This window comes from Falsiroseomonas sp. HW251, assembly GCF_050563545.1.
Classification (GTDB): Bacteria; Pseudomonadota; Alphaproteobacteria; order Acetobacterales; family Acetobacteraceae; genus Falsiroseomonas.
Genome location: NZ_JBNXUM010000006.1, coordinates 1 through 53,202, shown reverse-complemented (window position 1 = coordinate 53,202; position 53,202 = coordinate 1). Strand labels below are relative to the sequence as shown.

58 protein-coding genes are annotated in these 53,202 nt (G+C 73.0%); 26 read left to right on the top strand and 32 right to left on the bottom strand.

From position 1 onward, the window contains the following. Window positions 1-29 precede the first annotated feature (29 nt). A complete protein-coding gene (mntR, locus tag ACLF3M_RS08760; protein WP_430656521.1) occupies window positions 30-506 on the top strand; it encodes a manganese-binding transcriptional regulator MntR in 477 nt (158 codons plus the stop codon). 113 nt (window positions 507-619) lie between these two features. On the opposite strand, the gene ACLF3M_RS08755 is transcribed toward mntR, so the two are convergent. The 4 genes from ACLF3M_RS08755 to ACLF3M_RS08740 form a co-directional block, all read right to left on the bottom strand. Then, window positions 620-2,251, bottom strand: coding sequence for a long-chain fatty acid--CoA ligase (locus ACLF3M_RS08755; RefSeq protein WP_430656520.1), 1,632 nt, complete (start codon window positions 2,249-2,251; stop codon window positions 620-622). 79 nt (window positions 2,252-2,330) lie between these two features. Then, entirely contained in the window at window positions 2,331-3,674 is a 1,344-nt protein-coding gene (locus ACLF3M_RS08750; protein WP_430656519.1) for a tetratricopeptide repeat protein, read from the bottom strand. Window positions 3,675-3,758: 84 nt separating this feature from the next. Next, window positions 3,759-4,430 carry an SDR family NAD(P)-dependent oxidoreductase gene (locus ACLF3M_RS08745; RefSeq protein ID WP_430656518.1) on the bottom strand — a complete coding sequence of 224 codons (672 nt, stop codon included), beginning with the start codon at window positions 4,428-4,430 and terminating at the stop codon, window positions 3,759-3,761. A gap of 241 nt (window positions 4,431-4,671) precedes the next feature. Continuing rightward, a complete protein-coding gene (locus ACLF3M_RS08740) occupies window positions 4,672-5,799 on the bottom strand; it encodes a M20 family metallopeptidase (RefSeq protein WP_430656517.1) in 1,128 nt (375 codons plus the stop codon). 130 nt (window positions 5,800-5,929) lie between these two features. Between ACLF3M_RS08740 and ACLF3M_RS08735 the strand changes: the two genes are divergently transcribed. The 3 genes from ACLF3M_RS08735 (at window position 5,930) to ACLF3M_RS08725 (ending at window position 7,984) form a co-directional block, all read left to right on the top strand. Then, on the top strand, window positions 5,930-6,391 hold the full coding sequence (locus ACLF3M_RS08735) for a MaoC family dehydratase (protein WP_430656516.1): 462 nt from the start codon (window positions 5,930-5,932) through the stop codon (window positions 6,389-6,391). Continuing rightward, complete coding sequence (locus ACLF3M_RS08730; protein ID WP_430656515.1) at window positions 6,388-6,978, top strand: TIGR00730 family Rossman fold protein; 591 nt, start codon at window positions 6,388-6,390, stop codon at window positions 6,976-6,978. The genes ACLF3M_RS08735 and ACLF3M_RS08730 overlap by 4 nt, the downstream gene beginning before the upstream one ends. Before the next feature lie 70 nt (window positions 6,979-7,048). After that, window positions 7,049-7,984, top strand: a complete 936-nt coding sequence (locus ACLF3M_RS08725) for a bifunctional riboflavin kinase/FAD synthetase (protein WP_430656514.1) — start codon at window positions 7,049-7,051, stop codon at window positions 7,982-7,984. Window positions 7,985-7,988: 4 nt separating this feature from the next. Here the strand turns inward: ACLF3M_RS08725 and ACLF3M_RS08720 are convergent, their stop codons facing one another. Further along, window positions 7,989-8,630: a cytochrome b gene (locus ACLF3M_RS08720; protein WP_430656513.1), complete on the bottom strand. Its 642-nt coding sequence runs from the start codon at window positions 8,628-8,630 to the stop codon at window positions 7,989-7,991. A 316-nt stretch (window positions 8,631-8,946) separates the two neighbouring features. Further along, on the bottom strand, window positions 8,947-9,126 hold the full coding sequence (locus ACLF3M_RS08715) for a hypothetical protein (RefSeq protein WP_430656512.1): 180 nt from the start codon (window positions 9,124-9,126) through the stop codon (window positions 8,947-8,949). A gap of 21 nt (window positions 9,127-9,147) precedes the next feature. On the opposite strand from ACLF3M_RS08715, the gene ACLF3M_RS08710 reads away from it, so the two are divergent. After that, window positions 9,148-9,510, top strand: a complete 363-nt coding sequence (locus ACLF3M_RS08710) for a hypothetical protein (RefSeq protein ID WP_430656511.1) — start codon at window positions 9,148-9,150, stop codon at window positions 9,508-9,510. A gap of 3 nt (window positions 9,511-9,513) precedes the next feature. Here ACLF3M_RS08710 and ACLF3M_RS08705 read toward each other — a convergent pair whose 3' ends face one another. Further along, a complete protein-coding gene (locus ACLF3M_RS08705; protein WP_430656510.1) occupies window positions 9,514-10,656 on the bottom strand; it encodes an MFS transporter in 1,143 nt (380 codons plus the stop codon). A 35-nt stretch (window positions 10,657-10,691) separates the two neighbouring features. After that, window positions 10,692-11,153, bottom strand: a complete 462-nt coding sequence (locus ACLF3M_RS08700; protein ID WP_430656509.1) for a zinc-ribbon domain-containing protein — start codon at window positions 11,151-11,153, stop codon at window positions 10,692-10,694. A 99-nt stretch (window positions 11,154-11,252) separates the two neighbouring features. On the opposite strand from ACLF3M_RS08700, the gene ACLF3M_RS08695 reads away from it, so the two are divergent. The 4 genes from ACLF3M_RS08695 to ACLF3M_RS08680 all read left to right on the top strand — a co-directional run bounded on the left by ACLF3M_RS08695 (window position 11,253) and on the right by ACLF3M_RS08680 (window position 14,254). Then, the gene (locus tag ACLF3M_RS08695; protein ID WP_430656508.1) at window positions 11,253-11,975 is read left to right on the top strand and encodes a cell division ATP-binding protein FtsE; all 723 of its coding nucleotides are present in this window, start codon (window positions 11,253-11,255) and stop codon (window positions 11,973-11,975) included. 100 nt (window positions 11,976-12,075) lie between these two features. Beyond that, window positions 12,076-12,933, top strand: coding sequence for a cell division protein FtsX (locus ACLF3M_RS08690; protein ID WP_430656507.1), 858 nt, complete (start codon window positions 12,076-12,078; stop codon window positions 12,931-12,933). Next, window positions 12,930-13,532, top strand: coding sequence for a YdcF family protein (locus ACLF3M_RS08685; protein ID WP_430656506.1), 603 nt, complete (start codon window positions 12,930-12,932; stop codon window positions 13,530-13,532). Before ACLF3M_RS08690 ends, ACLF3M_RS08685 begins: the two co-directional genes overlap by 4 nt. A gap of 11 nt (window positions 13,533-13,543) precedes the next feature. Then, window positions 13,544-14,254: a lysophospholipid acyltransferase family protein gene (locus tag ACLF3M_RS08680; RefSeq protein WP_430656505.1), complete on the top strand. Its 711-nt coding sequence runs from the start codon at window positions 13,544-13,546 to the stop codon at window positions 14,252-14,254. 135 nt (window positions 14,255-14,389) lie between these two features. Here the strand turns inward: ACLF3M_RS08680 and ACLF3M_RS08675 are convergent, their stop codons facing one another. Beyond that, entirely contained in the window at window positions 14,390-15,124 is a 735-nt protein-coding gene (locus ACLF3M_RS08675) for a gamma-glutamylcyclotransferase (RefSeq protein ID WP_430656504.1), read from the bottom strand. 28 nt (window positions 15,125-15,152) lie between these two features. On the opposite strand from ACLF3M_RS08675, the gene ACLF3M_RS08670 reads away from it, so the two are divergent. After that, on the top strand, window positions 15,153-16,211 hold the full coding sequence (locus tag ACLF3M_RS08670; protein ID WP_430656503.1) for a DUF2125 domain-containing protein: 1,059 nt from the start codon (window positions 15,153-15,155) through the stop codon (window positions 16,209-16,211). Between the two features lie 33 nt (window positions 16,212-16,244). On the opposite strand, the gene ACLF3M_RS08665 is transcribed toward ACLF3M_RS08670, so the two are convergent. The 14 genes from ACLF3M_RS08665 to ACLF3M_RS08600 all read right to left on the bottom strand — a co-directional run bounded on the left by ACLF3M_RS08665 (window position 16,245) and on the right by ACLF3M_RS08600 (window position 27,964). Further along, entirely contained in the window at window positions 16,245-17,729 is a 1,485-nt protein-coding gene (locus ACLF3M_RS08665) for a carboxypeptidase M32 (RefSeq protein WP_430656502.1), read from the bottom strand. Window positions 17,730-17,776: 47 nt separating this feature from the next. Then, complete coding sequence (locus tag ACLF3M_RS08660; RefSeq protein ID WP_430656501.1) at window positions 17,777-18,505, bottom strand: SURF1 family protein; 729 nt, start codon at window positions 18,503-18,505, stop codon at window positions 17,777-17,779. Window positions 18,506-18,602: 97 nt separating this feature from the next. Next, complete coding sequence (locus tag ACLF3M_RS08655; protein ID WP_430656500.1) at window positions 18,603-18,869, bottom strand: hypothetical protein; 267 nt, start codon at window positions 18,867-18,869, stop codon at window positions 18,603-18,605. A 35-nt stretch (window positions 18,870-18,904) separates the two neighbouring features. Next, the gene (locus ACLF3M_RS08650; protein WP_430656499.1) at window positions 18,905-19,288 is read right to left on the bottom strand and encodes a DUF983 domain-containing protein; all 384 of its coding nucleotides are present in this window, start codon (window positions 19,286-19,288) and stop codon (window positions 18,905-18,907) included. A gap of 117 nt (window positions 19,289-19,405) precedes the next feature. Then, window positions 19,406-20,257: a cytochrome c oxidase subunit 3 gene (locus ACLF3M_RS08645; RefSeq protein WP_430656498.1), complete on the bottom strand. Its 852-nt coding sequence runs from the start codon at window positions 20,255-20,257 to the stop codon at window positions 19,406-19,408. Between the two features lie 160 nt (window positions 20,258-20,417). Further along, entirely contained in the window at window positions 20,418-21,113 is a 696-nt protein-coding gene (locus ACLF3M_RS08640; RefSeq protein ID WP_430656497.1) for a class I SAM-dependent methyltransferase, read from the bottom strand. 45 nt (window positions 21,114-21,158) lie between these two features. Continuing rightward, entirely contained in the window at window positions 21,159-21,767 is a 609-nt protein-coding gene (locus tag ACLF3M_RS08635) for a cytochrome c oxidase assembly protein (protein WP_430656496.1), read from the bottom strand. Then, a complete protein-coding gene (locus ACLF3M_RS08630) occupies window positions 21,764-21,892 on the bottom strand; it encodes a hypothetical protein (protein ID WP_430656495.1) in 129 nt (42 codons plus the stop codon). The genes ACLF3M_RS08635 and ACLF3M_RS08630 overlap by 4 nt, the downstream gene beginning before the upstream one ends. A gap of 108 nt (window positions 21,893-22,000) precedes the next feature. Then, window positions 22,001-22,963 carry a heme o synthase gene (locus tag ACLF3M_RS08625; protein ID WP_430656494.1) on the bottom strand — a complete coding sequence of 321 codons (963 nt, stop codon included), beginning with the start codon at window positions 22,961-22,963 and terminating at the stop codon, window positions 22,001-22,003. Between the two features lie 7 nt (window positions 22,964-22,970). Further along, window positions 22,971-24,569 carry a cytochrome c oxidase subunit I gene (gene ctaD, locus ACLF3M_RS08620; protein ID WP_430656493.1) on the bottom strand — a complete coding sequence of 533 codons (1,599 nt, stop codon included), beginning with the start codon at window positions 24,567-24,569 and terminating at the stop codon, window positions 22,971-22,973. Window positions 24,570-24,608: 39 nt separating this feature from the next. After that, window positions 24,609-25,568, bottom strand: coding sequence for a cytochrome c oxidase subunit II (gene coxB / locus ACLF3M_RS08615; protein WP_430656492.1), 960 nt, complete (start codon window positions 25,566-25,568; stop codon window positions 24,609-24,611). A gap of 210 nt (window positions 25,569-25,778) precedes the next feature. Beyond that, window positions 25,779-26,150: a hypothetical protein gene (locus ACLF3M_RS08610; protein WP_430656491.1), complete on the bottom strand. Its 372-nt coding sequence runs from the start codon at window positions 26,148-26,150 to the stop codon at window positions 25,779-25,781. Window positions 26,151-26,357: 207 nt separating this feature from the next. Further along, entirely contained in the window at window positions 26,358-27,050 is a 693-nt protein-coding gene (locus tag ACLF3M_RS08605) for a class I SAM-dependent methyltransferase (RefSeq protein ID WP_430656490.1), read from the bottom strand. 26 nt (window positions 27,051-27,076) lie between these two features. After that, complete coding sequence (locus ACLF3M_RS08600) at window positions 27,077-27,964, bottom strand: DMT family transporter (protein ID WP_430656489.1); 888 nt, start codon at window positions 27,962-27,964, stop codon at window positions 27,077-27,079. A 99-nt stretch (window positions 27,965-28,063) separates the two neighbouring features. Between ACLF3M_RS08600 and ACLF3M_RS08595 the strand changes: the two genes are divergently transcribed. Beyond that, entirely contained in the window at window positions 28,064-28,708 is a 645-nt protein-coding gene (locus ACLF3M_RS08595) for a dihydrofolate reductase family protein (protein ID WP_430656488.1), read from the top strand. A 16-nt stretch (window positions 28,709-28,724) separates the two neighbouring features. On the opposite strand, the gene ACLF3M_RS08590 is transcribed toward ACLF3M_RS08595, so the two are convergent. The 3 genes from ACLF3M_RS08590 to ACLF3M_RS08580 form a co-directional block, all read right to left on the bottom strand. Then, complete coding sequence (locus tag ACLF3M_RS08590) at window positions 28,725-28,979, bottom strand: hypothetical protein (protein WP_430656487.1); 255 nt, start codon at window positions 28,977-28,979, stop codon at window positions 28,725-28,727. A gap of 185 nt (window positions 28,980-29,164) precedes the next feature. Then, a complete protein-coding gene (locus ACLF3M_RS08585) occupies window positions 29,165-29,422 on the bottom strand; it encodes a hypothetical protein (RefSeq protein WP_430656485.1) in 258 nt (85 codons plus the stop codon). Between the two features lie 3 nt (window positions 29,423-29,425). After that, entirely contained in the window at window positions 29,426-30,031 is a 606-nt protein-coding gene (locus ACLF3M_RS08580) for a YqgE/AlgH family protein (RefSeq protein ID WP_430656484.1), read from the bottom strand. A 203-nt stretch (window positions 30,032-30,234) separates the two neighbouring features. On the opposite strand from ACLF3M_RS08580, the gene ACLF3M_RS08575 reads away from it, so the two are divergent. From ACLF3M_RS08575 to ACLF3M_RS08565, 3 genes are all read left to right on the top strand, one after another. Beyond that, window positions 30,235-30,717 (top strand): peroxiredoxin, encoded by a 483-nt coding sequence (locus ACLF3M_RS08575; RefSeq protein ID WP_430656483.1) that lies wholly within the window; start codon window positions 30,235-30,237, stop codon window positions 30,715-30,717. 70 nt (window positions 30,718-30,787) lie between these two features. Then, on the top strand, window positions 30,788-31,057 hold the full coding sequence (locus ACLF3M_RS08570; RefSeq protein ID WP_430656482.1) for a hypothetical protein: 270 nt from the start codon (window positions 30,788-30,790) through the stop codon (window positions 31,055-31,057). A gap of 142 nt (window positions 31,058-31,199) precedes the next feature. Further along, window positions 31,200-32,093 carry a dioxygenase gene (locus ACLF3M_RS08565; RefSeq protein ID WP_430656481.1) on the top strand — a complete coding sequence of 298 codons (894 nt, stop codon included), beginning with the start codon at window positions 31,200-31,202 and terminating at the stop codon, window positions 32,091-32,093. A gap of 52 nt (window positions 32,094-32,145) precedes the next feature. Here ACLF3M_RS08565 and ACLF3M_RS08560 read toward each other — a convergent pair whose 3' ends face one another. Beyond that, window positions 32,146-33,234 carry a PA0069 family radical SAM protein gene (locus ACLF3M_RS08560; protein ID WP_430656480.1) on the bottom strand — a complete coding sequence of 363 codons (1,089 nt, stop codon included), beginning with the start codon at window positions 33,232-33,234 and terminating at the stop codon, window positions 32,146-32,148. Window positions 33,235-33,325: 91 nt separating this feature from the next. Here ACLF3M_RS08560 and ACLF3M_RS08555 point away from each other — a divergent pair, with 91 nt between their 5' ends. Genes ACLF3M_RS08555 through ACLF3M_RS08540 form a run of 4 tightly spaced genes read left to right on the top strand, consistent with a single transcriptional unit; the run spans window position 33,326 to window position 35,742 of the window. After that, window positions 33,326-34,000: a TIGR04283 family arsenosugar biosynthesis glycosyltransferase gene (locus tag ACLF3M_RS08555; RefSeq protein WP_430656479.1), complete on the top strand. Its 675-nt coding sequence runs from the start codon at window positions 33,326-33,328 to the stop codon at window positions 33,998-34,000. Further along, complete coding sequence (locus ACLF3M_RS08550; protein ID WP_430656478.1) at window positions 33,997-34,566, top strand: TIGR04282 family arsenosugar biosynthesis glycosyltransferase; 570 nt, start codon at window positions 33,997-33,999, stop codon at window positions 34,564-34,566. Before ACLF3M_RS08555 ends, ACLF3M_RS08550 begins: the two co-directional genes overlap by 4 nt. Continuing rightward, complete coding sequence (locus ACLF3M_RS08545) at window positions 34,563-35,330, top strand: class I SAM-dependent methyltransferase (protein ID WP_430656477.1); 768 nt, start codon at window positions 34,563-34,565, stop codon at window positions 35,328-35,330. Before ACLF3M_RS08550 ends, ACLF3M_RS08545 begins: the two co-directional genes overlap by 4 nt. 46 nt (window positions 35,331-35,376) lie before the next feature. Next, window positions 35,377-35,742, top strand: a complete 366-nt coding sequence (locus ACLF3M_RS08540) for a hypothetical protein (protein ID WP_430656476.1) — start codon at window positions 35,377-35,379, stop codon at window positions 35,740-35,742. A gap of 71 nt (window positions 35,743-35,813) precedes the next feature. On the opposite strand, the gene ACLF3M_RS08535 is transcribed toward ACLF3M_RS08540, so the two are convergent. Then, window positions 35,814-36,827 (bottom strand): NAD(P)/FAD-dependent oxidoreductase, encoded by a 1,014-nt coding sequence (locus ACLF3M_RS08535; RefSeq protein WP_430656475.1) that lies wholly within the window; start codon window positions 36,825-36,827, stop codon window positions 35,814-35,816. 121 nt (window positions 36,828-36,948) lie between these two features. On the opposite strand from ACLF3M_RS08535, the gene tsaE reads away from it, so the two are divergent. The 7 genes from tsaE (at window position 36,949) to ACLF3M_RS08500 (ending at window position 47,656) form a co-directional block, all read left to right on the top strand. After that, window positions 36,949-37,404: a tRNA (adenosine(37)-N6)-threonylcarbamoyltransferase complex ATPase subunit type 1 TsaE gene (tsaE, locus tag ACLF3M_RS08530; RefSeq protein ID WP_430656474.1), complete on the top strand. Its 456-nt coding sequence runs from the start codon at window positions 36,949-36,951 to the stop codon at window positions 37,402-37,404. Beyond that, the gene (locus ACLF3M_RS08525; protein WP_430656473.1) at window positions 37,401-38,390 is read left to right on the top strand and encodes an aminoglycoside phosphotransferase family protein; all 990 of its coding nucleotides are present in this window, start codon (window positions 37,401-37,403) and stop codon (window positions 38,388-38,390) included. Before tsaE ends, ACLF3M_RS08525 begins: the two co-directional genes overlap by 4 nt. Then, complete coding sequence (locus ACLF3M_RS08520; protein ID WP_430656472.1) at window positions 38,387-39,118, top strand: nucleotidyltransferase family protein; 732 nt, start codon at window positions 38,387-38,389, stop codon at window positions 39,116-39,118. The genes ACLF3M_RS08525 and ACLF3M_RS08520 overlap by 4 nt, the downstream gene beginning before the upstream one ends. A 168-nt stretch (window positions 39,119-39,286) precedes the next feature. Further along, on the top strand, window positions 39,287-42,331 hold the full coding sequence (gene addB, locus ACLF3M_RS08515; protein ID WP_430656471.1) for a double-strand break repair protein AddB: 3,045 nt from the start codon (window positions 39,287-39,289) through the stop codon (window positions 42,329-42,331). A gap of 151 nt (window positions 42,332-42,482) precedes the next feature. Further along, complete coding sequence (gene addA, locus ACLF3M_RS08510; RefSeq protein WP_430656470.1) at window positions 42,483-45,986, top strand: double-strand break repair helicase AddA; 3,504 nt, start codon at window positions 42,483-42,485, stop codon at window positions 45,984-45,986. Window positions 45,987-46,079: 93 nt separating this feature from the next. After that, window positions 46,080-46,409: a thioredoxin TrxA gene (trxA, locus tag ACLF3M_RS08505; RefSeq protein WP_430656469.1), complete on the top strand. Its 330-nt coding sequence runs from the start codon at window positions 46,080-46,082 to the stop codon at window positions 46,407-46,409. A gap of 14 nt (window positions 46,410-46,423) precedes the next feature. After that, entirely contained in the window at window positions 46,424-47,656 is a 1,233-nt protein-coding gene (locus tag ACLF3M_RS08500) for a PQQ-dependent sugar dehydrogenase (RefSeq protein ID WP_430656468.1), read from the top strand. A gap of 124 nt (window positions 47,657-47,780) precedes the next feature. On the opposite strand, the gene ACLF3M_RS08495 is transcribed toward ACLF3M_RS08500, so the two are convergent. The 3 genes from ACLF3M_RS08495 to ACLF3M_RS08485 all read right to left on the bottom strand — a co-directional run bounded on the left by ACLF3M_RS08495 (window position 47,781) and on the right by ACLF3M_RS08485 (window position 50,512). Next, entirely contained in the window at window positions 47,781-49,067 is a 1,287-nt protein-coding gene (locus ACLF3M_RS08495) for a bifunctional folylpolyglutamate synthase/dihydrofolate synthase (RefSeq protein ID WP_430656467.1), read from the bottom strand. Between the two features lie 5 nt (window positions 49,068-49,072). Beyond that, window positions 49,073-50,002 (bottom strand): acetyl-CoA carboxylase, carboxyltransferase subunit beta, encoded by a 930-nt coding sequence (gene accD, locus ACLF3M_RS08490; RefSeq protein WP_430656466.1) that lies wholly within the window; start codon window positions 50,000-50,002, stop codon window positions 49,073-49,075. A 69-nt stretch (window positions 50,003-50,071) separates the two neighbouring features. Next, window positions 50,072-50,512, bottom strand: a complete 441-nt coding sequence (locus ACLF3M_RS08485; RefSeq protein ID WP_430656465.1) for a DUF1810 domain-containing protein — start codon at window positions 50,510-50,512, stop codon at window positions 50,072-50,074. Window positions 50,513-50,654: 142 nt separating this feature from the next. Between ACLF3M_RS08485 and ACLF3M_RS08480 the strand changes: the two genes are divergently transcribed. Beyond that, window positions 50,655-52,442: an ATP-binding protein gene (locus ACLF3M_RS08480; RefSeq protein ID WP_430656464.1), complete on the top strand. Its 1,788-nt coding sequence runs from the start codon at window positions 50,655-50,657 to the stop codon at window positions 52,440-52,442. Between the two features lie 84 nt (window positions 52,443-52,526). Here the strand turns inward: ACLF3M_RS08480 and ACLF3M_RS08475 are convergent. Continuing rightward, window positions 52,527-53,202, bottom strand: a 676-nt coding sequence (locus tag ACLF3M_RS08475) for a dioxygenase family protein (protein ID WP_430656463.1), incomplete at its 5' end; no start/stop codon positions are given.

Sequence of the window (53,202 nt, the reverse complement as noted above, 5' to 3'; positions counted from 1 at the left end):
GATTTCAAGCCCGGGAAGGACGATTCGGGATGCGACCCCCCAGCGGCAAGCCGGCGGGAGGCGGGGCGAAGCCGGGCGCGACGCGGCTGCTGCCGCCGGCCGACGAGCACGCCGCCCGCTTCGCCCGGCAGCGCGAGGCCGACCGCACCGCGACGGCGGAGGACTACGTCGAGCTGATCGCCGACCTCCTGCGGGAGGAGGGGGAGGCGCGGGCGGTGGACGTCGCGCGGCGCATGGGCGTGTCGCAGGCGACGGTGACGGCCACGATCGGCCGGCTGCAGCGCGACGGGCTGGTGGAGACCAAGCCCTATCGCGGCCTGTTCCTGACCGGGACGGGCAGTGCGATGGCGGCCGCGGCGAAGGCGCGGCACGAGCTGGTGGTGCGCTTCCTGATCGCCGTCGGGCTCGATCCCGAGACCGCGGAGAAGGACGCGGAGGGGCTGGAGCACCACGTCAGCGACAAGGCCCTGGCGGCGTTCGGGAGGTGGCTGGAGAGGGAGGGGTAGGGCGCGGCGCCCGCCCAAAAGCTTCCCTCACCCGCTCAAGAGCTTCCCTCCCCCGCTTGCGGCGAAGGGATCGCGAAGCGAAGAAGCGAATCGCCGAACCTTGGGACGCCGTCCTACTCCCCCTTTTCCAGATGCCCCTCCCACGCCGCACGCAGCGCCAGCTTGTTCAGCTTGCCCGTCGAGGTGTGCGGCAGTTCCTCCACCACGACCACGGCATCCGGCAGCCACCATTTCGGGACCTGGTCGCCATAGACCGCCAGCACGGCATCGGGCGTCACCGTCTTGCCCTGCTTCGGCGTCACCAGCAGCAGCGGGCGCTCCATCCATTTCGGATGCTTCGCCGCGATCACCGCGGCCTCGGCGACATCCGGGTGCGAGACCGCGATGTTCTCGAGCGCGATGGAGCTGATCCACTCGCCGCCGGACTTGATGACGTCCTTGCTGCGGTCCACCAACTCGGCATAGCCGTTGGCGTCGATCGTCGCGACGTCGCCGGTGCGGAACCAACCCTCGGCGTCCGCGGCACCTTCGTCGCCGCGGTTGAAGTAGCGGCTCGCGACCCAGTGGCCCTTGGCCAGGAAATCGCCGAAGGCGACGCCGTCCCAGGGCAGCTCCTTCCCCTCGCCGTCCACGATCTTCACGTCGGCGCCGAACACCGCGCGGCCCTGACGCAGGCGGAGCTTCACCTGCTCCTCGCCCTGCAGCCCCGCCGTCGCCGGCAAGGCGCCCTGGTAGGTCACGATCGGGCTCGTCTCGGTCATGCCCCAGGCATGCTGCATCTCGACGCCGAGCTCGGCGAAGCCCTCGATCAGCAGCCGCGGCACCGCCGAGCCGCCCGAGGCGATGCGGCGGAGTGTGCTCGGGCGGAGGCCCTGGGACTTCAGCTCCTGCAGCACGGCGAGCCAGATCGTGGGCACGCCGGTGGCGAAGGTGACGCGCTCCTCCTCCATCAGCTTCACCAGGCTCGGGCAATCGAGGTGCCGGCCCGGCATCACCAGCCCCGCGCCCACCATCGGCGCCGAATAGGGCAGGCCCCAGCCCGTGACGTGGAACATCGAGGAGCCCGGCAGCGCCCGGTCCACCGCGCGCAGGCAGAAGACGTCGGCGAAGTTCGACGCCATCGCATGCAGCACCGCGGATCGGTGGGCATAGAGCACGCCCTTCGGCCGCCCCGTCGTGCCGGAGGTGTAGCAGAGCGCGCTCGCGGTGTTCTCGTCGAAGACCGGCCAGGCGGCGATCGGCGCGGCGCCTTCCACCAGGTCCTCATAGGCATGCGTCTCGAGGCCCGGGATCGCGGCCGGCATCTCGCTGCCCTTGCACAGCAGCACGGCGTGCTTCAGCCCGGCGAGGCGCGGGGCGAGCTGCTGCAGCAGGGGCACGAAGCTGAGATCGGCAAAGACCACCTCATTGCCGGCATCGGTCATGATGTAGGCGATGTCGTCGAGCGAGAGCCGCGGATTGACGGTGTGGCAGACCGCGCCGAGGCCGGAGATGCCGTAGTAGAGCTCGAGATGCCGGTGCGTGTTCCAGGCCAGCGTCGCGACGCGATCGCCGGCCTTCACGCCAAGCGAGGAGGAGAGCGCCGTCAGCAGCTGGCGGGAGCGGCGCTCGACTGTCGCGTAGTCCGTGCGGTGCCGGCTGCCGTCGAGCTCGACGGAGACGACCTCGGCGCGCGGATGGTGCCGCGCGGCATGGGCGATGATGGACGAGAGCAGCAGCGGATGGCGCTGCATCAGGCCTTGCATGGATGACCTCCCTTGGCCGGACGACGCGCCGGCGTTGGGCGGGATCAGACCATGACGGGCGGTGTTGTGGAAGCAAGCTTCAGTTGAGAAGCGCCCGCGCGGCCTCCGCATAGCCGATGCGCCTCTCCGGCGGCACGGGGTGCCTTCCCGCGGCGCGTTCCAGCAGCAGGCGCGCGTCGTCGTGAAGACCCGCCTTCATCGCGGCGTCAAGGAAGAGCTGCTCCAGCACGTCCTGCTGCGCGTGGCTGCCGCCGAGGCGGTACATTCCGCCCAGCGCCGGCCGCATCGCCGCGACCGCCTCGGCGTGCCGCCCCTCGGCATGCGCCAGCACCGCGACGCAGGCGGGCAGCGCGGCCTCGCGCAGGATCACGGCATGCGGCGTGTTGCCGCGGCCCGCCTCCTCGAGCGCGGCGACCAGGCGGCGCGCGGCGGCGCCCCTCCCGGTCGCGGCCAGCGCCATCATCCAGTGCGGCTGGGTGAAGGCCGACAGCGTGTCGCCGATCCGCGCCTCGGCCTTGTCGGCGATCTCCGTCCAGCGGTCGCCGACCGCGACCCCCTGGCGCTGCAGCCGCCACAGCATGGACGCCGCGTTCTGCACATCGATGTAAAGGTCGGGGATCGCCTGCGTCACCGGGCTGCCATGGTCGCGGAAGCGGCGGTCATAGAGGCCGAGCACCGCGTCGAACTCGCCGCGCTCCACATGGAACATCGCCTGGTGCCACCAGAGATGGTGCATGAGGTTGTTGCCGCCTTCCCAATGCGGCTCGCCGGCCGAAAGCCAGGCCAGGCCCTCGGTCCGGCGTCCCTGCATCTCGAGCACATGGGCCACGCCATGCGTCGCCCAGAGGTCGCCGGGATCGAGCGCGACGGCGGCGCGTCCCGCATGTTCCGCGACGACGTAGCTGCCGCATTCCTCGTTGGCGAAGCAGCGGCAGGCGAGGATCGCGCCCCAGCCCGGCAGCTCCTCCGACCAGCGCGGCAGCACGCCTTCGACGACGCTCAGCATGCGTTCGGGCTGGCCGGTCCAGAACGCCTTGAAGTGGTGGATGCGGAAGGCCAGCAGGTCGCGCGGATGCTCGGCCAGGATGTGCTCCCAGATCGCGAGCGCGGCGTCCACGCGGCCTTCGGTCAGCGCGCGCAGCGCGGCGATGTGCGCGCGCTCGCGGTCGTTGGCCGGCAGCGCGGCGGCGCGGGCCAGCGCGGCCTCGGCGCGCGCCATCATGCCGCGGTCGAAGGCGAGCGCGGCAAACAGCCCGCCCATGGCCTGCAGCAGCGGCGCCTGCGGGTCGAGTGCGAGCGCGGCCTTCAGCCTGGCCCCGGCGTCGAAGCGCTGCCGGACGAAGCCCTCGACGACGTGGTCATAGGCGCGCGCCGCCTCGTCGGAGGCGATGGTGAGCGCGTTCCCTTGTGCATCCTGAGGCATGCTGGGGCTCCGGTCATTGGCCCCTCCCCTCCCTCCCTCGCAACTGCGGGGGAGGGTGAAGGGGAAGGCGCGCGGTATGGAAGGTCAGAAGGTCTCCACCCAGGGGCGGAGTTCGATCTCGTGCGACCAGGCGCTGCGGGGCTGGTTCATGGCGGCGAAGGCGGCCTCCGCGATGGCGTCGGGATCGAGAAGCGCGTCGCGCCCGTCATCGGGCCGCCTGGACGACCGGATGCCGCCATCCACGACGATGTGGACGACATGCACGCCTTGCGGATGCAGCTCCCGCGCCAGCGCCTGGCCCAGCCCGCGCAGCGCGAACTTGCCCATCGCGAAGGGCGAGGATTTCGGAAAGCCCTTCACGCCGGCGGAGGCGCCGGTCAGCAGGATCGTCCCCCTGCCCCGCGGCACCATCCGCCTCGCCGCCTGCTGCGCGACGAGGAAGGCGCCGAAGGCGCAGACCTCGAGCGTGCGGCGGACGTCTTCGGGATCGAGCTCCGTCACCGGCCCGCGCACGCGGAAGGACGCGTTGTAGAGCACGATGTCGGCCGCCTCGCCCTGCGGCGTGGCGAAGAGCGCGGCGACCTGGTCGGGATCGGCGCCGTCGCATTCGTGCAGCGTCGCCTTGGTCTCCGCGGCCAGCGCGGCGAGCTTGGCCGTGTTCCGCGCGGCGAGCGCGACGTCATGGCCCTCCCGCGCGAGGCGGCGCGCCATGGAGGCGCTGAAGCCCTCGCCGGCGCCGACGATCAGTGCCTGCATGCGCGTCCCTCCGGCTTGCAGGCCGAGCATGGTCGAGTCCCGGCGGGGGCTGCAAGCTTCCCTGGTCTTCGCCGCCGACCCGGCCGGCGTTACGCGCCGCGCGGGCCGAGCAGGATGACGGCGGCGCCGGCGAGGCACGGCACTGCGCCAAGCGCGTGCCAGCGGTCGGGCCGCGCGATATGCTGGCCTGCTTCGCGACCCCCTCACCAGGGGGAGAGGGAAGGAATGGGGCAGTCAGCGCCTATTCGATCTCCTCGATCAGCGCGCAGAGCGTCGCGCAGCGCGGCGTCAGGTCCTGCCAGAGGATGTGCTCGTGCGGGGCATGCGCGCCGGCGCCGGTGCAGCCGAGGCCGTCCAGGGTCGGCACGCCGATCGCCGCGGTGAAATTGCCGTCGGAGCCGCCGCCGCGGTGCTGCGCCGGCAGTTCGTAGCCGTGCCGCTTCGCCAGCACCTTCGCATGCTCGTACAGCGCGCGGATCGCCGGCGTCTCGGCGAAGGGCGGGCGGTTCATGCCGCCCGTGACAGTCACCGCGATCCCGTCGCGTTCATAGGCCAGGCCGAGGATCGCGGCCTCCATCCGCTCGCCGAGCTCGATCGTCGGCACGCGCAGATCCACCTCGCACCTCGCCTCCGGCGGGATCACGTTGGGACGCGTGCCGCCCTGGATCGGCGCGACATTCGTCGTGATCCCCGCGGCGAGGTCGGTCATGGCGTGTATCTTCAGGATGATCTCCGCCAGCGCCACGACGGCGCTGCGGCCCTCGCTCCAGTTGCCGCCGGCATGGGCGGACACGCCGCGCACCGCGATGTCGAAGCGGCCGACGCCCTTGCGCGCGGTGACGCAGGCGCCGCCCTGCCCGGCGGGCTCGGGGATCAGCACGGCCCGCGCGCCGCGGGCGGCGGCCTCGATCGGCGCGCGGCTGGTCGGGCTGCCGACCTCCTCGTCGGGCGTCAGCAGCAGCACGATCGGGCGCCTGGTCGCGATCTTCTGGCGCAGGATCTCGCGGACCGAATGGAAGGCCATGAAGCTGCCGGACTTCATGTCGTAGATCCCCGGGCCGGAGGCCTTCGCGCCGTCCACGCGATACGGCATGGAAGAGGCCAGCGTGCCGTGGTCCCAAACGGTGTCGAGATGGCCGGCGACGACCACCGGCGCGCCCTCTCCGGGCGCGCGGCAGACCAGCGTGTCGCCATAGCCGTCGCGGCCCGGGATGCGCTCGATCGCGCCGCCCACCGACGCGAGTTCCGCCTGGCAGCGGTCCATCAGGCGGTTCACGGCGACGGCATCGGTCGTCGGCGTCTCCTGCTCCACCCAGCCCCTGAGTTCCGCCAGCAGGCGGTCGGAGGAGCCGATCTCGGTCAGGGGCATGGGAGGCATCCGCGTAACATGAGGCGGAGGCTTCTGGCCCTGACCCGCGGGGCTGTAAAGCCGGCTCCCTTGCCGGTGCGGCCCGGCCCGCGCTATCGCATCTGCTGCACCGCAGCGGAACGGCTATCCCATGGATGAAGGCTGCTTCTTCGAGGATCTCCGGCTCGGCCAGAAGGCGAGCTTCGGCAAGACCGTGACCGAGGCCGACGTCGTGCTCTTCGCCGCCGTGACCGGCGACACCAACCCGATGCACCTGAACGAGGAATACGCCCGCGAGAGCTTCTTCGGGGAACGCATCGCGCATGGCATGCTCGCCGCCGGCCTGATCACCAAGGTGATGGGCACGCAGCTGCCCGGGCCGGGAACGATCTACCTCTCGCAGTCGTTGCGCTTCCGCAAGCCGGTCAAGATCGGCGACACCGTCACCGCGACGGTCGAGATCACGGCGCTGAACGAGGAGAAGGCGCGGGTGACGCTGCGGACGGTCTGCTCGGTCAAGGGCGAGCCGGTGCTGGAAGGCGAGGCGCTGGTCGCCGTCCCCTCCCGCGCCGCCATCGCGGATCGCAGGGCGACGAAGGAAGCCGCGGAGTGACGCTCAGGCGGGTCTGCGTCTTCTGCGGCTCGGCGGTCGGCAACCGCCCGGCCTATGCGGAGCTCGCCCGCGCCTTCGGGCGGGAGGTCGCCTCTCGCGGCATCGGGCTCGTCTATGGCGGCGGCGCGGTCGGGCTGATGGGCATCGCGGCCGACGCCGCGCTGCAGGCCGGCGGCGAGGTGATCGGCGTCATCCCCTATGGCCTGCTCAAGCGCGAGGTCGGGCATGGCGGCGGCGTCGAGATGCACGTCGTGGATACCATGCACGAACGCAAGGCGAAGATGGCGGAACTGTCCGACGGCTTCGTCGTGCTGCCCGGCGGCTACGGCACGCTCGAGGAAGCGGTGGAGGCGCTGACCTGGGGGCAGCTCGGCATCCAGCGGAAGGGCGTGGTGTTCCTCGACGCCGAGGGCTTCTGGGGTCCCTTCCTCTCGGCGCTCGATCACATGGCGGGCGAGGGCTTCATCCGGCCGCCGCACCGCCCGATGGCGATGCACGCGACGAGCCCGGCCGGGGCGCTGGATGCGCTGGCGGGCTGGGAGCCGCCGGCGGGGACGCAGGTGTGGCTGCGTCCGGAACAGATGTGAGGAGTTCGGCGCCAACCCCCACCCCGACCCTCGCCCGCAAGCGGGAGAGGGAGAAGGGCGCGCGCCCGTGATGCCCGCGATCGTCGAGGACTGGCGCGCTGTTCCCGATGCGCTGCGCGGGGCGACGGTGGCGCTCGGCAATTTCGACGGCGTGCATCTCGGCCATGCCGCGGTGGCGCGCGCCGCGCATGGCGCCCGGCCCGACCTGCCGCTCGCCGCGCTCACCTTCGAACCCCATCCGCGCGAGCATTTCCGGCCCGAGGACCCTCCCTTCCGCCTGACGCTGCTGCCGGCCAAGGCCGAGGCGCTCGGCGCGCTGGGTGTGGTCACCGTCTTCGCCGCGCGCTTCGACGCGGCCTTCGCCGCGATGTCGGCCGAGGCCTTCGTGGAGGAGGTGCTGCATCGCGGCCTCGGCGCGCGGCACCTCGCCTGCGGGCACGACTTCGCCTTCGGCCATCGCCGCGGCGGCGACCTGGCCTTCCTGGCGCGGGAGGCCGAGAAGCGCGGCATCGGCCTGAGCATCGTGCCCGCCGTCGGCGACGAGGGCGGACCGATCTCATCCACCCGCATCCGCCGCCTGCTGCAGGACGGCTACCCCGAGCGCGCGGCGCTCGAGCTCGGCCGCGACTGGGAGTTGCGCGGCGAGGTCTTCCGCGGCGACCGGCTGGGCAGGGAGCTCGGCTGGCCGACGGCGAACATCCTGCTCGGACGCCAGCTGGAACCCGCGCGCGGCGTCTATGCCGTGACGGTGCGGCTGGCCGACGGCGCCGTGGTGAAGGGCGTCGCCAATGTCGGGCGGCGCCCGACGCTCGGCGGCGATCCCGTGACGCGGCTCGAGGCGCATCTCTTCGACTGGTCGGGCGACCTCTACGGCCAGGAGATCGGCGTGCGGCTGCACGGCTTCATCCGCGCGGATGCGAGGTTCGACGGGCTCGAGGCGCTGAAGGCCGCGATCGCGTCAGACGCCACGGCGGCGCGGCGCATGCTGGAGGCATGGAGCGGCTGACGCGTCAGCCGGCCGCGCGGTCCGGCGAGGGCGCGCGGGCTTCCTCCCGCCGCGCCTGGCGGCCGGGCAGCATCCGCCACAGCACGTCGTCGCGCAGCACGAGGTGATGGTACAGCGCGGCCAGGGCGTGGCCTGTCGCGGCGATGACGATCGCCCAGCCCAGCCATTCGTGCAGCTCGTTCACCTGGTGATGCGTCGCCTTGGAGAAGGGCGCGAAGGGCGGCGGGATGAGGAGGCCGAAGAAGCTCATGGCCTCTGCCCCCGACCAGCGCAGCACGAAGCCGAGCACGGCCTCCGCGGCCAGCATCGCATAGAGCATCCAGTGCACCGCCTTCGACGCGATGCCGACCCAGCCCGACAGCGCGGCCGGTCGCTGGTGGCCGGGCATGAGCCGCCAGGCGATGCGCGCCACCACCGCCAGAGCGAGCAGGATGCCGAAGGACATGTGCGCGACGATCATCAGGTGTCGCGTGGGCCGCGCGGCGAAGTCCCAGGTCTGCGAGAGCGCGAACAGCAGGATCACGAGCAGCACCGTCGCCCAGTGCAGCGCGATGGCGACATCGTCGTAGCGCGTCCGATCGTCCCCGGCGGCGATTCGCGTGGCGGCGACGGTCTGCGGCGTGGGGCGGGGGGGCGACGGGGGCATGGCCCCGCCAACGCGGGAGCCAGGCGGGCGGGATCGCGGTGGTGCAGCATTCGTGAAGCCGCGTCGGGCCGGGCACCGGGTCCTCGGCCAAGGGTTGCGCCTCGCGAAGAAACCGCGGCGGCGCGCGGTCGCTTCCTGGCTCAGGGCCGGCGCCGGACGGCGCCGCCATCGAGGACTGGGGGAAAGCCATGCGTCTGCGCGTGACGCACGCCCTGCGGGCGGCGATGCTTGCGGTCTGCCTGTTGCCGGCCGTGCCGGCCGCGGCGCAGCAGCCGCGCCAGGTCGAGGGCCTGCTCGCCCGGCAGCCGGATGGGCGCTACGCGCCGGTCAGCTTCGACCCGGGCAACGCGCCCTTCGGGCTGCGCGAGAACAACTGGGCCGGGCTGAAGGGGCCGAACAACAGACCGGGGCGACGCAACTCGGCTTCGCGCGCTTCGAGGATCCCGCCCAGTCGGTCCGCGCCTTCATCGAGATCCTGCGCGGCTACCAGGAGCACGGCGCCCGCTCCGCCATCGACATGCTCGGCCGCTACTCGCCGCCCGGCGACTGCTCGGGCGCGCCGTCGGTCCCGGCGCGCGACCGGCGCGAGGGCGGCGGCTGCCCGGAGAACGAGGCGACGCCGCCCGTCAGCGCCGTGCGCGCGGCGCGCGCGGCGGGGCTGCAGCCGACCGACAGCCTCGACCTGTTCGGCGCCGACGGGCGGATCACGCATCCCGACAGGCTGCGCGCACTGCTCGACGCCGTCGTGACGCAGGAGATCGGCCCGCCCCATTGCCCGCAGCCGCCGCGCAACGAGAGCTGGATCGGCTGCCACGTGGACGACGCCGTCTTCGCCCGCGCCGTTCGCCTGCTGGAGGACGGCCAGGGCCGGGGCGGCTGACGGTCAGGCCCCGCGCCGCAGCCGCGCGAGCCCCAGCGCGAAGACCGCCATCAGCAGCACCGTCGTCGCCAGGAGCCCGACCGCGAACCACATCGGCGCCTCCGGCCCATGATGGTCCTTCAGCCAGCCCGCCACGGGCGGCAGCGCCGTGCAGCCGAGGTAGAAGAGGAAGTAGTAGAGCCCGAGCCCGTTCGCGCGGGAGGCGGGCCGCAGTGCCTGCACCGGCTGCGTAGAGAGGTAAGGCGTCGCAAAGGCCGAGAGCACGCCGATCGCGACCATGAGCGGCGCGGCCGCGGCCGCGCCGCTCAGCGGCACCGCCGCGGCGGCCAGCGCCGAGGCCGCCAGCGCCCCGCCCGACAGCCAGGCCGGCTTCGCCATTCGCGCCGACAGCAACCCGCCCAGCGGGATGCAGAGCGCGAAGACCCAGGAGAGCAGGCTCGCCGCGCGCGCGGCCTCGGCCCCGCCGACGGCGTCGCGCTCGGCCAGCAGAACGGGGCCGAAGGTCACGAGCACGAGGTAGGCGCCGTTGTAGATGGTCCAGCCCAGCCCCGCGACCAGGACCAGCCAGGCCTCGCGCCCGGTCATCCTCTCGCGCGCGGCCGAGGTCGCGACGGCGCCGGGCGGGGCGCGGTAGAAGGCCGCGAAGGCGAGGCCGACGAGGGCGACGAAGCCCGCCCCGGCCAGCAGCGCGCCGCGCCAGGACGCCTCGGCCATTGGCGCGAGGGCGAATTGCGTGCCCGCGATGCCGATCGGCCAGCCCACGATGAAGCAGGCCATGCCGAGGAAGAGCCAGCGCCCGGTGAACCAGTCCGCCACCATCTTCATCAGCAGCGCCATCAGCAGCGCCGCGCCCGCGCCGGTCAGCAGCCGTCCCGCGCCGAACAGCCACTCGCCGGCGGAGGCAGCGGACACCGCGACGCCGGCGGCGAGCATCAGCAGTCCCGCGGCCACCATGCGCCCCTCGCCGAAGCGGCGCGCCAGCGGGCCGGCGCCGAGCACGAGGAAGAGGCCCGGGATCCAGAACAGCCCGACCAGCCCGCCGGCGGCGGCGTAGTCGATGCCCCAGTCCTGCACGAGGAAGGGCGCGGCCAGGCCCGCGGTCTGGAACGCGACGCCGAGCGCGATCCGCGCCGCGACCAGCAGCACGAGGATCAGCGCCGCGCCGGCGGGTGGCGCGGCGGTCAGTGCAGCCCCAGCGCGGCAAAAAGCCGCGTCGCCGGCGGCCAGGCCCGCACGACCTCGGTGCGGAAATGCACCGCCGCCCAGGCCGCGGCGACGAGCAGGGCCACGGACAGCACCCAGGCCGCGAGAAGGCGGGGATCGCGCTTCGGCGCCTCGGGCAGCGGGGCGATCGGGCTGTGCTGCGTGGGGCCGCGGGTCGGGGGCGGTCGGTCAGGCTCCTCGGCCGGCGGGGGCTCGGCGGTGGGTTCGGAAGGCGGCGCGGGCGCGGCCGGCGGGGGTAGCGGCTCGGGCTCCGGCGGCGGCGGTGGCGGTTCCGGCGCCGCGCTCGACGGCGGTGCGCCGGGCAGCGCGGCCTCGAACCGGTGGCCGCAGCGTGCGCATTTCAGCAGCCGCGGCCCGGTCGCGAGGGCCTGGTCAGGGACCTCGTAGGCGGCGGCGCAGTTCGGGCAGGCGATCCGCATGCCTCCGGAACATGGCCGGCGTCGCGATGCCAGTCCACCCCGCCGCGAAACGGTGAAGACCCTCTCGACGCCGCGATCGGCACCGGGCAGACATCGCCCATGGTCCGTTTCGAAGCGGTCGGCCTGCGCTACCAGGGGGGCGGGCCCCATCGCGGGGAATGGGGGCCGGAGGCGCTCGCCGACGTGACCTTCACGCTGCCCCGCGGGTCCTTCACCTGGCTCCTGGGCCCCTCGGGCGCCGGCAAGTCCTCCGTGCTGCGGCTGATGCATCTCGCGCTGCGCCCGACGCGCGGCGAGGTCGAGGTGCTCGGCACCCGCACCGCCAAGGCGCCGCGCACCGCGCTGCCGGCGCTGCGCCGGCGGATCGGCGTGGTGTTCCAGGATTTCCGGCTGCTGCCCTATCTCTCGGCCTTCGACAACGTGGCGCTGCCGCTGCGCTTGGCGGGACGGCCGGAGGCGCAGATCAAGGCCGACGTGACGGAGATCCTGCGCTGGGTGGGCCTGGAGGCGAAGGCGCCGTCGTCGCCGCTCGAGCTGTCGGGCGGGGAGCAGCAGCGCATGGCCATCGCGCGCGCCGTGGTGCACCGGCCGGAGCTGCTGGTGGCGGACGAGCCGACGGGCAACCTGGACAGCCGGCAGGCGCGGCGGCTGCTGGCGCTTCTGGGAGAGATGAACCGGCTGGGCACGACGGTGGTCGTCGCGACGCATGACGAGGAGCTGGTCGCGCGCTACCCCGCGCCGGCGCTCTGGCTGCATCACGGGCGGCTGCACGACCCCGACAATGCACGCGGCGCCTATGCGGCGGAGGACGAGCTTGGGTAGGAGGGGCTTCGGGTTCGTCTCCCCCGCCCTTTTCGAACCCTCTCCCCCCTCCGGGGGGAGAGGGTATGGACAGCGCAGGGGAAGGGCGCGCTGGTCTTCCATGGCTAGGCGCCGCTATTCCCGCGATCCGCTGGGGCTGCGGCCTGCGCTGTCGGGCCTGCTGCTGCCCGGCCTCGTCGCGGCGATGGCGCTGCTCGCGGCCCTCGCCGTCGCGGGCGCGCAGGGCGCGGCGGCGCTGGCCGAGCGCTGGCAGCGCGGGGCGGCGGCCGCGGTGACCGTGCAGATCCCCGATCCCGCGCCGGCAAGGATCGAGCGGGCGCTGGCCGCACTCCGCGCGCTGCCCGAGGTTGCCGGGGCGGAGGCGATGGATGAGCGGCGGCTCGGCGAGCTGCTGCGGCCCTGGCTGGGCGGCACGGCGGCGCTGCCGCTGCCCGCGGTGATCGAGATCCGGCTGCGCGATTCCCGCGCCGATCCCGTGCTGGTCGGCGACAAGCTCGCCGCCACCGTGCCCGGCGCGGTGGTGGAGGCGCATGGGCTCTGGGTGCAGCGCCTGGCCGCACTCGCGCGCAGCCTGCAGACGCTGTCCTGGGTCGTGCTGGCGCTGGTCGCCGGCGTCGCCGCCGCGGTCGTCGCGGTGGCGACGCGCGCGGGGCTCGCGGCACGCCGCGACGCGGTGGAGGTGCTGCACGGCCTCGGCGCGCGCGATGCCGAGATCGCGGCGCGCTTCGCGCGGCGGCTCGGGCTGATGGCGGCGGCCGGCGCGCTGGTCGGCACGGCGGCGGCGGTGCCGGCGCTCGGCGTGCTGGCGGACCTCGCCGCGCCCTGGATGGGGCTGCAGGGCAGCGGCTGGGACGCCCTGCCCTGGCCCGCGCTCGCCGCCGTGCCGCCGCTGGCCTACCTCGTGGGCTGGGCGACGGCGCAGGCGACGGTGCGGCGCTGGCTGCGCCGCCTGCCGTGAGACGCCTGCGCCGATGGGCCGTCGCGGCGCTGGTCCTGCCGGCGCTGATGCTGGCGGGGCTGCCGCTGTGGATGGCGGAGATCGAGACCGCGCCGGCCGAACCGGCGCGCCCGACCGATGCGATCGTCGTGCTCACCGGCGGCGCCGATCGCGTCGGGACGGCGCTGTCGCTGCTGGATGCGGGGCTCGCGCCGCGGCTGCTGGTCTCCGGCGTGGCGGCGGGGCTGACGGCGGCGGAGCTCGCCCGCGCGCACGGCCGCGACGCCGCGGCGCTGGACCGGCGCGTCACGCTCGGCCACGCGGCGGCCACCACCGTCGGCAACGCCGCGGAGACCGCGGCCTGGGCGCGGGCGCAGGGATTGCCGCCGACGGCGTCGCTCCGCGTGGTGACGGCGGCCTACCATATGCCGCGCGCGCTGGTGGAACTCGGGCGTGCCATGCCGCAGGCGCGGCTGGTGGCGCATCCCGTGACGCCGGCGGTGCAGCGAGACCTCTCCTGGGCGCGGACGCTCAGGCTGCAGGGCGGGGAATACGTGAAATGGCTGCTGGCGAGGCTCGGCCTGACCGTGCTGGTGCCGGCGAGGGAAGCGGTGAGGTAGACCTTGGCGCGATGACCCTGCTGCGTTCGATCCTGTTCAACGCCTGCTTCTACCTGCTGACGGCGGGGATGGGCCTGCTCGGGCTGCCGCTGATGCTGGCGCCGCGACGCCATGCGGTGGCGCTGGTGCGGGCCTGGGGGCGGAGCGTCGTCTTCCTGCTGGGCGCGATCTGCGGCGTGCGGTTGGAGCTGCGCGGGCTCGCGAACATCCCCGCCGGCGGCGTGGTGCTGGCGTCGAAGCACCAATCGGCCTTCGACACCATCGTCTGGCTCGCCCACCTGCCCGACCCCGCCTATGTCCTGAAGAAGGAGCTGCTGGCCATCCCGCTCTATGGCTGGTTCTGCCGGAAGGTCGGGATGATCCCGGTGGACCGGTCGGGCGGCGGCGCGGCGCTGCGCGCGATGCTGCGCGCGGCCCAGGCCGCGCTGGAGGCCGGCCGCCAGGTCGTGATCTTCCCCGAGGGCACGCGCAGCGCGCCGGGCGAGCGCCTGCCCTACCAGCCCGGCGTGGTGGCGATCGCGGGGTCGGGCGCGCCGGTGGTGCCGGTAGCGACCGACAGCGGGCGCGTCTGGGGACGCAAGGCCTTCGTCAAGAAGCCCGGGACGATCCGGGTCTCGGTGCTGCCGCCGCTGCCGCCGGGGCTGCCGCGGGCGAAGCTGCTGGCGGCGCTGGAGGCGGCGATCGAGACGGAAAGCACGACGCTGCTGGGGGAAACCCCGTGATGCCTGTGGACAACCCTGTGGGTCGCGGATTTCGTTGCTTGATGAGCCGTCCCGGGCAAGCCGCTGGGAATCATCGGGATTTTGCGACGCAGCATGGGATCCCCGGTGTTTTCCACAGGGCCGCCTGGGCCTAAGTCACTGATTTGTCACGCTTCGCGCATCCAGGACCGAATCGGTTTCCAAGGGCTTGGCGCAGCCCGGCGCCGGCGCGGGGTGGCCCGCCGCGCCCGGCGGAAGGCTGTGGATCGCCGGCAGCAGGGCGGCGATGCGCGCCAGGCCGGCGTCGCGGACGCCGAGCTCGGCCAGGTGGTCCAGCGTGTTGAGGAGGTAGTCGCGGTTCGAGCCCATCTCGCCGACGCCCCGCGCGATGACCTCGGCGCAGCGTTCGGGGGGCAGGCGGGGGGCGTAGTGGCGGCTGCCGCGGTTCACGACATAGGCCACCGCCGGGACGGTGATGGCCCCGCGCGCCTCCGGCGCGGCGACACCGGGCCCGTCGAGCAGCCGCACCGGCACGAGGCGGCGGTGATAGACGATCTCCGCGCCGTCCGGCAGTTCGCGGTCGTCGAGGTAGTGCAGCACCTCCCGCGCGTGGTGCCCGGGCACGCGGAAGGCGACGCCATGGCAGGCGCCGCCGCGATCGAGCGCCAGCACCAGGCCCGGCCTTTCGGGCGTCCCGCGGTAGCGGTGGGACCAGAGGCAGAAGCTGCGGTGCCAGCCCCGCAGCAGCGCGCGCTGCCGCCCGGCATGGGCGAAGCCCGGCCGCCAGATCAGCGAGCCATAGGCGAAGACCCACATGTCGCCGCTTGCGTCGAGCGGCGGGTCCCCGGGCTGGGCCAGGCGATGCGTCGGGAAGGGGGCGGGCTGGTCCACGGGCGTTCCCCGTGTAGGGTGGCGGCCGATGGATAGGAAGGCCCCGCGGCTCGGCCGCGCGCTGCTGGTCGGGACACTGGGGCTGCTCGTGCTGCTCGGCGCCGGGCACGCACTGCTGTGGCATGCCGCGGCCGGCCAGCTGGAAGCGGGCTGGCAGGATTGGGTGCGGCTGCGCCGCGGCCAGGGCTGGCGGGTCGAGCACGCGCCGCCCGTCACCGGCGGCTGGCCCCTGGCGGTGACGCTGGGCGTGGACCGGCTGCGGCTGGATGGCGGCGCGGCGACGCTGCCGGGCGGCATCGCGCTCTCGGCGGAGAAGGTGGTGCTGCGGGTGCGGCTGCCCTGGCTCGACCGGCTGCTGATCGAGCTGCCGGGCCAGCAGCGCCTGCGCCTGGGCGATACCGAATTCCCCTTCGTGGCCGACACGCTGTCCGCCGTGGTGCCGCTGGATGCCGGGACGCTGCCCAGCACGGCGGAGATCGCGGCGGAGCGGCTGCGCCTCGGCACGCCGGCGGGCGGGGTGGAGGTGCGCAGCCTCAGGCTCGGCGCCAAGGGCAGCGCCTCCGCGACCGAGGAAGAGCCGGTGCTGTCGCTGGCGCTGACGGCCAATGGCGTGCAGCTGCCCGCGGCGCCGCCGGGCCGCGCGGGCCAGGTCTTCGGCCGGCGGATGGAGCAGGTCGCGGCCGACCTGTCGCTCAGCGGGCCGATGCCGCCGGCGCGCGATCCCGTGCAGCGCGCGGCGGCCTGGCGGGACGGTGGCGGCACGCTGGAGGTGCGCTCGCTCAGCCTGCAATGGGGCCCGATGTCTGCCACTGCGGCGGCGACGATGGCGCTGGACGAGAGGCTGCAGCCCATGGGGGCGGGGACGCTGCGCCTGAGCGGCGCCCAGGCCGCGCTGGACGCGCTGGCGGAGGCCGGGCTGGTGGCCGGCCGGCCCGTGCAGATGGCCCGCGCGGTGCTGCCGCTGCTGTCGCGCCCGACCGCGGATGGCGGGTCGGAGATCGAGGTGCCGCTGACGCTCGACGACCGGATGCTGCTGCTGGCGCGGATCCCCGTGCTGCGCCTGCCGCCGCTGGAGTGGCCGCGCTGATCATTCCCGGAAGCCCGGGGCGGCCCTGCGCGGTCAGGCCACGAGGTAGCGCCGCGTCAGGTGCGCGGCGAAATCCGCGGGGTCGAGTGGCTTGCCCGTCGCCGCCACCAGCAGGTCCTGGAAGCCGAGCCGCGCGCCATGGCCGTGCACATTGACGTTCAGCCAGCGCATCATCGCCGACAGGTCGCCCCTGGCGAGCCGCGCGTCGAGGTCGGGGATCGCCGCCCGGATCGCCGCCATCAGCTGCGCCGCCGCCATCGCGCCCAGCGTGTAGGACGGGAAGTAGCCGAAGGCGCCGTCATGCCAGTGGATGTCCTGCAGGCACCCCTGCGCGTCGTCGGGCGGCGTGATGCCGAGCAGGCCGCGCATCGCCTCGTTCCAGGCGGCCGGCAGGTCGGCGATCCGCAGCTCGCCCGCGATCATCGCGCGTTCCAGCCGGAAGCGCAGGATGACATGGGCGGGATAGGTGATCTCGTCGGCGTCCACCCGGATGAAGCCGCGCGCGACGCGCCGCCAGAGCCGCGAGAGGTTCTCGCCGCAGGCGATGCGGGTCGAGAGGCCGAAGCTCTGGCGCAGCCGCGCTGCGAGAAAGCCCAGGAACGCATCCGAGCGGCAGGCCTGCATCTCCACGATCAGGGACTGCGATTCATGCGCGGCCATGCCGGCCGCCTCGCCCACGGGCTGGCGCGCGAAGCCCGCGGGCAGGTGGCGTTCGTACATCGCATGCCCGGTCTCGTGCAGCACGCCGAGCAGCGCCTTGGAGGGGTTGCCTTCGTCGTAGAAGGTGGTGATGCGCACGTCGGACGGGTTGCCGCCGCAGAAGGGGTGCAGCGATTCATCGAGCCGCGCATGGCTGAACTGGAGCCCCACCACCTCCGCCATCTCGCGGCAGAGCGCGCGCTGGATGTCGGCGGGGAAGCTGCCGGCGAGCGGCAGCGGCGCGGGCTTCGCGGCCTGGATCGCCTCCGCGCGCGGCAGGGCATCGGCCATCCAGGCCTCGTAGGCCGCGAAGACCGGCTCCAGATCGGCGGCCGTCACGCCGGGCTGGTAGCCGTCCATCAGGGCGTCATAGGGGTCCATGGACAGCGCCGAGCCCAGCGCCTGCGCGGTCTCCCGCTGCAGGGCCACGACTTCCGTCAGGAGCTTCTCGACCTTGGCGAAGTCGGCATCCGCCTTGGCCTCCCGCCAGACCTTCTCGCAGGCGGAGTTGGCGCGGGAGACCGCCTCCACCAGCGCGACCGGCAGGGCGGTCGCGCGGGCATGGGCGCGCCGCATGAGGCGGAGATTGGCGATGTCCCATTCGTCGGAGACCGCGGCGGCGTCGAGGTCGTCGCCGACCTCGCGTGCCGTCAGCAGCTCATGCGCGACGCCGGCGAGTGCGGCGAGCTGCTCGCCGCGGGCGTGCCCGCCGCCCGGCGGCATCATGGCGCTGGCGTCCCAGTGCAGGATGCCCGCGGCCTCGTTGATCGCGCCGATGCGCGCGAAGCGGGCCTTCAGCCTCTCATACGCCGTGGTCATTGCTTGCCCTCGGGGCCTTCAGGCGCGTGACGCGCCGGCGGCGGCCGTCATGACGGGTTCTGGCCGGGGTCCGCCATACGGCGGGCCAGCGCGGAGCGCCCCGCCCGCTGCGGCTTCGGCCCGCGCAGGTAGACCGCCACGACAAGCACCAGGGACAGCGCCAGGCCGTACCAGGTGATGGCATAACCCAGGTGGTCGTTGGGCAGTTCCGGCGGGCGGCGCGCCGGGTCGGGGAAGGTGCCGTCGCCCGGGCCGAGCGCGACGATGCCGAAGGGCTCGTGGCGCCGCATCCCCATGGAGGCCGCGATCGCCGGGACGTCGAAATTGTAGAAGCGGCGGTTCTGCGGCTCGTCCGTCGCGGAGAACAGGCCCGGCTTCTCGGACGGGCGGACCCAGCCGACGATCTCGACCTGGCCGGGCGGGCGCGCCGGGCGCGCCTGCGGGCCTTCGAGCGGGATCCAGCCGCGCACCACCAGGATGGGCGGGCCGGCCTGGCGGACGAGCGGCGTGACGATGTTGGTGCCGAGCACGCCGTTGCGGGCCTCGACGCCCAGCATCGCCTCCCGGACGTAGTCGAAGCGGCCGCCGACGATGACGCGGGTGAAGGGCTCCGGCGTGCCGAGCAGCGGCTCGGGTTCGCCGGCCATGCTGGCGGCGATGCGGGCGAGGATCGCTTCCTTCCGCTCCAGGCGCTGCAGCTGCCAGGTGCCGAGCCAGCAAAGCAGGGCGAACACCGGCAGCGCGGCCAGCACGGCGAAGATCTGGTGGCGGCGCATGCCGCGCCATGTGGGGGCCGTCGGGCTTCCGAGGCAAGCCCGATCATGGGCGAGGTGGTTCGCAAACGCGAACGATAACGGCCTTCGGGAGGCCGCCTCACTTCCCGCCGCCGCCGCCACCATCCCCGCCGCCACCGCCGTCGGAGCCGCCGGAGTCCGATCCACCGTCGTCGCTGGACCAGCCGCCGTCGCCGCCGCTGGTGCCTTCGTAGCCGCCGCCGGGGCTGGTGCGGCCCGTGGCGACCGCGTGGCCGAGCACGCCGCCGACCGCAGCGCCGACGGCGGCGCCGACCAGGCCGAAGCCGGCCATGCCGATCAGCAGCGCGGCCCCGCCGAAGAAGCCGACATAGACGATCCGGCGCATCGCGTTTCCCCCATCCCGCCGACCCGGACCGTGCCTCAGTCGCCCGGGCGGTGGCGCCACTGTGCCCAGACGAGCGCCGCCTTGGCGAGGCGCATCACCAGCACCGACCCCGGCAGCAGCACGACCGGCCAGAGCAGGAGATGCACCCAGAACGGCGGCTCGAGCCGGAACTCCACGAGGAAGGCGCCGATCACGGTCAGCGCGCCGAGGACGAAGATCGCGGCGACCGCGGGCCCGTCGCCGGCATCCTGGCGCGACAGGTCGAGCCCGCAGGACGGGCAGGCCGGCGCGACGTCGAGCAGGCCGGAGAACAGCGCGCCCTCGCCGCAGCGCGGGCAGCGGCCGAGCAGCGCGGCCTTCCAGAACGGCGCGACCCCGCCGGCTTGCGCCGGCGGGGTCGTGCCCTCGTCCGAGTTCACCTGCGAAGAAACGCCGCAACCTGCGGCCCGCGAAGCGGGCCGAGGCCGCGAACGCGGCCCGCCGGCAGTCCGGCGAGCCAAGCCGCCGGAGGCGGCGCCGGCGCCTGAGGCATCGAACTAGTGCTGGGCGATGACGCCCGCGCCCCACCAGTAGATGAAGCAGAAGAGGAACAGCCAGACCACGTCCACGAAGTGCCAGTACCAGGCAGCGGCCTCGAGGCCGAAATGCTGCTGCGGCGTGAAGCTGCCGCGCGTGGCGCGCACCAGGCAGACCGCGAGGAAGATCGTGCCGACGATGACGTGGAAGCCGTGGAAGCCGGTCGCGAGGAAGAAGGTCGAGGGATAGATGCCGCCCGAGAACTGGAACGGCGCCTCACTGTACTCATAGGCCTGCAGCGAGGTGAAGCTGATGCCGAGCAGCACCGTCAGCGCGAGGCCGGTGATCAGGCCCTTGCGGTTGCCGTGCAGCAGCGAGTGGTGCGCCCAGGTGACTGTGGTGCCCGAGAGCAGCAGGATCATCGTGTTGGTGAAGGGCAGGCCGAAGGGGTCGAAGGTGTGCACCCCGGCTGGCGGCCAGACCGCGTGCTCGGCGCCCGCGACGTGTTCCGGGAACAGCGCGTAGTGGAAATAGGCCCAGAAGAAGGCGACGAAGAACATCACCTCCGACGCGATGAAGAGGATCATGCCGTAGCGCAGGCCGAGGCGGACGACGGCGCTGTGCAGGCCGGGCGTCCGGCTCTCCCGCAGGACGTCGCGCCACCAGAAGAACATGGTGGCGATGACCATCGCGACGCCCGCGCCGACCGGCCACCAGATGCCCTCATGCGCGACCAGGATGATGCCGAAGACGAGCAGGCCGCCGGCGAAGGCGCCCATCAGGGGCCAGGGCGAGGGATCGACCAGGTGATAGGGGTGCTTGTAGGGACTGGCGCCGGTCTCGCCGTGCCCTGAGGTCGCTGGTCCTGCCATCGCTCTTCCTGGCGGACTTGCCCGGCCTGCCGCCGAAGCCCCCCGCCGGGGCCCGCGCGGACGGCCATCGGGAGCTTTCCGCCCCTGCCGCTTCGCGCGGCATCAATCCCCAAAAAGGGCGTTTCGATCAAGCCCGCCGGGGCAAATTAGCCTCCCTGCCTCACTGCTGCTGCTGCGCCATCAGCTGCCGCAGGCGCCGCGCCAGGTCGCGGATGATCGCCATGTCTTCCGTATAGGCCTGCGGGTTGCGCGGCGCCGCCGCGCCATGCAGCAGCACGTTGGTGGCGTCGGGGAAGGCGTCGGCGAGCGGGCTTTGCGGCAGCGCGCGCTCCGGCCCGGGCTCGCGGCGGAAGACCATGACGCAGTCGTTCCAGATGTCGCGCCGGCGCGGCAGCAGCATCGCCTCCAGCAGCAGGACGGGCAGGCCCTGGCGTTCCGACCAGGTCTGCAGGGCGCGGCCGGAATCCGGGTAGAAGCGCCAGCAATCCAGGGGATAGCGGTGCACGGCGCCGTTGGAGGGCGCGTTGACGTAGATATGGCCGCCCGGGCGGGTGATCCGCGCCATCTCGAGGAAGGTCAGCCAGAACAGCGCGTCGTGCTCCATGCAGGAGGAGGAGACGACGAGGTCGGCTGCCCCGTCGGCCAGCGGGAAGCGGTGCGGGTCGTCCAGCACGAGGTCCACGTTCGGCCCGGCCTCGAGGTCGAGGCCGATGTAGCGCGCGGCGGTCGAAGGCGCGGCCTGGCGGAGCGCGCCGACGCCGACGTCGCGGGCGCCGACCTCCACGATGGTGATGCCCGGCGCGGTGCCGTAGCGCTCGAAGAAGATCGTCCCCGCGGCCAGCGCCGTATCGTGCATGCCGTGACCCTGTCGCGCGCGGCGCGGCGCGTCAACGCCGGGGCGTCAGGGCGTCTCGCGGCGGCCGACATGCGGCCCGGCCGAGGCGAGCGCGCCGGCGCGCTCCGCGTCGCCCAGGCTGCGGAAGAAGGTGTAGCTGACGGTGATGGTGCGGATGCCGCGCGTGTTCGGGTCCTGCGCGATCCTCGGATCCACCCAGAACGCCAGCGGCATGTCCACGGACTGCCCGGGCTCCAGCGTCTGCTCGTCGAAGCAGAAGCAGGCGGTCTTGTGGAAGTAGCGGCCGACGACCTCGGGCGTGACGTTGTAGGTCGCAACCCCGGTCGCCGCGCGGTCCGACAGGTTGCGCGCGTGGTAGAAGCCCATCGCCTCCTCGCCCACGCGGAGCTGGACGGAAGGCTGCGCGGGCTCGAAGCGCCAGGGCAGGTTGGGCTGGGTGTTGGCGTTGAAGCGGATGGTCACGACCTGCTCGCCGGCGCCCGGCGCGGGCGCGGCCCCGATCATCGGCGTGCCGTTGTAGCCGGTCGCGCGGCAGAACAGGTCATAGAGCGGCACGGCGGCGAAGGAGACGCCGATCATGCCGGCGGCGACCGCGGCGACGACGAGGCCGGTGCGCCGGTTGCGCCTCGCGATCTCCGCCCGACGGTCGGTCATGCCGGCGCCTTGCGGGCCATGGAGACGAAGAAGAAGAGGAGCGCGAGGGCGACGAGCGTGACGTAGAGCGCGATGTTGCGCGCCCGGCGCCGCTTCTCGAAGGCGGTGCGCTCCTCGGGGGTCATCTCAGGCATCCTGCGGCCCGCGCAGCGGGCCGAGCGCCCGAACGGGCGCCGCCGCCAGTGCGGCGAGCCAAGGCCGCGGATGCGGCCGCCCGGCGATTGAGGGCATGGTCATAATGCCAGCTTGTCGATCGCCAGCGCGGCGAAGAGCGCGAAGAGGTAATAGAGGCTGTACCTGAACGCGGCCCGCGCGGCGGCGTCGTTCACCAGGCTGCGGCCGGCCTCGTCCTGCGCCTCGCGCATGACGCGCACCGCATGCCACAGGAAGCCCGCGCCGAGCAGCGCGGCCGCGGCGGCATAGGCGGGGCCGGAGAAGCCGACCAGCCAGGGCGCCAGCGTCACGGGGATCAGCGCGACCGTGTAGATCAGCACCTGGCGCCGCGTCTCCCTCGCGCCATGGGTGACGGGCAGCATCGGCACCTTGGCGCGCGCGTAGTCGCCATGCGCCCAGAGGCTCAGCGACCAGAAGTGCGGCGGCGTCCACATGAAGACGATCGCGAAGAGGATCAGCGGCACGAGCCCGACCTCGCCCGTCGCCGCGGCCCAGCCGATGATCGGCGGGAAGGCGCCGGCCGCGCCGCCGATGACGATGTTCTGCGGCGTGCGGCGCTTCAGCCACATCGTGTAGACCGCGACGTAGAAGAAGACCGAGAAGGCCAGCCAGGCGGCGGCCAGCCAGTTGGTCGCGAGCCCCATCATCGTCACCGACCCGAAGGCCAGCGTCAGCCCGAAGCCGAGCGCGGCGCCAGGCTCGATCCGGCCCGCGGGGATCGGGCGGCGCGCGGTGCGGCGCATCAGCGCGTCGATGTCGCGGTCGTACCACATGTTGATCGCGCCGCAGGCGCCGGCCGCGACGGCGATGCAGAGGATCGCGGCGAAGCCCAGCACCGGGTGGATCGTGGCCGGCGCGACCAGCAGCCCGACGACCGCGGTGAAGACGACGAGCATCATGACGCGCGGCTTGAGCAGCGCGAACCAGTCGCGGACCTCCGAGAAATCCGCGCCCGCGGAGGGGAGGGTGGAACGGCCGAGGGGGGCTTGCGCCCCCCCCTTCCCGAAGATTGCTGCTCTCATCGGCCCATCACCTGATACGCGGCAGCTCGTCGAAGGTGTGGAAGGGCGGCGGGGACGGGACCTGCCACTCGAGCGTGGTGGCGCCCTCGCCCCAGGGATTGGCCGCGGCCCTCGCGCCCTTCGCGAAGGTGACGTAGAGCACGTAGAAGAAGAAGACGAAGCTCGCGACCGAGATGAGGGAGCCGATCGAGGCCACCATGTTCCAGCCCGCGAAGGCGTCGGGGTAGTCGGGATAGCGGCGCGGCATGCCCTGGTTGCCCAGGAAGTGCATGGGGAAGAAGGTCAGGTTCACGCCGATGAAGGTCATCCAGAAATGGATCCGGCCGAGCTTCTCCGGGTACTGCTTCCCGCTCATCTTGCCGAGCCAGTAGTAGACGCCGGCGTAGATGCCGAACACCGCGCCGAGGCTGAGCACGTAGTGGAAATGCGCCACGACGTAGTAGGTGTTGTGCAGGACCTGCGTGATCGGCGCATTGGCCAGCACCACGCCCGTCACGCCGCCGACGGTGAAGAGGAAGATGAAGCCGATGGCGAAGAGCATCGGCGTGTCGAAGCGGAGCGACCCGCCCCACATCGTCGCGATCCAGGAGAAGATCTTGATGCCGGTCGGCACGGCGATGACCATCGTCGCGGCCATGAAGTAGGCGCGCGTGTCCACGTCGATGCCCGACTGGAACATGTGGTGCGCCCAGACGATGAAGCCGACGAAGCCGATCGCCACCATCGCATAGGCCATGCCGAGATAGCCGAAGACCGGCTTGCGGCTGAAGGTCGAGACGATGTGGCTGACGATCCCGAAGGCCGGCAGGATCATGATGTAGACTTCGGGATGGCCGAAGAACCAGAAGAGGTGCTGGAACAGCACGGGATCGCCACCGCCCTCGGGCTTGAAGAAGGCCGTGCCGAAGTTGCGGTCGGTGATCAGCATGGTGATCGCGCCGGCCAGCACGGGCACCGCCAGCAGAAGCAGGAAGGCCGTGACCAGCATGGACCAGACAAAGAGCGGCATCTTGTGCAGCGTCATGCCCGGCGCACGCATGTTGAAGATCGTCGTGATGAAGTTCGCCGCGCCGAGGATGGAGGACGCGCCCGCGAGGTGCAGGCTGAACAGCGCGAGGTCCATCGCCATGGACGGGTGGTAGGTGTTGGTGGTCAGCGGCGGGTAGATCGTCCAGCCGCCGCCGGGCCCCTCGCCGACGAACAGGCTGGCGGACATCATCAGGACGGACGGCACCAGCAGCCAAAAGCTGATGTTGTTCATCCGCGGGAAGGCCATGTCCGGCGCGCCGATCATGATCGGCACGAACCAGTTGCCGAAGCCGCCGATCAGCGCGGGCATGACCACGAAGAAGACCATGATCAGGCCGTGCGCGGAGACATAGGCGTTCCAGGCCTGGCCGCTGCCGAAATACTGCAGGCCGGGCTGCATCAGCTCGAGCCGCATGATCAGCGAGATGCCGATGCCGATGATCGCCGCGAAGAGGGCAAAGGCGATGTAGAGGGTGCCGATGTCCTTGTGGTTCGTGCTGAACAGCCAGCGCCGCACGAAGCCGGGCTTGTGGTCGTGGTGGTCTTCGTGGGCGTGGGCGTGGGCTGCGGTGTCCATGGGGATCTTTCCGCTGGTGTCCGGGTTGCGGGCGGCGCCTTAGCGGCGCGCCTCGGCGAGAAGGGTGGAGACGGCCTCGGCCACGGCAGGTTCCCGCGCGCCCGCCGGCGCGGCGGCCAGGGCCGAGGGCGGCAGGCCGGGCGGGAGGCCCTGCGCGAAGCGCGTCCTGGCCTGCTCGGCCCAGGCGTTGAACTCCTCGCGCGGGACGGCGCGCACCTCGATCGGCATGAACCAGTGGTTCGTCCCGCAGATCTGGTTGCACTGGCCGTAATAGATCCCCGGCCGGTCGGCGCGGACCCAGGTCTCCAGCGTGCGGCCCGGAATGGTGTAGCGCTGCACGCCGAGCGAGGGGACGAAGAAGCTGTGGATCACGTCCTGGCCGGTGGTCAGGATGCGGATGCTCGCGCCCACCGGGATGACCAGCGGGTTGTCCACGGACAGGCTGCGGATCTGGCCCTGGGCCGGCTGGATGTCGGAATCCGCGACGGGGTAGCTGTCGAAGGTGAAGTTGCCGCTGTCGGGGTAGGCGTAGTGCCAATACCACTGGCGGCCCTGAACGTTGATCGTCATCTCGGGGTCCACCGCGCGGTCCTGGTAGTAGATCAGGCGGAAGGACGGGATGGCGATGATCACCAGGATCAGCACCGGCACGACCGTCCAGGCGATCTCGAGCGTGGTGTTGTGGCTGGTCTTGCTCGGCGCCGGGTTCGCGCTCTCGCGGAACTTCCAGACGACGTAGCAGAGCAGCCCGGCGACGAAGACGGTGATCAGGACGATGATCCAGAACACCAGATCGTTGAAGCTGTGGATGGATTCCTTGATCGGCCCGCCCGCAGGCTGCAGGCCGACGCCCCATGGCTGCGGCGCACCGATCATGCCCGGCGACGCCCCCTGGGCCATCGCCGCGCCGCCAAGCGCAAGCAGACCCAGCAGGACGAGCCCACCGTGTCGCGCCGCCTTCGCCAAGAGCACGCAGAGCGCGCCGAGTGCGTCCTTCATCCTGCCGTCCCGCCGCCGGCGCGGCCAGGGCCGCGCTCGTCCTCACAACCTTGCCTTGCCAGGGCGTCCCCGGGGCCACGGTCTGCCCCACCACTGGCGGCCTATTTCCGCTGGACTGCTATAAGGGTCGCTCCCGCACCGCACAAGGGAGCGGCAGGCAGGATCGGCCAACACGTCACGCCGGTGCAGGGCGCGGCGGGGGCGGTTGGATCAGCGCCTGATCGTGAGGTTCTCGCGATTGAACGGGATCGCCCGCAGGCCGTCGCCCTGCCGGACCACGGCGGTCGCGCGGATGAAGTCGATCGCCACGATCTCGGACAGCGGGGGCTGGCCGGCCTGCACCAGGTTCGCCGCCGACATGTTGTTCAGCAGGATCACCCGCAGCACCTCATAGGGGTGGTTGCCGCCGGTCGCGCGGCTCTCGACCTCGCGCCGGGTCGGGGCGTCGAGGCCCTGGATGACGGCGTTCACCCAGGCGCTGGACGGCGCCGGCAGCGTGCCCTGCTGCGCGAAGGCGGCGGGTGCGGCGAGCGTGGCGGCCGCGAGGACGGCGCCCAGCAGCGCTTTGCGCGTGGTGGTCATGGGCTTCTCTCCTCTCGTCGCGCGGCCGGCCGGACCGCCGGCCGCGCCGTTCCGTAGCGGGGGAGAGAGCCGCGGTTCCGCCAGCCCCGCGCAACGACGAACGGCCGGCACGCCGCTGGGACGGAAGGCCCAGGAGGAGACCGCGAAGCGTCGGCCTTCACCGGCCAGAGTGAGGCGCGGCTTACGCCGGCCCAGGCTCCCGTGCGGCTACGCCGCGACCGGCAGCGCCTGGGCGGACTGGTTGCGGACGCGCACCAGGGTGAAGAGGCCCGCGGGCTGGCACGGCTCCATCGCCTCGACCCGCACCAGGGAGGGATCGAGCAGGTCCGACAGCGCGAAATCCGGATGCCAGCCAAGCAGGCGGGCCAGCGGCGCCATGGACCGCTCCGCCCACCAGCGCAGGCCCGATTCGGCAGCGAAGTGGTTGACGAAGAGCAGGTGGCCGCCCGGGCGCACGACGCGCGACATCTCGGCATAGAGCGCCTTGGCGTCCGGCACGACGGAGGCCGTGAACATTGCCACCGCGATGTCGAAGCTGTCGTCGGCGAAGGCCATGTGCTCGGCGTTCATCTCGACCAGGCCGGTCACATGGGACAGGCGCTCGTCGCGGACGCGGCCGGCCGCCTTCTCCAGCATCTCGCGCGAGAGGTCGATGCCGACGACGCGCTTCTCCGGCCGGTAGCGCGGCAGGGCGAGGCCGGTGCCGACGCCGACCTCCAGCACGCGGGCGCCGGGCAGGCGGTTCACCTCCTCGACGGCGCGGCGCCGGCCATGGGCGGAGACCCCGCCGAAGACCAGGTCGTAGATGCCGGCCCAGCGGCGATAGGCGTCACGCACCCCCTCCGCGTCCAGCACGGCACGGGGGTGGTCGCGGTCGGGGGTATCGGTTCGGATGGCCATCTGGTCCGGGTCCTGGACGGCCGGGGTTAGTCCTCGGCGGGCCGGCGCGCAAGATGCTGATTGCGGCCGGGCAGTGCGACCAGCACCCCGCCCACCCCGATGACGACGGCGCCGGCGAGCGTCCAGCCATCCGGCCAGTCCCCGAAGACCAGCAGCCCCGCGAGGCAGGCCCAGAGGATCTGGCTGTAGCTCATCGGCGCCAGGACCGAGGCCGGGGCGCGGGCGAAGGCCAGCACCATCAGCGTATGTCCCGCCGCGCCCAGCAGCCCCAGCATCAGCATCGCCGGGATGTCGGCCGCCGCCGGCGTCACCCAGACGAAGGGCTGCGCCAGGCCCGTCAGCACGCAGGCCGCGAGCGAGGTGTGCAGGAAGCTCGTCCGCGGGTCGTCCACTGCCGCCACCCGGCGCGTCAGCAGCTGGTAGCCCGAATTCGTCACGGCCGTGACCAGCGGCAGCAGCATCGCCCAGTGCAGCGGCTCGCCGGTCAGGAAGGGCGGGCGGATCGCCAGGACGACGCCGGCCAGGCCTACCGCGACGCCGAGCCAGCGGCGGGGCGAGACGCGCTCGCCGAGCCAGAGCGCCGCCGCGGCGACCGTCAGCGCCGGGGCCGCGAAGATCACCGCCGTCGCGTCGGCCAGCGGCACGTAGATCAGCGCGACCGCCAGCGCCCCGTTGGCCGTGGCCAGCAGCACGCTCCGCGCGGTCTGCAGCAGCGGCGCGCGCGACCGCCACGGCACCGAGCCCGAGATCGCCTTCACCGCCACGACGACGAACAGGGTGTGGGCGACGAAGCGGACGAACATCAGCTGCGGCACGGCATAGCGCTGCACCAGCAGCTTCAGCATCGCGTCCATCGCGACGAAGAAGACAAGGGCGACGAGCTGGATCAGCACGCCCTGGAGGCTGCGGGACATCGGCGCCGAGCATGGCAGCCAGGGCTGGCGCGTCCAGGCCGCCTTTCCTTGACCAGCCCCGCGCGCGGCGCGCAGGCTCGCCGCGGATGGAGGCCCGCCATGTCCCGCCTGCGCGTGCACGCCTTTGCGGTGTCCCTCGACGGCTTCGGCGCCGGCCCCGACCAGGACCTGCAGAACCCGATGGGTCGCGGCGGCATGGCGCTGCATCAATGGGCGTTCCCGACCCGCTTCTTCCACGCCATGCAGGGCAAGGAGGGCGGCACGACGGGGCCGGACGACGACGCCGCCCGGCGCGGCTTCGAGGGCATCGGCGCCTGGATCCTCGGGCGCAACATGTTCGGCCCCGTGCGCGGCGGCTGGGGCGACCTGTCCTGGCGCGGCTGGTGGGGCGAGGAGCCGCCCTATCGCTGCCCCGTCTTCGTCCTGACCCACCATCCGCGCGAGAGCCTGGCGAAGCAGGGCGGAACCGTCTTCCACTTCGTCACGGAAGGGATCCATCGGGCGCTCGACCTCGCGCGCGAGGCTGCCGGCGGGCGCGACGTGCGGCTCGGCGGCGGCGTCTCGACGCTGCGCCAGTACCTGGCGGCCGGGCTGGTGGACGAGATGGAGTTCGCCATCGCGCCGGTGCTGCTCGGCGCGGGCGAGGCGGTCTTCGCCGGGCTAGACCTGCCGGCGCTGGGCTACCGGCGCGCCGCCTGGCAGCCGCAGGGCGCGGCCGCCCATGTCCGGATCGAGCGGGGGTAGGCCCCGCCCGCGCGGCTCAGTCGGCGGCCGGGCAGCTCTGACCGGTGGCGGCGGCGGAGACGACCGTGCCGGAGGGATCGGTGAAGAAGGTCGTCCGGCAATCCGCGCGGGTGTAGACCAGCGCCTGGCGGAGTTGCGGCAGGACCACCTGCTGCTGCGGCGAGCCATAGGCCAGGAAGACCCGCGCGGCCGGCAATCCCACATAGTTCTGCGGGTTCGACGAACACGCCGCCAGCATCAGCGGCAGGGCGATCAGTCCGATACGGCGCATCCCGTCCTCCTCGGCCGCCTGTCTCCCGGGTCTGTTTGCCGGGCGGGCGATCACGTCCGGCAACGATAGGCCGACAGGCGCATCGCCCGCAACCGTGGCGCGAGGCGCCCGGGACCAGCGGCGCGAGGCGCCCGGGACCAGCGGCGCGAAGCGCCCGGGATTCCGCGGTGCGAGGCGCCCGGGATTCAGCGCAGCCGGAGCGCCAGGGAGGCGACCATGGCCGCGAGCATCACCGCCATCACGACCAGCACCGCGACGAAGCCCGGCGGCAGCCGGGTGGCACGCGCCGGCAGCGGGCGGGAGAAGTCGATTGCGGCAAGGTCCGCCGGGGCCCCGCGCCGCTTGGGCCGGCGCGGCGCCGGCGGCGCGGGAAGGCCGCGGTCGAGACCCCTCTGCAGCGACCGGATCGCGAGCTGCCCCAGCGTCCGGTCGGGGTCCTGCATGGCTCAGGCGTGGCCTGCGACGCCGGAGAGCAGGGCGGGGTCCACATGCAGCTTGGCCAGCGCGTCGGCCCAGAGCCGCTCCGGCCGGCCGGCGAAGAGCAGCGTCTCGTCGGCCGGGACGGACAGCCAGGCGTTCTGCTGGATCTCGCTCTCGAGCTGGCCCGGGCCCCATCCGGCATAGCCGAGCGCGAGGAAACCCTGCCGCGGCCCGCCGCCGCCGGCGATCGCCTTCAGGATGTCCACGCTCGCCGTCAGGGCGACGCCGGGCTGGAACTTCAGGCTGCCCTCGGTCTCCCAGTCCGCGGTGTGCAGGACGAAGCCGCGGCCGTTCTCGACCGGGCCGCCCGACATCAGCCGGATGCGCCGCTGCGGCGGCACGGGATCGAGGTTGAGCTGCTTCAGCAGGTCGTCGAAGGAAAGCCCGTCCAGCGGCTTGTTCAGCACGATCCCCATCGCCCCGTCGTCGGAATGGGCGCAGAGGCAGATGACGGAGCGCGCGAAGCGCGGATCCTGCATGGAGGGCATGGCAACGAGGAGTTGGCCGGTAAGCCACCCCTCGCCCTGGGGGGCGGAGGAGCGGCCAGGCTTCCTGAAGGATGATCTGGCCATGGGTGGAAGATGGCGCCGTCGCTGCACGCCGGCAAGAACGGGCGTGACGGCCAGCGGGTTGCCGGCGCCGGTGCAGGCGCGAGGTCCGGCCGGGCCCCGTTCCCAGCGCCGGGCATCAGGGTTAATGACGGGCTGCGCGGCGCCGATTGTCCCTTCGCGGCTTCCGGCGCGGCAACGCATCCAGGAACGACAGGAACAGCGCGATGACGATCAAGGCCGGGGACAGCATCCCCTCCGTCAAGGTCATGCAGGCCACCGCCGAGGGGCCGAAGGAAGTGGACACGGCCGAGCTCTTCAAGGGCAGGACGGTCGTGCTGTTCGGCGTGCCCGGCGCCTTCACGCCGACCTGCTCGGCCAAGCACCTCCCGGGCTTCGTGACCCAGGCCGCCGCGCTGAAGGCGAAGGGCGTGGACACCATCGCCTGCATGTCGGTGAACGACGCCTTCGTGATGGGCGCCTGGGCGAAGGACCAGGGGATCACCGATGAGATCGTGATGCTGGCCGACGGCTCGGCGAACGTGACCAGGGCGCTGGGGCTGGAGATGGACCTGACGGCGCGGGGCCTCGGCGTGCGCAGCCAGCGGTTCGCGCTCGTCGCGAAGGACGGCAAGGTCGCCCATGTCGCCGTCGAGCAGCCCGGCCAGTTCGAGGTCAGCAAGGCCGAGGCCGTTCTCGCCGCGCTTTGATGCCGCCGATCGGCGCCGGCGCGCCATCTGGCGTGTCCGGCACCCGAATTCCCGGCCGAGGAGGCCCCGCATGACACCACCCGCCTACGCGTTGATGGCCTGGCAGGCCAGCTGGGTCTTCACGCTGCGCAGCATGCAGCTCTGGACCGACCCGATGGCCGCGACGTCGGAGCTGACGCGCATGGCGATGGAGAAGCACCGCGCCTTCAGCGCCGGCGCGATGGCCGCGGGCAAGGCGGCGTTGATAGGGACGCGGCCCGACCTGGTCGCGGCCGCGGCGGTGGCCCCGGCGCGGCGCCGCGTTGCCGCGAACCTGCGGGAGCTGACGGGCCGGCGCTGATCGCGCGGGGTCGGCGGATCCCCTCGCCCCTCGTTCTGCGCGACGCGCCGCCCGGGCCCGGTGCCGCGGGCGTGGCCGTCGGCTTGCCGCGTCGCGCGCCCGGGCGGATACCCGCGGACGGGATCGCGGAGGGACGCGGCAAATGATCGCGGAAAAGCCAGGGGACGTGACGGCGGCGGCACTGGCCGTGATGGCGCGCACCGCCGATCCGCGCCTGCGCGAGATCCTGACCGTCCTGGTCCGCCACCTCCACGCCTTCGTGGCCGAGGCGAGGCTGACGGAGGAGGAGTTCCGCGCCGCCGCGGCGATCGTCAACGAGATCGGGCAGCGCAGCAGCGCGACCCACAACGAGGCCGTGCTGATGGCGGGCTCGCTCGGCGTCTCGGCGCTGGTCTGCCTGCTGAACAACGGCGATGGCGGGCGGGTGCCGAGCTCGCAGAACCTGCTCGGGCCGTTCTGGCGCATGGGATCGCCGCCGGTCGAGAATGGCGGGTCGCTGCTGCGGTCGGCCACACCCGGCCCGGCGCTGTTCGCGACCATCGCGGTGCGCGATCCCGCGGGGCGCCCGGTCGAGGGCGCGGAGGTGGACATCTGGCACGCCTCGCCCGTCGGCTTCTACGAGAACCAGGATCCCGCCCAGGCCGATATGAACCTGCGCGGCAAGTTCACCACGGATGCCGAGGGCCTCATCGCCTTCCGCAGCGTCCGCCCGGCCGGCTACCCCATCCCGACCGACGGCGTGGTGGGCCGGTTGCTCGCGGCGCAGGGGCGGCATCCCTACCGGCCCGCGCACATGCATGCGCTGGTGTTCAAGGAAGGGTTCAGGACGCTGACCGCGCAGATCTACGACGCGGAGGACCCGCATCTCGAGACCGACGTGCAGTTCGGCGTGACGCGCCCGCTCGTCGCGCGCTTCGAACGGCACGATGAGCCTCATCCCACGGCGCCGGATGCCGGCACGCCGTGGTTCTCGCTGGACCATGTCCTGACGATCGAGCCCGGCGAGGCGAAGCTGCCGAAGCCGCCGATCCGGTAGAAGCGTGACGCGATAGCCCTCTCCCCCCGCAGAGGGGAGAGGGCTTTTCGCCCTACAGCAGCTCCAGCTGCCGAGGCGCCGCCTGGGGCGCGCGGAACTGCGTGCAGTCCAGCGTCCCCTCGCCCATGCGTCCGCGCCCTTCCATGCCGAAGCGGCGCAGCGCCAGCTTGAACCGCTGGGCCAGCAGCTCGGCATAGGGCCCCGTCCCGGTCTGGCGGATGCCGAAGCGGCTGTCGTAGATCCGCCCGCCGCGCGTCTCCCGCACCAGGGCCAGCACGCGCGCGGCACGGTCGGGGTGGTGCTGCTGCAGCCAGGCCTCGAACATGCCGTGGATCTCGAGAGGCAGGCGCAGGATGACATAGCCCGCGCGCGTGGCACCCGCCCGCGCCGACATCTCCAGGATGCGCTCGAGCTCCATGTCGTTCAGGCCGGGGATCATCGGCGCGGCCAGCACGCCGACGGGGATCCCCGCCTTGGCGAGCACGGCGAGCGCCTCCAGCCGCTTGAGCGGGGAGGCCGCGCGCGGCTCCATCACGCGGGCCAGCTTCAGGTCCAGCGTCGTGACGGACAGGCAGACATGAACGAGGTTGCGCGCCGCCAACCGCTGCAGGATGTCGAGGTCGCGCAGCACCAGCGCGGACTTCGTCACGATCGTCACCGGATGGCCGAAGCGCTCCAGCACCTCCAGCACCGCCCGCGTGATGCCGAGGGTGCGCTCCACCGGCTGGTAGGGATCGGTGTTGGCGCCGAGCGCGACCGGCTTCGCCTGGTAGCCCGGCTTCGACAGCTCCTTCTCCAGCAGGGCCGGGAGGTCGGGCTTGAACATCAGCCGCGTCTCGAAATCGAGGCCGGGCGACATGCCGACATGCGCGTGGGAGGGCCGCGCGTAGCAATAGACGCAGCCATGCTCGCAGCCGCGATAGGGATTGATGGAGCGGTCGAAGCCGATGTCCGGGCTCTCGTTCCAGGCAAGGGCGGATTTCGCCTTCTCGCGGATCAGCTCGGTCGGCAGGGGTGGGAGGTCGGCGAATTCCGCGGCCAGCGTTCCCCAGCCGTCGTCATGCAGCTCGGTGCGGCTGGATTCGTAGCGCACCGGCGGGTTGGTCACCGCGCCGCGGCCCTTGCGGGCCAGGGAGGGCATGGCCGTGCTACCATCCGGCATATGGGACCCCTGTTTCCCGATTTGTTCCTGCCCGAAATTGCCAATGGCCGACTGGTGGGTCAAGAACAAAATGAGAATTGAACCGGAAGCCCTCAGCACCGTGATCCCGGCGCTGAACGCGGCCGCGATCCTGCCTGCCACCATCGCCGCGCTCGGCGGCGCGGCGGCGGAGGTCGTGGTCGCCGATGCCGGCAGCACCGACGGAACGCCGGAGGTCGCGCGCGGCCTTGGCGCAACCGTGATCGAGGCGGCGCGGGGCCGGGGGACGCAGCTCGCGGCCGGGGTGGCGGCGGCGCGCGGGCCCTGGCTGCTCCTGCTGCACGCCGATACGTGCCTCGCGCCGGGCTGGGCGGCGGAGGCGCGGGACGCGATGCGCGATCCCGACCGCGCCTGGTTCTTCCGCTTCGCGCTCGACGACGCCAGCCCGGCCGCAAGGCGGCTGGAACGCGCGGTCGCCTGGCGCTGCCGCGTTCTCGGCCTGCCCTATGGCGACCAGGGGCTGCTGGTGCATCGCGACCTGCTGGAGGCCGCGGGCGGCATCCGGCCGTTGCCGCTGATGGAGGATGTGGACCTGGTGCGGCGGATCGGTCGCGCGCGGCTCGGCGCGCTCGACGTCGCGGCGGTGACCTCCGCGGCGCGGTGGCGGCGGGACGGCTATCTCAGGCGCTCCGCGCGGAACCTGGCCTGCCTGTCGCTGTGGTTCCTCGGCGTTCCGCCGGCGCGGATCGCGAGGCTCTACGGATGAGGGGCGACACCGTCATCGTCTTCGCCCGCGCGCCGCGGCTCGGCGTGAAGAAGCGGCTGGCGCGGGGGATCGGCGCGATGGCGGCGCTGCGCTTCTACCGCGCGCAGCTCGCCGCGACGGTCAGGCAGGCGCGGGATGCGCGATGGCGCCTGGTGCTGGCGGTGACGCCGGACCAGGCGCGGGCGCGCTGGCCGCGCGGCGTGTCGCGGCTCGGGCAGGGCCGCGGCGACCTCGGGCAGCGCATGGCGCGCGCCCTGGCCGGGCGACGGCGGGCGGTGCTGGTGGGATCCGACATCCCGGGGCTGTCGCGCGACGACCTGGCCCGGGCCTTCCGCGCGCTCGGCCGCGCCGACGCGGTCTTCGGCCCGGCGGAGGATGGGGGCTACTGGCTGGTGGGCTACGGGCCGCGCCGCCCGGCGACGCCCTTCGCCGATGTGCGCTGGTCGAGCCGGCATGCGCTGTCGGACACGCTGGCGAATTTCGCGGGACGGCGCGTCGCGCTGCTGCGCCGCCTGCGCGACGTGGACACCGCGGCCGATCTGCCGGCGTCGAGGAGGATGCGATGAGCAATCCCGACTGGTCCGCCACCTCCGACGACTATGCAAGGCATCGCCAGGGCTTCCCGCCGCGCTTCTTCGACATGATCGCGGCCGAGGGGCTCTTCGCGCCCGGGATGCGCGTGCTCGACATCGGCACCGGCACCGGCGCCGTCGCCCGCGCGCTCGCTGCGCGGGGCGCGGAGGTCACCGGCATCGACGCCGCGCCCGGCCAGGTCGAGGCGGCGCGGCGCCTGGCGGAGGAACAGGGCCTCGCGATCCGCTTCGACAACGCGCTGGCCGAGCGCAACGGCCAGCCCGACGGCGCCTTCGACCTCGTCGTCGCTGCGCAGTGCTGGCACTGGTTCGACCGGCGCCTGGCGCCCGCGGAGGCGAAGCGCGTGCTGAAGCAAGGTGGCGCGCTGCTGATCTGCCACCATGACTGGATGCCGGATCCGGGTTCCGTCGCGCATGCCAGCGAGTTCCTGATCGAGGCGCACAACCCGCGCTGGCGCATGGGCCGCGGCAGCGGGATGTATCCCGCCTGGTCGGACGACATGCGGCTCGCGGGCCTCCGCGGCATCGCCTTCGCGGGCTTCGACCACGAGACGATCTACAGCCACGAGGATTGGCGCGGCCGCGTCCGCGCCTCCAACGGCGTCGGCGCCGCCATGGCGCCCGATGCCGTCGCGCGCTTCGACGCGGAGCACGCGGCGCTGCTCAAGGCGCGCTTTCCGGACGACCCGCTGCGCGTCCCGCACCGCGTCTTCGCGATCTGGGGACGGCGTCCTTAACGCGGCTTCAAGCCCTGCCGCCGCAGGCTGCAGGCGGAGACGTTCCATGCCCGAAGCCGAACAGGCGCGCGAGTTGCGCGCGCAAATCGCGAAGCACCTGGCCGAGCTGCACCGGCTGAACCTGGCGCTCGCGGCCGACAGCCGCGCGCTGAAGACGCTGACGCTCGACGGCAAGGGCCAGGCCGAGATCGAGATCGCGGCCGAGATGCTGGAGCAGTACATGGCCGCGACCGGCGCCTTCCTCGAGAACATGCGCGGCCGCTACGAGGCGCGGCTGCCCCTGCTGCGGCGCGCGGAGCCGCACGGCGCGGAGCTCGCGCCGGGCCAGGGCGCGAGCGGGCATGGCATGTTCTGGTACGCGTTCTCGCGGCTCTGCGTTGTGCTGAAGCGGGTGGAGGGGCGGGTGGGTTAGCGTGCGCTGACCCCGACCCGGCCGCTGAGCGGCTACCCTCTCCCGCTTGCCGGGGAGGGTCGGGGTGGGGGTCAAGCCACCGGCACGCCCTTGGACGTGCTGTACTCGAAATGCAGCGCCTCGCCCGGGAAGACGCGGGGATGGATCGCATGCGCGGCCATCGCGGCCTCGCTGAAGCCCTGCAGGATCAGCTTGAGCTTGCCGGGATAGGTCGCGATGTCGCCGATGGCGTGCACGCCCGGGATGCTGGTGACGCAGGTCGAGGGCTCGACCCGGATATGGTGCATGTCGATCCCGAGGCCCCAGTCTGCGATCGGCCCGAGCTCCATGGACAGGCCGAAGAAGGCCAGCAGGTGGTCGGCCTCGACCGCCCTCACCTCGCCCTTCAGGGTCGCGAGCTCGACGGCGGAGAGCTTCCCGCCCTCGCCCTTCAGCGCGTGGAGCTGGTAGGGGATGGCGAGCTCCACCTCGCCGCGCGCGGCGGCCTGCTTCAGCTGCTCCGCGCTCTCCGGCGCGCAGCGGAACTTGTCGCGGCGGTGGACGACGACGACCTTGGCCGCCACGTCCTTCAGCGACAGCGCCCAGTCCACCGCGCTGTCGCCGCCCCCGGCGATGACCACGCGCCTGCCGCGGAACTCGTCGCGCCGGGCCACCATGTAGCGGACTGCGCCCGTCGCCTCGAAGGCCGGCAGGTGATCGAGCGGCGGGCGGTTCGGGCCGAAGGCGCCGGCGCCGGCGGCGATGATCACGGCCTTGCAGGCGATGACGTCGCCCGCGCTGGTGCCGAGCTCGAAGCCGTCCTCGACCTGCTTCAGCGATTCCACGCGGCGGCCGAGCAGCATGGTCGGCGCGAAGGGCGCGGCCTGCTTCTCCAGCAGCGCGACCAGGTCGGCGGCCGCGATCTGCGGATGGGCCGGGATGTCGAAGATCGGCTTCTCGGGGTAGAGGGCGCTGCACTGGCCGCCGGCGGCTTCCAGCGCGTCCACCACCACGGTCTTCATGCGCAGCATGCCGCATTCGAAGACGGCGAAGAGCCCGACCGGGCCCGCGCCGATGATCGCCACGTCAGTCCTGACATTCGGCATCGCCGCCAGATCCTTGAGAAAAACCGGCCCGATGTAGCCGCAGAGGGCCGCGCGATCAAACCGCGAACCCGCGGCTTGTGCCGCCCGGGCCCGAGGGGGCAGATTGCCTCGCGATTCCCGCATGCAAGCGCCCGTGACCCTGCCCCTCCCCGACGCGGCCGCGACCGAGGCGCTGGCGGCGACCCTCGCCGCACGCGCCCGGCGCGGCGATTCGCTGCTGCTGGAGGGGCCGATGGGCGCGGGAAAATCCACCTTCGCACGCGCCTTCCTGCGCGCCGCGGCTGGGGATCCGGGGCTCGAGGTGCCCTCCCCCACCTTCACCCTGGTGCAGGGCTACGACCTGCCGATCGGGCCGGCCTTCCATTTCGACCTTTGGCGACTCGACGGGCCGGCCGATCTTGCCGAACTCGGCTGGGACGAGGCGCGGGAGGGGATCGTGCTGGTGGAATGGCCGGACCGCCTGGGCGACCTGCGGCCGGATGACGCGCTGACCCTCGCGCTCGCGCCGGGCGCGACCGACGATTCGCGCGTCGCGATGCTGACGGGCTGGCCGGACCGGCTGGCGGGCCTTCCGTGAGGGAGGGCGCGGACGCCTTCCTGGGCGCCGCCGGCTTCGGCGTCGCGCGGCGCGAGGCGCTGCCCTCCGACGCGTCCTTCCGGCGCTATGTCCGGCTGCATGGCGGGCCGCGCCCCGCGCTGCTGATGGACGCGCCGCCGCCGCAGGAGGATGTGCGCCCCTTCCTGCATGTCGGCGCGCATCTGCTGCGCATCGGGCTCTCGGCGCCGGAGGTCATCGCCGCCGACCCGGATCGCGGCTTCCTGCTGATCGAGGATCTCGGCCGCGACACCATGGCGAACCGGCTGGATGCCGGCGCCGATCCGCTGCCGCTGTATCTCGCCGCGGCCGAGGCGCTGGCCGCGCTGCACGAGCACGCCCCGCCCGAGGGCCTGCCGCGCTGGGACGCGCCGCGCATGGGCGAGACCGCGGCCGCGACCTTCCTGCAGTGGTGGTGGCCCGAGACCTTCGGGACCGATCCCTCCGACGCCGAGGCTGGCGCCTTCCACGCGGCCGTCGGGGCGATGCTCGCGCCCTTTGCCGCGCGGGGCTTCGTGCATCGCGACTTCTTCCCGGCAAACCTCATGCCGCTGGATCGCGCGCCGCCGCGGCATATCGGCATCCTGGATTTCCAGGACGCCGCGCTCGGCCATCCCGCCTATGATCTGGTGTCGCTGGTGGAAGACGCGCGGCGCGACGTGGACGGGGCTGTCCGCGCGGCGGCGATCGAACGCTATCTCGCGCATCGTCCCGGTCTCGATGCCGGCGACTTCCGCGCGGCAATGGCGGTGCATGCGGCGCAGCGGCACCTCCGCGTCGCGGCGCTCTGGACGCGGCTCGCGCGGCGCGACGGGAAATGGGGCTACCTGCGGCACGGCCCGCGCTGCTGGGCGTTGCTGGATCGCGCGCTCGATCATCCCGCGACGGCGCCGCTGCGGCGCTTCCTCGACACGCATGTGCCGCGCGACCTGCGGACCAACCCTGCCTCGCTGACGGAGCCCGCATGATCGCGCCCACACATGCCATGGTGCTCGCCGCGGGGCTCGGGACGCGCATGCGCCCGCTGACCGACGACCGCCCGAAGCCGCTGCTGCCGCTGGAAGGAAGGTCGCTGCTGCACCACGCGATGGACCGGCTGCGCGACGCCGGCATTCCCCGGCTCGTGGTGAATTCCCACTGGTTCGCGGAGCAGGTGACGGACGCCGTCGCGGCCTATGGCGCGTCGCCGCCGCCCGTGGTGCTGCGCGAGACCGTGCTGCTCGAGACCGGCGGCGGGGTGAAGGCGGCACTGCCGCATCTCGGGGCCGATCCCTTCGTCGTCGTGAACGGCGACGCCTTCTGGTTGGATGGGCCGAACGCGGCGCTGCGGCGGCTGTGCGCCGCCTTCGACCCCGACGAGATGGACGCGCTGCTGCTGCTGGTGCGCACGAGCCAGGTGGATGGCGAGACCGGCCGCGGCGACTTCCTGCTCGATCCGCTCGGCCGTGCGCGGCGCCCGAAGGAACGCGAGATCGCGCCGTATCTCTTCGGCGGCGTGCAGATCCTGAGCCCCGCGCTGTTCGCGGGCATGCCGGAGGGGCCGTTCAGCCTGAACCTTGTCTATGACCGCGCAATCGAGAACGGGCGGCTCTATGGCCTGGTGCATGACGGCGCCTGGTTCCACCTGTCCACGCCGCGCGACCTGTCGAACGCGGAGCAGCTGCTGCGCGCGGGCGTGCTTCCGGCGTTGTTCTGAGCGCTCCTGCATGAAGCCGCCACACCAGAAAAGGCCCTCTCCAGCCGCACGGGGGAGAGGGTTGGGTGAGGGGGGCATGCAGAATGCCGATCGCGTTCCGGACCCTGCGCGTCCCCCTCACCCCGCCCTCTCCCCCATAAGTGGGGGGGAGGGAGATACGGCGCGCCCATGAACCTCCACGACATCCCCGCGCATCTTCCGTTCCTGGACTGCCTCGCCGCCGGGGTGCTGTCGCGCATCACCGAACCCGATGCGCTGGCCCGCGCGACGATCCTGCTGCCGACGCGGCGTTCCGCGCGCGCGCTACGCGATGCGTTCCTTCGCGAAGCCCGACAACAGGCCCTGCTCCTGCCGCGCATGCGCGCCCTGGCGGGCCTTTCCACGGAAGACGCGGATGAGCTCGCGCTGCCCGCGCTGCTCGACCTGCCTCCTTCGGTCGCGCCGCTGGCGCGGCAATCCGTGCTGGCGGGGTTCGTGATGCGCCTGCCGCCGCGCCATGGCGGCCCGTCCTCGGCGGAACAGGCCTGGCATCTCGCGGGCGAACTCGGCCGCCTCTTCGACGAGGTCGCGCTGGAGGAGAAGGACCCCGAGCTGCTGCGCGCTGCCGATGCGCTGCGCTTCGCCGAGGCCTGGCTCGACCGGCTGGAGAAGCTGGTTCCGCAGGAACAGGCGACGCACTGGCAGATCACCACGACCTTCCTGCGCGGCATCGCCAGCCAATGGGCGGCGTGGCTGCAGGCGGAAGGGCTGCTCGACATCGGCCTGCGGCGCGTGCTCGCGCTGCGCGCGCAGGCCGAGGCCTGGGCGGCGAGCCCGCCGCCGGACGACATCATCGCCGCCGGCATCGGCGTCGGCGGCACCATCCCCGCCGCGGCGGAGCTGCTGAAGGTGGTCGCCACGCTGCCGAAGGGCGCGGTGGTGCTGCACGGCCTCGACCGCCGCGCGCTGGGGCGGATCTGGGACGCGGTGGAGAACGCGCCGACGCATCCCTTCTCCTCCCAGGCCAGGCTGCTGAAGGCGATGGGCGCGGACAGCGAACGCATCCGCCGCTGGCCGGGCTGCGAATTCATCGAGGCGCGCCGCGTCCCCGAACCCCGCGCCGCGCTGATCGAGGTCGCGCTGCGCCCGCCGGAGGGGCTGGAGCCCTGGACCGATGCGCGGCCCGATCTCTGGAAGCCGGGCCTGGCGGGCCTGTCGCTGCTGCAAGCGCCCGACGCGCAGGCCGAGGCCGCGGCGATCGCGCTGACGTTGCGCGAGGCGCTGGAGGTGCCCGGCGCGCGGGCGGCGCTGGTGACGCCGGACCGCGACCTCGCGCGCCGCGTCTCGGCGGAGTTGATCCGCCACGGCATCCTGGCCGACGACAGCGCGGGCGAGCCGCTGAAGACCACGCCCACGGGCAGCTTCTTGCGGCTGCTCGCGCGCATGGTGGCCGAGGATTTCGCGCCGGTGCCGCTGCTGGCGACGCTGAAGCATCCGCTTGCCGCGGCGGGGATGGACAGATCGGTCTGGCTGTCTTCGGTGCGGCTGCTGGAACGTCGCGTGCTGCGCGGGCCGCGCCCGCAGGGCGGCATGGCGGGGCTGCGCGCCGTCGTCGCCACGCTGCGGGAGGAGACGCAGGCGCGGCTGACGACGCTGCTGGATGCGCTGGAACGCGCGCTCGGCGGCTTCGCGCGGGGCGACGGCGCGGCGAAGCCGCCGGCCGACCTGCTCGCCGCGCATCTCGCGGCGGCGGAGGCGCTGGCGACGCTGCCCTCGATGCCGGGTGGCCTGCGGCTCTACGCCGCCGAGGAAGGCGAGGTGCTGGCGGATCACCTGGCCGACATGGCGCCGGCGATGGAGCGCCTGCCGCCGCTCGATCCCCGCGCCTGGCCGGCGCTGTTCGACGCGGCGCTGGAAGGGCCCGCCGCACGCACCAGGCGCACCGCGCGCGGGCGGGACCTGGCTGCGCATCCGCGCGTCGAGATCCTCGGCTTACTGGAAGCGCGGCTGCTGAGCTTCGACCGCGTCGTGCTCGGCGCGCTGGACGAGACGGTCTGGCCGCTCGCGACCGATCCCGGCCCCTGGATGAGCCGCCCGATGCGCGCCGCCTTCGGCCTGCCGGAGCCCGAGGCACGGATCGGGCGCGTCTGCACCGACTTCCTGCTGACGGCCTGCGCGGCGCCGGAGGCCGTGCTGTCGCGCGCGGCGCGGCGCGGCGGCGCGCCGACGGTGCCGGCGCGCTGGCTCGTCAGGCTCGAGACCTTCCTGAAGGGCCAGGATCTGGCGATCCCTCGCAGCCCGGCGGCGCGCTGGGCGGCGGCGCTCGACCAGCCCGCCGCGGTTGCGCCGGTGGCGCGCCCGAAGCCCTGCCCGCCCGCCGCGCTGCGCCCGCGCGAGATCAGCGTGACGGAGGTGTCGGAGCTGCTCGCCGATCCCTACGCGTTCTACGCGAAGCGGATGCTGCGCCTCCGGCGGCTCGACGAGCTCGATGCCGATGTCGGCGCGATCGACTACGGCCAGATCGTCCACGGCGCGCTGGCGCGCTTTGTCGAGGGCGTGTCGAAGGGCCCCTGGCCCGGCGAGGACGCGGCGCGCGCGATCTGGGACTCGGCGGCGGAGCAGGCGCTCGCGGCGCAGGGGCCGCGGCCGGGGCTCGCGGCCTTCTGGCGGCCGAGGCTTCAGCGGATCGGCGGCTTCGTGATCGAGCAGGAGGCCGGGATGCGCGCCGGTGGCGGGATCGCGGCGAGCCATGTGGAGCGCGACGCGAAGCTGGAACTCAGGCGCCCGCGCGGGACCGTGACGCTGAAGGCGCGCGCCGACCGCATCGACCGGCTCGGCGACGGGAGCCTGGCGATCCTCGACTACAAGACCGGCGATCCGCCGAAGCCCGACGCGCTGCAGGACGGCAGCGCGCCGCAGCTGCCGCTGGAAGCCGCGATGGCGCTGGACGGCGCGTTCCACGACGTGGCCGCCGCGCCGGTGCGCGCGCTGACCTACTGGAAGCTGTCGGGCGGCCAGGATCCAGGCGAGGTGAAGCCGATGCTCACCGAGCCCGAGGAGATCGAGGCGGTCGCCGCGGCCTCGCTCGAGAAGCTCGGCGCGCTGGTGGATCGCTTCCTGCTGGGCGAGGCGCCCTTCACCGCGAAGCCGCACCCGGCGCGCGCGGCGCGCGGGGATGACTACGACCACCTGTCGCGGGTGGCGGAATGGGCGGAGGCGGAGGGGGACGAATGAGAGCTTCCCTCACTGCACCTTTGGCCCCGTCCCCGTCCCTCCCCCGCAACTGCGGGGGAGGGGGCAGTGGGCGCAGCGCGCTTGGCAAAAGGCCCTCCCCCGCTGTCGCGGGGGAGGGTTGGGAGGGGGCCACTTCCTGGCCGCACTCGCCATGACCGTCCCCCTCTCCCCCCGCCAGGAAGCCGAATTCGAGCAGGGCCGCGGCTCCGACCCCGCGGCCTCGGCCTGGGTCACCGCATCGGCGGGTTCCGGCAAGACGAAGGTGCTGACCGACCGCGTGCTGCGGCTGCTGCTGGCGCCGGATTGCCGGGCGAATGCGATCCTCTGCCTCACCTTCACCAAGGCCGCGGCGGCGGAGATGCAGTCGCGGCTGGCGCGCGACCTCGGCGAGTGGGCGGTGGCGCCGGAGGCCAGGCTGGCGGCGAAGCTTTCGATGCTGCTCGGCCGCGCGCCGCGGCGCGAGGAACTCGACCGCGCGCGGTCGCTGTTCTGCCGCGTGCTGGAACTGCCGGGCGGGATGCGGATCTCGACGATCCACGCCTTCTGCCAGTCGCTGCTGCGCGCCTTCCCGCTGGAGGCGGGGCTCTCGCCGCAATTCGGCGTGGTGGAGGATGCCGAGGCCGCCTCGCTGCTGGCCGATGCGCAGGAGGAGGTGCTGGCCGGGGTCGCGACCACGAGCGAGGCGCTGGATGCGCTGGCCAGCCTGGTGCCGCCGTCCGGCTTCGCGGAACTCGTCGCCGCGCTGACGCGCAACCGCGAGAGGCTCGCCGCCGCGCTGCGCCACCACGGCAACACGCTGGACGGGCTGTGCGGCGCGATCGGCGAGTTGCTGGGGCTGGACGACCCGCATGAGGGCGGGCTGATCGCGCAGGCCTGCGCGGGAGTACCCGATCTCATCGGGATCGCGCAGCTCAAGGCGATGAGCCGCACGGAAAGCGACCGGAACCGTGCGCAGCAGATCCTGGAGTGGCTAGCGCGGGCCGAGCCGCTGCGCGCGGCGCATTGGGGCGCGTGGAGCAGGATCTTCCTGACGGAGAAGGGCACGGCCTACACCGCGAAGTTCCTCGTCACGCAGGGCGTGGGGAAGAACAACTACGCCCGCGTGCTCGCCGCGATGCAGGCCGAGGCCGAGCGCGTCGCGGAGATCGAAGGCCGCCGCCGCGCCTGCCGGCTGCTGTCGGCGACGCGCGCGCTGCTCGGCCTCGGCGCGCCGGTGCTGCATGGCTATGCCGCGCGCAAGCTCTCCCGCGGGCTGATGGACTATGACGACCTGATCCTGTCGGCGCAGCGCGTGCTGCAGGATCCCGGCTCGGCCTGGGTGCTCTACAAGCTCGACGGCGGGCTGGAACACGTGCTGCTCGACGAGGCGCAGGACAGCAACCCCGCGCAATGGGGCATCGCCGCGGCGCTGACGGAGGAGTTCTTCGCGGGGCAGGGGGTCGAGCGGAACGCTCGCGGCGCAAGCGAACGGCGCGGCGGGCAGCCGATCCGCACCATCTTCGCGGTCGGCGACGTCAAGCAATCCATCTACGGCTTCCAGGGCGCCGACGCCGCCGGCTTCGCGCGCTGGAAGACGCATTTCGCCGAACGCTGCGAGGCCATCCATGCGGAGCTGCGCGACGTGCAGCTCAAGGTGTCCTTCCGCTCCACCGCGCCGGTGCTCGCGCTGGTGGACGCGGTCTTCAAGGACGGCGCCGCGCGCGACGGCGTGGTGGAGCCAGGTGCTGCGCTGGAGCACCGCCCCGACCGCACCGGCCATGCCGGCTGCGTCGAGCTGTGGCCGATGCTGGAAGCAGCCCCCACCGACCCGCCGCCGCCCTGGGAGGTGCCGGAGCAGCCCGGGAGCACGACCGGTGCCGACGCCATGCTCGCCAGGGCGGTCGCCGCGCGCATCCGCCATTGGCTCGACAGCGGGGAGATGCTGCCGTCGCGCGGGCGTCCGATGCGGGCGGGCGATATCCTGATCCTGGTCCGCAAGCGAGCGCGGCTCGTGCCCTACCTGCTGCGCGCGCTGAAGGAGAAGGGCATCCCCGTCGGCGGCGCGGACCGCATCCGGCTCGCGGAGCAGATCGCGGTACAGGACCTGCTGGCGCTCTGCGACGTGCTGCTGCTGCCGGATGACGACCTGCAGCTTGCCGCGGTGCTGAAGTCGCCGCTGGTCGGCTTCAGCGACGACCAGCTTTTCGCCCTCGCCCATAACCGCACGGGCAGCCTCTGGGGGCGGCTCGCGCAGGAGCGCGGCGCGGACACGCCGGAAGGCCGGGCGGCGGACTGGCTGGCGGGGCTGATGAACCGCGCGGACCTCGTCACGCCGCATGCGCTGCTGGCCGAGGTGCTGGGCGAGCATCGCGGGCGCGAACGCCTGCTCGCGCGGCTCGGCCCCGATGCCGCGGACCCGCTGGACGAACTGCTCAACGCCGCGCTGGACCATGAGCGCCGCCACCCGCCGGGGCTGCAGGGCTTCGTGCAATGGCTCCGCCGCGGCGGCGCCGAGGTCAAGCGGGAGCAGGAAGGTGCCGGCGACGCGGTGCGCGTGATGACCGTGCACAACGCCAAGGGGCTGCAGGCGCCGGTCGTGATCATGCCCGACACCGTCTCGCGCGGGCGGGACGACGGCAGCGTGCGCTGGCACATGGAAGGCGCGGCGCCGCTGCCGCTCTGGGCGCCGCGCAAGGACGCGCATGCGCCGGCCTACGCGACCCTGCTGGAGGCCGAGAAGCGCGCGCGGGCGGAAGAGGAGCATCGCCTTCTCTATGTCGCGCTGACGCGGGCGGAGGACCGGCTGCTGGTCTGCGGCTGGCAGAAGCAGGCGCCGAAGGACAGGCCCTGGCGCGAAGGCTGCTGGTACGACCTGGTCGAGCAGGGATTCCGGCGGCTCGATGCGGCCGAATTCGCCTTCGACCATGCAGGCTTCGGCGCACCGGCGGATTGCCGCTTCGCCGCGGCGCCGCTGCTGCGGCACGATTGCGGGCAGACCGCCGCCCCGAAGGACGATGGCGGCGACCGCCCGCCGCCCGATCCCGCGGAACTGCCGGACTGGGCGCGCCGCCCGGCGGCGGCCGAGGCCGGGGCGGAGGTGCTCTCGCCCTCCGCAATCCCCGCCGAGGACGAGACGCCGGCAGCCGCGCCGCACGGCAAGGCCGACCCGACGGGCCAGCGCTTCCGCCGCGGCCGCCTGATCCACGCGCTGCTCCAGCACCTACCGGAACAGGCGCCGGCGATGCGGGAGGCGGCCGCGCGCCGCTTCCTCGCGCGGCCCGGCCATGGGTTGGACGAGGGCCAGCAGGCCGAGACCCTGGCCGAGGTCATGGCGCTCCTCGCGGTGCCGGAGGTCGCGGCGGCGCTCGGCCCGGGCAGCCTGGCGGAGGCGCCGATCGCCGGCCGGCTCGGCACCCGCCTGGTCAGCGGCCAGGTGGACCGGCTGCTGGTAACGCCGGAGCGGGTGCTGGTGCTGGACTACAAGACGAACCGGCCGCCGCCGGCGACGCTCGACGAGGTCCAGCCGCTCTATCTCCGGCAGATGGCGGCCTACCGCGCGGTGCTAAGGCTGGCCTTCCCCGGCCGCGCGGTGGATTGCGCGCTGGTCTGGACCTATGGTGCGCGATTCATGCGGTTGCCGGACGGATTGCTCGATGCCCATGCGCCGGGCGCATGACGGGCTTCGCTTGACCCGGCCGCCCGGCGCCACGATCTTGCCACCAAGCGAGTCCGGCCGAACCACCCCCCTGGCCGGACGTGGAGACCCGCGATGAGCGAGCTGACCAAGGCCGTCACCGACGACAGCTTCAAGCAGGACGTGCTGGATGCCTCCGGCCCCGTGCTGGTGGATTTCTGGGCGGAGTGGTGCGGCCCCTGCCGGATGGTGGCCCCGATCCTCGACGAGATCGCCAAGGAGTATGAGGGCAAGCTGACCATCGCGAAGGTGAATATCGACGACAACCCGATGACGCCGAACGATTATGCGGTGCGCGGCATCCCCACGATGATCCTGTTCAAGGACGGCAAGCCCGTGGACACCAAGGTCGGCGCGCTGCCGAAGAGCGCGCTGAAGGACTGGGTCTCGCGCGCCGTCGGGTGATACGGAGGGGCCGCATGCCTGACCTGCGGCCAGCGTCGCTGGCCGAGGCCTCGAACGCGGCCCGCCGCCGGTGCGGCGAGCCAAGGCGGCGGAGCCGCCGCCCGGCGCTCGAGGGCACGATACTACTTCTCCTTGCCGGTCTACTCGCGCTCGCGCCGCCGGCCTTTGCCCAGCGGGGCGAGGTGGTGCGCAGCGAGCGCGCCGCCTTCCGCGTCACGACCTTCGCCACCGGGCTCGAGTATCCCTGGGGCGCGGCGGTGCTGCCGGATGGCCGGCTGCTGGTGACGGAACGGCCGGGGCGGATGCGCCTGGTCGGCCGCGACGGCGCCGTTTCCGCGCCGCTTGCCGACGTGCCGGAGGTCCTGGCGGAGAGCCAGGGCGGGCTGCTCGGCATCGCCCTCACCCCTGATTTCGCGACCAGCCGGGAGGTCTTCTTCTGTGGCGCCGTGCTGGTGCAGCGGGGGGCATTGACCCGGCTGTGGCGCGCGCGGCTGTCGCCCGACATGGCGGCGCTGACCGATGTCGCGGTGGTGCTGGATGCCGGCCCGCCGCAGTTCGTCGGCCGCAACCACTTCGGCTGCCGCATCGTCTTCGGGCGGGACGGGCACCTCTATCTCTCGACGGGTGAGCGCCAGGTGGACCCCAGGCGCGCGCAGGACCTGGCGGACCTTGCGGGGAAGGTCATCCGGCTGACGCGGGACGGGCGGGTGCCGCGCGACAATCCCTTCGCCGGGCGGTCGGACGCGCGGCCGGAGATCTGGTCCTATGGCCATCGCCACCCCCAGGGGCTGGCGGTGAACCCCTGGACCGGGAGCCTGTGGGAGGCGGAGTTCGGCGCGCTGGGCGGCGACGAGGTGAACCTCATCCGGCCGGGCCGCAACTATGGCTGGCCGCTGGTCAGCCACGGGCTGAACTACGACCGCAGCCCCGTCGGCAACGGGCATCGCTCCGCACCGGGGATCGAGGACCCGCTGGCGGCCTGGGAGCCCGGGCGGAATTTCAGCCCGTCGGGCATCGCCTTCTACGACGCCGCGGCCTTCCCGGGCTGGCGCGGCAGCCTGTTCGTCGCTGCGCTGAACGCGCCGGGGCTGGTGAGGCTGGCGACGGAGGGCGACCGCGTGGTCGGCGAGGAGCGGCTGCTCTTCGACCGCCGTATCCGGATGCGCGACGTGGTGGTCGCCGCGGACGGGTCGCTGCTGATCCTGACGGATGAGCGGCAGGGGCGGGTGTTGCGGCTGACGCCGTAGTGGGGCGGGGGCGGGGTGAAGTGGCCCCCTCCCAACCCTCCCCCGCAACCGCGGGGGACGGCAATGTCCCGCAGCGCCGTTCTTCCCCCTCCCCCGCTGTCGCGGGGGAGGGATGGGGAGGGGGCTACTCGGCGCGCCCGTCCAGCTTCAGCACCTCGCCCGCGAGATAAAGGCTCCCGCAGATCAGGACGCGCGCCGGCGGGCCGTCCTTCGGGATCGCGCGCAGCGCCTGCTCCACCGTGCCGCCCGCGCGCGCGATACCGCCCGAGGCCTCGACTATCGCGTCCACCGGCATCGCCAGGTGCTGGCCGGGCTCCTGCACAGCATAGGCGGTCGTCGCGTGCGGCAGGACGGAGGCGAGGAATTCCGGCGCCTGCTTGCCGCCCTTCATGCCGACGATCAGATGCGCGGGACGATCGCTGAACGCCGCGGCAAGGTGCTGCGCGATGGCGACGCCGCCGCCGGCGTTGTGGCCGCCATCCAGCCAGAGCTCCCAGCCCGGCGGCAGCAGCGTGGCCAGCCGCCCGGTCAGGCGCTGCATGCGCGCGGGCCATTCGGCGCGCGCCACGCCTTCGGCGATCGCGGCGTCCGTCAGCCAGGGCGGGTTCCAGGCGCGCAGCACGGCGATGGCGATGCCGGCATTGTCGGCCTGGTGGGGCCCCGGCAGGCCGAGGCTCGGCAGCGCGATGCGCGTGTCGCCGAAGCTGAACACCAGCCCGGCGCCACCGCGCGCGATGTCCCAGTCGCGCCCGCGGCGGAGCAGCGCGGCGCCGCGCTCGGCGGCGACGCGGTCCAGCACGTCCATCACCTCGGCGGGCTGCGCGCCGGTCGCACAAGGCACGCCGGGCTTGATGATGCCGGCCTTCTCGAAGGCGATCTTCGCCAGCGTGTCGCCGAGGAAATCCATGTGGTCGAAGGAGACCGAGGTGATGGCGGTCGCGGCCGGCGCATCGATCACGTTGGTCGCGTCGAAGCGGCCGCCGAGGCCGACCTCCAGCACCAGCAGGTCGGCCGGCACGGTGGCGAAGAGATGGAGCGCGACCGCCGTCGTGATTTCGAAGACGGTGATGGGATCGCCGGCATTGACGCGCTCGACATGCTCGAGCGCCTCGGCCAGCGCGTCCTCGCCGACCAGCTCGCCGGCCAGGCGGATGCGCTCGTGGAAGCGGATGAGGTGGGGCGAGGTGTAGACATGCACGCGCTGGCCCGCGGCTTCGGCGATCGCGCGGAGGAAGGCGCAGGTCGAGCCCTTGCCGTTGGTGCCCGCGACATGGATGACCGGCGGCAGCCGCCTTTCGGGATGATCGAGCTTCGCCAGGCAATCGCGCATGCGCCCGAGGCTGAGGTCGATCAGCCTGGGGTGCAGCGCATGCAGTCGTTCGATGATGGCTTCCGAACGGGACGCGGACACGCCACTCACGCGGGCTTGGGAGCCTCTGCAACGGGTTCGGGCGCGGGCAACGCGGGCAGCGGCTCCGGCGTGTCGACCACCGGCGGCAGCTTCTCCCGCAGGAGCGAGATCAGGCGCGCCAGCGTGGCGCGCATGTCATGGCGCTTGACCACCATGTCGAGGATGCCGTGCTCCAACAGGTATTCCGCGCGCTGGAAACCTTCGGGCAGCTTCTCGCGCACGGTCTGCTCGATGACGCGCGCGCCGGCGAAGCCGATCAGCGCGCCGGGCTCGGCGATCTGGATGTCGCCGAGCATCGCGAAGCTCGCGGTCACGCCGCCGGTCGTGGGATCGCAGAGGCAGACGATGAAGGGCAGGCCGGCTTCCTTCACCAGCCGCGTCGCGATGACGGTGCGCGGCATCTGCATCAGGCTGATCGTGCCTTCCTGCATGCGCGCCCCGCCAGAGGCGGTGAAGACGATCAGCGGCGCGTCCTGCAGCACCGCGAGCTTGGCGGCGGTGACGATCGCCTCGCCCACGCCCGCGCCCATGGACCCGCCCATGAAGCTGAACTCGAAGGCGGCGACGACGGCCTTGCGGCCCTCGATCGAGCCCTGCGCCACGACGACCGCATCGTCCATCGCGTTCTTGGCCTGGGCGTCCTTCAGGCGTTCGGAATAGCGGCGCTGGTCGCGGAAGCGCAGCGGGTCGGCGGGCGACTTCGGCAGCTCGATGCGTGACCAGCCGTCGTCCATCGTGGCCTTGATGCGGGCCTGGGCCGAGAGGCGCATGTGATGGCCGCAATTCGTGCAGACCATCAGGTTCCGCTCGAGGTCGCGGTGGAAGATCATCTGCTCGCAGGCCGGGCATTTGTGCCAGAGGTTCTCCGGCACTTCCCGCGGTCCGCCCAGCAGCCCCTTGATCTTGGGCAGGGCCCAGTCGGAGATCCAGTTCATCGCGTCCCTCGCACCGCGCCGGGGGTGGCCCGGGCGGCCGCCCGGAGTAGGGGCGCGGGGGGCCGGGGGTCAACCCTGCGGAGAGCCGAGCAGCGCCAGCGTCGCCCCATGCGGCTCGCCGCCGAACCAGCGGGACAGCGCCTGCAGGAAGCCGACCTCCTCCGGCGCGACCGCGGCGAAGAGCGTGACGCAGGCCTGGAACTTCATGTCATCCGGGCTGCCCAGCACCTCGCGCAGCGTCGCGCCCTCCGCCCGGTTGACCAGCGCGGTGCACATCGCCAGCCGCGGCCCCAGCACGGAATGCCGCCAATAGGCCTCGGCCTCCGCGCGGGACGCGATGCCGTATCGCTGCGCCATGGCGCTGTGGCCGAGGCCGCGCAGTTGCGGAAAGACGAACCACATCCAGTGCGTGCGCTTGCGCCCCTCCGACAGTTCGCGCGTCACGGCCGCCATCGCCGGGGCCTGGGCGTCAAGGAAGCGGGCGAGGTCGAAGGGGTCGTCGTCAGGCACGGCGCCATCCTAGGCCGCTTCGCACGCCCAGCGGATCAGACGCGTGGCGCGCATTCGGCGTCTGAACAATCGCCAAATGATTGTATACCATATCGCGCCCCAGGCGGTGTAGACCTGCCTGCATCACCCTGCGGAAGGGACGATGACGGCGACCGGCCCCCCGGACCCGGAGGTCGAGGCTGCGCAGGTCTCGGCGATCTATGGCCAGCTGCCGCTCGCCGCGACGGTGGCGCTGGCGAATGCGGCGATGCTGGCCCTGGTCGTCTCCGGCGGCCGGCCCACGGGCGGGCTGCTCGCCTGGCTCGGCGTGATGGTGGCGGCCTGCCTGGTGCGGCTCGGCCTGTGGGGGGCGCATCGCGGCGACCGCCGCGCGCCGGAGCAGCCCGGGCGCTGGGCCCGCGCTGCGATGGCCGCCGCCGCCTTCGCCGGCGCGGCCTGGGGCGTCGGGGCGGCGCTGCTCTGGCCGGACAGCGAGACGCAGCAGCTCTTCTGGGTCTTCGTGGTCGGGGGCATGTGCACCGGCGCTGTCGCGCTGCACCACGCCAGGCCCGACGCGGTGCTCGCCTTCATCCTGCCCGCCGGGCTGCCGATCGCGCTGCGCTACGCGATGGAGGGCACGTCCCAGTCCATCGCCGCCGCGGCGATGATCCTGGTCTTCCTGGCCGCGCTGGCCGCCGCGGCGCGGCGCTTCGCCCAGCAATTCGCGACCTTCGCGCGGATGCGGCGCGACCTGCACCGCCAGTCGCACGAGCTGGCCGAGGCGCGGGCCGAACTGCGGCGCGAGGCGGAGGAGCACCGCGCCACCGCGGAGAGCCTGCACCAGGCCCAGAAGATGGAGGCGCTCGGCCAGCTGACGGGCGGCATCGCGCACGACTTCAACAATTTGCTGACCGCGGTGATGGGCAGCCTCGCCCTGCTGCGGCGCCGCCTGCCGCCGGACGACGCGAAGGCGCTGCGGCTGCTCGACAACGCGGCGGCCGGGGGGCGGCGCGGCGCCGCGCTGACGCAGCGGCTGCTGGCCTTCTCCCGCCGGCAGGTGCTGAGGCCGGAAGCGGTGGATGTCGGGACGCTGCTGGAGGGCATGGCGGAGCTGCTGCGACGCTCCGCCGGGCCGCCCTATCGCGTGGTGCTGGAGGTGCCGCCGAGCCTGCCGCCGGCGCTGGCCGATCCCGTGCAGCTCGAGCTCGCGCTGCTGAACCTCGTGCTCAACGCGCGCGACGCGATGCCCGAGCCCGGCGAGATCCGCGTCGCGGCGCGGGCGGAGGAGGCGACCGCGGTGCCGGGCCTCGCGCCAGGCACCTATGTCGTACTGGCCGTGATCGACCACGGCACGGGCATGGACGCGGCGACGCTGGCGCGCGCGGCGGAGCCCTTCTTCACCACCAAGGGCCCGGGCAAGGGCACGGGGCTCGGCCTGTCCATGGTCTATGGGCTAGCCGCGCAGTCCCAGGGCAGGCTGGTGCTGAAGTCCCGCCCGGGGCAGGGAACGACCGCCGAGCTCTGGCTGCGCCGCGCCGAGCCCGCGGCGCCGGCGGTGGAGCGCGCCGTGCCCGCCCCCGCCGCGCCGTCACGGCGGCTGCAGGTGCTGCTGGTGGACGACGACCCCCTGGTGCTGGCGAGCACGGCGGGGATGCTGGAGGAGCTCGGCCATGCCGTGGTGGAGGCCGATGGCGGCCGCCCGGCGCTGGAGAGCCTGGAATCCGGCCTGGCGGTGGACCTCGTCGTGACGGATTACGGCATGCCCGGGATGTCGGGCATCGAGCTGACCGAGGCGGTGCGCCGGCTGCGGCCGGGGCTGCCGGTGATCCTGGCCACCGGCTATGACGAGCTGCCCGCGGCGGCGCCGCGCGACGTCACGCCGCTTAGCAAGCCCTTCGGCCAGGACGGGCTGGGTGCGGCGATCGAGGAGACGCTGGCCCGCGCCCATTAGGCCGCGATGACGCCGGGCCGTGAATCGCAGGGCCAGGGAAAGCTGGACCCGTATCGGGCTGACGACAGTCAGCCCGATACGGGTCTAGATGTTGGTCTGGTCTGGCGGCACGCCCTCCGGCAACGGGGCGGCCCCAGCCGCTTCCTCGCAAGCAGCGCCGGCCATTCCCACGCCATAGCAGGTCATCGAGAGCGACCCCATGGCATAGCCGCGCAGCAGCGGCCGGGCATCGTTGTCCACCGCGGCGAGTCCCGCGGTGTAGAGCAGCGGGACGAAATGGTCGGGCGTCGGGACGGCCAGGTGATAATCCGGATGCTCGACCGCCTTCAGGATGTCGGCGGGCGCTTCGGTCATCTGGCGGGCCACCATGTCGTCGAACCGATGGGCCCAGTCAGCACCGGCCTCCGGGCGGTTCCATTCGATCCGCCGCAGGTTGTGCACGACGTTGCCGCTCGAGACGATCATCACCCCGCGCTTGCGCAGCGCGTTCAGCCTGGCGGCGAGATCGAGGTGGTAGCCGAGCGGCTTCAGGGCGTTGATCGACAGCTGGACGACCGGGACATCGGCCTTCGGGAAGATGTGCGCCAGCACGCTCCACGTGCCGTGGTCGAGACCCCATTGGTCGCGGTCGGCGCCAACCCACAGAGGCTTCACGACCTCGGCCACTTCGCCGGCCAGTTCGGGCAGGCCGGGTGCGGGATAGTCGAAGGCGAAGAGCTCATCGGGGAAGCCGTAGAAGTCGTGGATGGTCCGCGGGCGG

What these genes read in the sequence shown, in the direction of transcription:
- ACLF3M_RS08660 (WP_430656501.1), bottom strand. Translation starts at nt 18,505, where the DNA reads ATGCGCCGCCACCAGATCTTCGCCGTGCTGGCCGCGCTGCCGGTGTTC.
- mntR (WP_430656521.1), top strand. Translation starts at nt 30, where the DNA reads ATGCGACCCCCCAGCGGCAAGCCGGCGGGAGGCGGGGCGAAGCCGGGC.
- ACLF3M_RS08575 (WP_430656483.1), top strand. Translation starts at nt 30,235, where the DNA reads ATGACGATCAAGGCCGGGGACAGCATCCCCTCCGTCAAGGTCATGCAG.
- ACLF3M_RS08750 (WP_430656519.1), bottom strand. Translation starts at nt 3,674, where the DNA reads ATGCCTCAGGATGCACAAGGGAACGCGCTCACCATCGCCTCCGACGAG.
- ACLF3M_RS08680 (WP_430656505.1), top strand. Translation starts at nt 13,544, where the DNA reads ATGACCCTGCTGCGTTCGATCCTGTTCAACGCCTGCTTCTACCTGCTG.
- ACLF3M_RS08735 (WP_430656516.1), top strand. Translation starts at nt 5,930, where the DNA reads ATGGATGAAGGCTGCTTCTTCGAGGATCTCCGGCTCGGCCAGAAGGCG.
- ACLF3M_RS08565 (WP_430656481.1), top strand. Translation starts at nt 31,200, where the DNA reads ATGATCGCGGAAAAGCCAGGGGACGTGACGGCGGCGGCACTGGCCGTG.
- ACLF3M_RS08500 (WP_430656468.1), top strand. Translation starts at nt 46,424, where the DNA reads ATGCCTGACCTGCGGCCAGCGTCGCTGGCCGAGGCCTCGAACGCGGCC.
- ACLF3M_RS08640 (WP_430656497.1), bottom strand. Translation starts at nt 21,113, where the DNA reads ATGCACGATACGGCGCTGGCCGCGGGGACGATCTTCTTCGAGCGCTAC.
- ACLF3M_RS08745 (WP_430656518.1), bottom strand. Translation starts at nt 4,430, where the DNA reads ATGCAGGCACTGATCGTCGGCGCCGGCGAGGGCTTCAGCGCCTCCATG.
- trxA (WP_430656469.1), top strand. Translation starts at nt 46,080, where the DNA reads ATGAGCGAGCTGACCAAGGCCGTCACCGACGACAGCTTCAAGCAGGAC.
- ACLF3M_RS08520 (WP_430656472.1), top strand. Translation starts at nt 38,387, where the DNA reads ATGATCGCGCCCACACATGCCATGGTGCTCGCCGCGGGGCTCGGGACG.
- ACLF3M_RS08740 (WP_430656517.1), bottom strand. Translation starts at nt 5,799, where the DNA reads ATGCCCCTGACCGAGATCGGCTCCTCCGACCGCCTGCTGGCGGAACTC.
- ACLF3M_RS08655 (WP_430656500.1), bottom strand. Translation starts at nt 18,869, where the DNA reads ATGCGCCGGATCGTCTATGTCGGCTTCTTCGGCGGGGCCGCGCTGCTG.
- ctaD (WP_430656493.1), bottom strand. Translation starts at nt 24,569, where the DNA reads ATGGACACCGCAGCCCACGCCCACGCCCACGAAGACCACCACGACCAC.
- ACLF3M_RS08605 (WP_430656490.1), bottom strand. Translation starts at nt 27,050, where the DNA reads ATGGCCATCCGAACCGATACCCCCGACCGCGACCACCCCCGTGCCGTG.
- ACLF3M_RS08550 (WP_430656478.1), top strand. Translation starts at nt 33,997, where the DNA reads ATGAGGGGCGACACCGTCATCGTCTTCGCCCGCGCGCCGCGGCTCGGC.
- ACLF3M_RS08700 (WP_430656509.1), bottom strand. Translation starts at nt 11,153, where the DNA reads ATGCGGATCGCCTGCCCGAACTGCGCCGCCGCCTACGAGGTCCCTGAC.
- coxB (WP_430656492.1), bottom strand. Translation starts at nt 25,568, where the DNA reads ATGAAGGACGCACTCGGCGCGCTCTGCGTGCTCTTGGCGAAGGCGGCG.
- ACLF3M_RS08630 (WP_430656495.1), bottom strand. Translation starts at nt 21,892, where the DNA reads ATGACCCCCGAGGAGCGCACCGCCTTCGAGAAGCGGCGCCGGGCGCGC.
- ACLF3M_RS08710 (WP_430656511.1), top strand. Translation starts at nt 9,148, where the DNA reads ATGCTCGGCCGCTACTCGCCGCCCGGCGACTGCTCGGGCGCGCCGTCG.
- tsaE (WP_430656474.1), top strand. Translation starts at nt 36,949, where the DNA reads ATGCAAGCGCCCGTGACCCTGCCCCTCCCCGACGCGGCCGCGACCGAG.
- ACLF3M_RS08540 (WP_430656476.1), top strand. Translation starts at nt 35,377, where the DNA reads ATGCCCGAAGCCGAACAGGCGCGCGAGTTGCGCGCGCAAATCGCGAAG.
- ACLF3M_RS08590 (WP_430656487.1), bottom strand. Translation starts at nt 28,979, where the DNA reads ATGCGCCGTATCGGACTGATCGCCCTGCCGCTGATGCTGGCGGCGTGT.
- addA (WP_430656470.1), top strand. Translation starts at nt 42,483, where the DNA reads ATGACCGTCCCCCTCTCCCCCCGCCAGGAAGCCGAATTCGAGCAGGGC.
- ACLF3M_RS08690 (WP_430656507.1), top strand. Translation starts at nt 12,076, where the DNA reads ATGGCTAGGCGCCGCTATTCCCGCGATCCGCTGGGGCTGCGGCCTGCG.
- ACLF3M_RS08755 (WP_430656520.1), bottom strand. Translation starts at nt 2,251, where the DNA reads ATGCAAGGCCTGATGCAGCGCCATCCGCTGCTGCTCTCGTCCATCATC.
- accD (WP_430656466.1), bottom strand. Translation starts at nt 50,002, where the DNA reads ATGAACTGGATCTCCGACTGGGCCCTGCCCAAGATCAAGGGGCTGCTG.
- ACLF3M_RS08560 (WP_430656480.1), bottom strand. Translation starts at nt 33,234, where the DNA reads ATGCCCTCCCTGGCCCGCAAGGGCCGCGGCGCGGTGACCAACCCGCCG.
- ACLF3M_RS08670 (WP_430656503.1), top strand. Translation starts at nt 15,153, where the DNA reads ATGGATAGGAAGGCCCCGCGGCTCGGCCGCGCGCTGCTGGTCGGGACA.
- ACLF3M_RS08665 (WP_430656502.1), bottom strand. Translation starts at nt 17,729, where the DNA reads ATGACCACGGCGTATGAGAGGCTGAAGGCCCGCTTCGCGCGCATCGGC.
- ACLF3M_RS08580 (WP_430656484.1), bottom strand. Translation starts at nt 30,031, where the DNA reads ATGGCCAGATCATCCTTCAGGAAGCCTGGCCGCTCCTCCGCCCCCCAG.
- ACLF3M_RS08535 (WP_430656475.1), bottom strand. Translation starts at nt 36,827, where the DNA reads ATGCCGAATGTCAGGACTGACGTGGCGATCATCGGCGCGGGCCCGGTC.
- ACLF3M_RS08595 (WP_430656488.1), top strand. Translation starts at nt 28,064, where the DNA reads ATGTCCCGCCTGCGCGTGCACGCCTTTGCGGTGTCCCTCGACGGCTTC.
- addB (WP_430656471.1), top strand. Translation starts at nt 39,287, where the DNA reads ATGAACCTCCACGACATCCCCGCGCATCTTCCGTTCCTGGACTGCCTC.
- ACLF3M_RS08610 (WP_430656491.1), bottom strand. Translation starts at nt 26,150, where the DNA reads ATGACCACCACGCGCAAAGCGCTGCTGGGCGCCGTCCTCGCGGCCGCC.
- ACLF3M_RS08480 (WP_430656464.1), top strand. Translation starts at nt 50,655, where the DNA reads ATGACGGCGACCGGCCCCCCGGACCCGGAGGTCGAGGCTGCGCAGGTC.
- ACLF3M_RS08635 (WP_430656496.1), bottom strand. Translation starts at nt 21,767, where the DNA reads ATGACCGACCGTCGGGCGGAGATCGCGAGGCGCAACCGGCGCACCGGC.
- ACLF3M_RS08600 (WP_430656489.1), bottom strand. Translation starts at nt 27,964, where the DNA reads ATGTCCCGCAGCCTCCAGGGCGTGCTGATCCAGCTCGTCGCCCTTGTC.
- ACLF3M_RS08625 (WP_430656494.1), bottom strand. Translation starts at nt 22,963, where the DNA reads ATGAGAGCAGCAATCTTCGGGAAGGGGGGGGCGCAAGCCCCCCTCGGC.
- ACLF3M_RS08545 (WP_430656477.1), top strand. Translation starts at nt 34,563, where the DNA reads ATGAGCAATCCCGACTGGTCCGCCACCTCCGACGACTATGCAAGGCAT.
- ACLF3M_RS08725 (WP_430656514.1), top strand. Translation starts at nt 7,049, where the DNA reads ATGCCCGCGATCGTCGAGGACTGGCGCGCTGTTCCCGATGCGCTGCGC.
- ACLF3M_RS08555 (WP_430656479.1), top strand. Translation starts at nt 33,326, where the DNA reads ATGAGAATTGAACCGGAAGCCCTCAGCACCGTGATCCCGGCGCTGAAC.
- ACLF3M_RS08570 (WP_430656482.1), top strand. Translation starts at nt 30,788, where the DNA reads ATGACACCACCCGCCTACGCGTTGATGGCCTGGCAGGCCAGCTGGGTC.
- ACLF3M_RS08585 (WP_430656485.1), bottom strand. Translation starts at nt 29,422, where the DNA reads ATGCAGGACCCCGACCGGACGCTGGGGCAGCTCGCGATCCGGTCGCTG.
- ACLF3M_RS08720 (WP_430656513.1), bottom strand. Translation starts at nt 8,630, where the DNA reads ATGCCCCCGTCGCCCCCCCGCCCCACGCCGCAGACCGTCGCCGCCACG.
- ACLF3M_RS08695 (WP_430656508.1), top strand. Translation starts at nt 11,253, where the DNA reads ATGGTCCGTTTCGAAGCGGTCGGCCTGCGCTACCAGGGGGGCGGGCCC.
- ACLF3M_RS08645 (WP_430656498.1), bottom strand. Translation starts at nt 20,257, where the DNA reads ATGGCAGGACCAGCGACCTCAGGGCACGGCGAGACCGGCGCCAGTCCC.